At 64.7% G+C, this 55,294-nt stretch carries 57 protein-coding genes and 1 tRNA gene (1 of these 58 cut by a window edge); 35 read left to right on the forward strand and 23 right to left on the reverse strand.

What is annotated here, in order from left to right; all coding sequences use genetic code 11:
• On the forward strand, positions 1–257 hold a 257-nt coding region (locus BLP96_RS10565), incomplete at its 5' end, for a transposase (RefSeq protein WP_143005097.1).
• A 34-nt stretch (positions 258–291) separates the two neighbouring features.
• Here BLP96_RS10565 and BLP96_RS10570 read toward each other — a convergent pair.
• The 7 genes from BLP96_RS10570 to can form a co-directional block, all read right to left on the reverse strand.
• Positions 292–1,197 (reverse strand): LysR family transcriptional regulator, encoded by a 906-nt coding sequence (locus BLP96_RS10570; RefSeq protein ID WP_089685927.1) that lies wholly within the window; start codon positions 1,195–1,197, stop codon positions 292–294.
• Between the two features lie 58 nt (positions 1,198–1,255).
• Positions 1,256–2,317, reverse strand: coding sequence for an ABC transporter ATP-binding protein (locus tag BLP96_RS10575; RefSeq protein WP_089685929.1), 1,062 nt, complete (start codon positions 2,315–2,317; stop codon positions 1,256–1,258).
• Positions 2,314–3,336: an ABC transporter ATP-binding protein gene (locus BLP96_RS10580; protein ID WP_089685931.1), complete on the reverse strand. Its 1,023-nt coding sequence runs from the start codon at positions 3,334–3,336 to the stop codon at positions 2,314–2,316. Before BLP96_RS10580 ends, BLP96_RS10575 begins: the two co-directional genes overlap by 4 nt.
• 19 nt (positions 3,337–3,355) lie before the next feature.
• Positions 3,356–4,312: an ABC transporter permease gene (locus tag BLP96_RS10585; RefSeq protein ID WP_089685934.1), complete on the reverse strand. Its 957-nt coding sequence runs from the start codon at positions 4,310–4,312 to the stop codon at positions 3,356–3,358.
• Entirely contained in the window at positions 4,309–5,355 is a 1,047-nt protein-coding gene (locus BLP96_RS10590; protein WP_089685936.1) for an ABC transporter permease, read from the reverse strand. Before BLP96_RS10590 ends, BLP96_RS10585 begins: the two co-directional genes overlap by 4 nt.
• A gap of 98 nt (positions 5,356–5,453) precedes the next feature.
• Positions 5,454–7,031, reverse strand: a complete 1,578-nt coding sequence (locus BLP96_RS10595; protein WP_089685937.1) for an ABC transporter substrate-binding protein — start codon at positions 7,029–7,031, stop codon at positions 5,454–5,456.
• Between the two features lie 158 nt (positions 7,032–7,189).
• Positions 7,190–7,843, reverse strand: a complete 654-nt coding sequence (can, locus tag BLP96_RS10600; protein WP_089685939.1) for a carbonate dehydratase — start codon at positions 7,841–7,843, stop codon at positions 7,190–7,192.
• Positions 7,844–8,002: 159 nt separating this feature from the next.
• Between can and gorA the strand changes: the two genes are divergently transcribed.
• The 10 genes from gorA to yidD all read left to right on the forward strand — a co-directional run bounded on the left by gorA (position 8,003) and on the right by yidD (position 17,025).
• Positions 8,003–9,364 (forward strand): glutathione-disulfide reductase, encoded by a 1,362-nt coding sequence (gene gorA / locus BLP96_RS10605; RefSeq protein WP_245682226.1) that lies wholly within the window; start codon positions 8,003–8,005, stop codon positions 9,362–9,364.
• A gap of 242 nt (positions 9,365–9,606) precedes the next feature.
• Positions 9,607–10,185, forward strand: coding sequence for a diaminobutyrate acetyltransferase (gene ectA / locus BLP96_RS10610; RefSeq protein WP_089685943.1), 579 nt, complete (start codon positions 9,607–9,609; stop codon positions 10,183–10,185).
• Positions 10,186–10,272: 87 nt separating this feature from the next.
• Entirely contained in the window at positions 10,273–11,538 is a 1,266-nt protein-coding gene (gene ectB / locus BLP96_RS10615; RefSeq protein ID WP_089685945.1) for a diaminobutyrate--2-oxoglutarate transaminase, read from the forward strand.
• Positions 11,539–11,631: 93 nt separating this feature from the next.
• Entirely contained in the window at positions 11,632–12,051 is a 420-nt protein-coding gene (locus BLP96_RS10620) for an ectoine synthase (RefSeq protein WP_089685947.1), read from the forward strand.
• A 292-nt stretch (positions 12,052–12,343) separates the two neighbouring features.
• Positions 12,344–13,171 (forward strand): ATP-dependent zinc protease family protein, encoded by an 828-nt coding sequence (locus tag BLP96_RS10625; protein WP_245682227.1) that lies wholly within the window; start codon positions 12,344–12,346, stop codon positions 13,169–13,171.
• Positions 13,172–13,221: 50 nt separating this feature from the next.
• Positions 13,222–14,727, forward strand: a complete 1,506-nt coding sequence (locus tag BLP96_RS10630; protein ID WP_089685950.1) for an inactive transglutaminase family protein — start codon at positions 13,222–13,224, stop codon at positions 14,725–14,727.
• A 4-nt stretch (positions 14,728–14,731) separates the two neighbouring features.
• A complete protein-coding gene (locus tag BLP96_RS10635; RefSeq protein ID WP_089685951.1) occupies positions 14,732–15,730 on the forward strand; it encodes an alpha-L-glutamate ligase-like protein in 999 nt (332 codons plus the stop codon).
• Between the two features lie 33 nt (positions 15,731–15,763).
• On the forward strand, positions 15,764–16,216 hold the full coding sequence (locus BLP96_RS10640) for a Fur family transcriptional regulator (RefSeq protein WP_089685954.1): 453 nt from the start codon (positions 15,764–15,766) through the stop codon (positions 16,214–16,216).
• A gap of 20 nt (positions 16,217–16,236) precedes the next feature.
• Positions 16,237–16,680 carry a phosphoribosyl-AMP cyclohydrolase gene (gene hisI / locus BLP96_RS10645; protein ID WP_089685956.1) on the forward strand — a complete coding sequence of 148 codons (444 nt, stop codon included), beginning with the start codon at positions 16,237–16,239 and terminating at the stop codon, positions 16,678–16,680.
• A 3-nt stretch (positions 16,681–16,683) separates the two neighbouring features.
• Positions 16,684–17,025 (forward strand): membrane protein insertion efficiency factor YidD, encoded by a 342-nt coding sequence (yidD, locus tag BLP96_RS10650; RefSeq protein ID WP_089685958.1) that lies wholly within the window; start codon positions 16,684–16,686, stop codon positions 17,023–17,025.
• Between the two features lie 28 nt (positions 17,026–17,053).
• On the opposite strand, the gene BLP96_RS10655 is transcribed toward yidD, so the two are convergent.
• Positions 17,054–17,479 (reverse strand): SufE family protein, encoded by a 426-nt coding sequence (locus tag BLP96_RS10655; RefSeq protein WP_089685960.1) that lies wholly within the window; start codon positions 17,477–17,479, stop codon positions 17,054–17,056.
• Positions 17,480–17,506: 27 nt separating this feature from the next.
• On the reverse strand, positions 17,507–18,592 hold the full coding sequence (locus tag BLP96_RS10660) for a tyrosine-type recombinase/integrase (protein ID WP_245682228.1): 1,086 nt from the start codon (positions 18,590–18,592) through the stop codon (positions 17,507–17,509).
• A gap of 358 nt (positions 18,593–18,950) precedes the next feature.
• Here BLP96_RS10660 and BLP96_RS10665 point away from each other — a divergent pair, with 358 nt between their 5' ends.
• Complete coding sequence (locus tag BLP96_RS10665; RefSeq protein WP_089685965.1) at positions 18,951–20,006, forward strand: DNA-binding protein; 1,056 nt, start codon at positions 18,951–18,953, stop codon at positions 20,004–20,006.
• 46 nt (positions 20,007–20,052) lie between these two features.
• Here BLP96_RS10665 and nfuA read toward each other — a convergent pair whose 3' ends face one another.
• Positions 20,053–20,643 (reverse strand): Fe-S biogenesis protein NfuA, encoded by a 591-nt coding sequence (gene nfuA / locus BLP96_RS10670; RefSeq protein WP_089685967.1) that lies wholly within the window; start codon positions 20,641–20,643, stop codon positions 20,053–20,055.
• Between the two features lie 249 nt (positions 20,644–20,892).
• On the opposite strand from nfuA, the gene metH reads away from it, so the two are divergent.
• The 4 genes from metH to BLP96_RS10690 all read left to right on the forward strand — a co-directional run bounded on the left by metH (position 20,893) and on the right by BLP96_RS10690 (position 28,280).
• Complete coding sequence (gene metH, locus BLP96_RS10675) at positions 20,893–24,600, forward strand: methionine synthase (protein WP_089685969.1); 3,708 nt, start codon at positions 20,893–20,895, stop codon at positions 24,598–24,600.
• A complete protein-coding gene (locus tag BLP96_RS10680; protein WP_422666817.1) occupies positions 24,597–25,961 on the forward strand; it encodes an MATE family efflux transporter in 1,365 nt (454 codons plus the stop codon). The genes metH and BLP96_RS10680 overlap by 4 nt, the downstream gene beginning before the upstream one ends.
• Positions 25,962–26,101: 140 nt before the next feature.
• A complete protein-coding gene (locus BLP96_RS10685; RefSeq protein ID WP_089685972.1) occupies positions 26,102–27,754 on the forward strand; it encodes a nitrite/sulfite reductase in 1,653 nt (550 codons plus the stop codon).
• A complete protein-coding gene (locus tag BLP96_RS10690) occupies positions 27,747–28,280 on the forward strand; it encodes a DUF934 domain-containing protein (RefSeq protein ID WP_089685974.1) in 534 nt (177 codons plus the stop codon). The genes BLP96_RS10685 and BLP96_RS10690 overlap by 8 nt, the downstream gene beginning before the upstream one ends.
• Positions 28,281–28,505: 225 nt before the next feature.
• Here BLP96_RS10690 and smrA read toward each other — a convergent pair whose 3' ends face one another.
• On the reverse strand, positions 28,506–29,099 hold the full coding sequence (gene smrA, locus BLP96_RS10695; protein WP_089685976.1) for a DNA endonuclease SmrA: 594 nt from the start codon (positions 29,097–29,099) through the stop codon (positions 28,506–28,508).
• 133 nt (positions 29,100–29,232) lie between these two features.
• On the opposite strand from smrA, the gene BLP96_RS10700 reads away from it, so the two are divergent.
• From BLP96_RS10700 to pdxH, 5 genes are all read left to right on the forward strand, one after another.
• Entirely contained in the window at positions 29,233–29,649 is a 417-nt protein-coding gene (locus BLP96_RS10700) for a gamma-glutamylcyclotransferase family protein (RefSeq protein WP_089685979.1), read from the forward strand.
• Positions 29,650–29,746: 97 nt separating this feature from the next.
• Positions 29,747–30,202, forward strand: a complete 456-nt coding sequence (locus BLP96_RS10705) for an MgtC/SapB family protein (RefSeq protein ID WP_089685981.1) — start codon at positions 29,747–29,749, stop codon at positions 30,200–30,202.
• Positions 30,203–30,300: 98 nt separating this feature from the next.
• Positions 30,301–30,921, forward strand: a complete 621-nt coding sequence (gene wrbA, locus BLP96_RS10710; protein ID WP_089685983.1) for an NAD(P)H:quinone oxidoreductase — start codon at positions 30,301–30,303, stop codon at positions 30,919–30,921.
• Positions 30,918–31,340: a DUF2069 domain-containing protein gene (locus tag BLP96_RS10715; protein WP_089685985.1), complete on the forward strand. Its 423-nt coding sequence runs from the start codon at positions 30,918–30,920 to the stop codon at positions 31,338–31,340. Before wrbA ends, BLP96_RS10715 begins: the two co-directional genes overlap by 4 nt.
• 10 nt (positions 31,341–31,350) lie before the next feature.
• Complete coding sequence (pdxH, locus tag BLP96_RS10720) at positions 31,351–31,992, forward strand: pyridoxamine 5'-phosphate oxidase (protein WP_089685987.1); 642 nt, start codon at positions 31,351–31,353, stop codon at positions 31,990–31,992.
• 98 nt (positions 31,993–32,090) lie between these two features.
• Here pdxH and BLP96_RS10725 read toward each other — a convergent pair whose 3' ends face one another.
• Entirely contained in the window at positions 32,091–34,838 is a 2,748-nt protein-coding gene (locus BLP96_RS10725; RefSeq protein ID WP_089685989.1) for a bifunctional acetate--CoA ligase family protein/GNAT family N-acetyltransferase, read from the reverse strand.
• Between the two features lie 109 nt (positions 34,839–34,947).
• On the opposite strand from BLP96_RS10725, the gene BLP96_RS10730 reads away from it, so the two are divergent.
• Positions 34,948–35,883 (forward strand): histone deacetylase family protein, encoded by a 936-nt coding sequence (locus tag BLP96_RS10730; protein WP_089685990.1) that lies wholly within the window; start codon positions 34,948–34,950, stop codon positions 35,881–35,883.
• A gap of 92 nt (positions 35,884–35,975) precedes the next feature.
• On the forward strand, positions 35,976–36,605 hold the full coding sequence (locus BLP96_RS10735; protein ID WP_089685992.1) for a helix-turn-helix domain-containing protein: 630 nt from the start codon (positions 35,976–35,978) through the stop codon (positions 36,603–36,605).
• Here BLP96_RS10735 and BLP96_RS10740 read toward each other — a convergent pair.
• Entirely contained in the window at positions 36,602–37,468 is an 867-nt protein-coding gene (locus tag BLP96_RS10740) for a formate dehydrogenase accessory sulfurtransferase FdhD (RefSeq protein WP_089685995.1), read from the reverse strand. The genes BLP96_RS10735 and BLP96_RS10740 overlap by 4 nt on opposite strands.
• A gap of 100 nt (positions 37,469–37,568) precedes the next feature.
• Between BLP96_RS10740 and BLP96_RS10745 the strand changes: the two genes are divergently transcribed.
• The 11 genes from BLP96_RS10745 (at position 37,569) to BLP96_RS10795 (ending at position 47,981) form a co-directional block, all read left to right on the forward strand.
• The gene (locus tag BLP96_RS10745) at positions 37,569–38,000 is read left to right on the forward strand and encodes a DUF3305 domain-containing protein (RefSeq protein WP_089685997.1); all 432 of its coding nucleotides are present in this window, start codon (positions 37,569–37,571) and stop codon (positions 37,998–38,000) included.
• Positions 37,997–38,572, forward strand: a complete 576-nt coding sequence (locus tag BLP96_RS10750; RefSeq protein ID WP_089685999.1) for a DUF3306 domain-containing protein — start codon at positions 37,997–37,999, stop codon at positions 38,570–38,572. The genes BLP96_RS10745 and BLP96_RS10750 overlap by 4 nt, the downstream gene beginning before the upstream one ends.
• Positions 38,573–38,645: 73 nt before the next feature.
• Entirely contained in the window at positions 38,646–40,358 is a 1,713-nt protein-coding gene (locus tag BLP96_RS10755) for a 4Fe-4S binding protein (RefSeq protein ID WP_089686001.1), read from the forward strand.
• 4 nt (positions 40,359–40,362) lie between these two features.
• Positions 40,363–40,971 carry a TorD/DmsD family molecular chaperone gene (locus BLP96_RS10760; RefSeq protein ID WP_089686003.1) on the forward strand — a complete coding sequence of 203 codons (609 nt, stop codon included), beginning with the start codon at positions 40,363–40,365 and terminating at the stop codon, positions 40,969–40,971.
• Between the two features lie 28 nt (positions 40,972–40,999).
• A complete protein-coding gene (locus BLP96_RS10765) occupies positions 41,000–41,203 on the forward strand; it encodes a twin-arginine translocation signal domain-containing protein (RefSeq protein WP_089686005.1) in 204 nt (67 codons plus the stop codon).
• Positions 41,204–41,227: 24 nt separating this feature from the next.
• Positions 41,228–44,083, forward strand: coding sequence for a formate dehydrogenase subunit alpha (locus tag BLP96_RS10770; protein WP_089686007.1), 2,856 nt, complete (start codon positions 41,228–41,230; stop codon positions 44,081–44,083).
• 25 nt (positions 44,084–44,108) lie between these two features.
• Positions 44,109–44,759 carry a formate dehydrogenase FDH3 subunit beta gene (fdh3B, locus tag BLP96_RS10775; RefSeq protein ID WP_089686008.1) on the forward strand — a complete coding sequence of 217 codons (651 nt, stop codon included), beginning with the start codon at positions 44,109–44,111 and terminating at the stop codon, positions 44,757–44,759.
• An 11-nt stretch (positions 44,760–44,770) separates the two neighbouring features.
• Positions 44,771–45,829 (forward strand): formate dehydrogenase subunit gamma, encoded by a 1,059-nt coding sequence (locus tag BLP96_RS10780; protein WP_089686010.1) that lies wholly within the window; start codon positions 44,771–44,773, stop codon positions 45,827–45,829.
• A gap of 97 nt (positions 45,830–45,926) precedes the next feature.
• Positions 45,927–46,250, forward strand: a complete 324-nt coding sequence (locus BLP96_RS10785; protein ID WP_089686012.1) for a DUF1244 domain-containing protein — start codon at positions 45,927–45,929, stop codon at positions 46,248–46,250.
• Complete coding sequence (gene moaB, locus BLP96_RS10790; protein WP_089686015.1) at positions 46,247–46,768, forward strand: molybdenum cofactor biosynthesis protein B; 522 nt, start codon at positions 46,247–46,249, stop codon at positions 46,766–46,768. Before BLP96_RS10785 ends, moaB begins: the two co-directional genes overlap by 4 nt.
• Complete coding sequence (locus tag BLP96_RS10795; RefSeq protein ID WP_089686016.1) at positions 46,761–47,981, forward strand: molybdopterin molybdotransferase MoeA; 1,221 nt, start codon at positions 46,761–46,763, stop codon at positions 47,979–47,981. The genes moaB and BLP96_RS10795 overlap by 8 nt, the downstream gene beginning before the upstream one ends.
• A gap of 18 nt (positions 47,982–47,999) precedes the next feature.
• Here BLP96_RS10795 and BLP96_RS10800 read toward each other — a convergent pair whose 3' ends face one another.
• The 9 genes from BLP96_RS10800 to BLP96_RS10840 form a co-directional block, all read right to left on the reverse strand.
• Positions 48,000–48,566, reverse strand: coding sequence for an acyl carrier protein phosphodiesterase (locus BLP96_RS10800; RefSeq protein ID WP_089686018.1), 567 nt, complete (start codon positions 48,564–48,566; stop codon positions 48,000–48,002).
• 34 nt (positions 48,567–48,600) lie between these two features.
• A complete protein-coding gene (locus BLP96_RS10805) occupies positions 48,601–48,954 on the reverse strand; it encodes a TusE/DsrC/DsvC family sulfur relay protein (RefSeq protein WP_089686020.1) in 354 nt (117 codons plus the stop codon).
• A complete protein-coding gene (gene tusB / locus BLP96_RS10810; RefSeq protein WP_089686022.1) occupies positions 48,954–49,244 on the reverse strand; it encodes a sulfurtransferase complex subunit TusB in 291 nt (96 codons plus the stop codon). The genes BLP96_RS10805 and tusB overlap by 1 nt, the downstream gene beginning before the upstream one ends.
• Before the next feature lie 21 nt (positions 49,245–49,265).
• A complete protein-coding gene (tusC, locus tag BLP96_RS10815; RefSeq protein WP_089686024.1) occupies positions 49,266–49,643 on the reverse strand; it encodes a sulfurtransferase complex subunit TusC in 378 nt (125 codons plus the stop codon).
• Between the two features lie 12 nt (positions 49,644–49,655).
• Entirely contained in the window at positions 49,656–50,048 is a 393-nt protein-coding gene (gene tusD, locus BLP96_RS10820; protein WP_089686026.1) for a sulfurtransferase complex subunit TusD, read from the reverse strand.
• A 74-nt stretch (positions 50,049–50,122) separates the two neighbouring features.
• Positions 50,123–50,791 (reverse strand): Bax inhibitor-1/YccA family protein, encoded by a 669-nt coding sequence (locus BLP96_RS10825; protein WP_089686027.1) that lies wholly within the window; start codon positions 50,789–50,791, stop codon positions 50,123–50,125.
• A 92-nt stretch (positions 50,792–50,883) separates the two neighbouring features.
• On the reverse strand, positions 50,884–51,351 hold the full coding sequence (locus BLP96_RS10830) for an NUDIX hydrolase (protein ID WP_089686029.1): 468 nt from the start codon (positions 51,349–51,351) through the stop codon (positions 50,884–50,886).
• A gap of 108 nt (positions 51,352–51,459) precedes the next feature.
• Positions 51,460–51,549, reverse strand: a tRNA-Ser gene (locus BLP96_RS10835).
• Positions 51,550–51,622: 73 nt separating this feature from the next.
• On the reverse strand, positions 51,623–53,329 hold the full coding sequence (locus BLP96_RS10840; protein ID WP_089686031.1) for a potassium/proton antiporter: 1,707 nt from the start codon (positions 53,327–53,329) through the stop codon (positions 51,623–51,625).
• Between the two features lie 128 nt (positions 53,330–53,457).
• Here BLP96_RS10840 and BLP96_RS10845 point away from each other — a divergent pair, with 128 nt between their 5' ends.
• Positions 53,458–54,729, forward strand: coding sequence for an ABC transporter substrate-binding protein (locus tag BLP96_RS10845; protein WP_089686034.1), 1,272 nt, complete (start codon positions 53,458–53,460; stop codon positions 54,727–54,729).
• Positions 54,730–54,732: 3 nt separating this feature from the next.
• On the opposite strand, the gene BLP96_RS10850 is transcribed toward BLP96_RS10845, so the two are convergent.
• Positions 54,733–55,294: the 3' portion of an alpha/beta fold hydrolase gene (locus BLP96_RS10850; protein WP_089686035.1), read on the reverse strand. 221 nt of this gene lie beyond the right edge of the window; the window shows 562 of its 783 coding nt (coding positions 222–783); the start codon falls outside the window, past its right edge — the gene reads right to left on this strand; it ends in the stop codon at positions 54,733–54,735.

Here is a 55,294-nt window from a genome sequence, read left to right on the forward strand (position 1 = left end):
TCAGTTGGGAATCGGGTAGCTCCGTACGGGGACGTCCCCGCTTGTCGAAAGCCGGCAATCCGAAACTGCGTCAGAGCCTGTACATGGCAGCCGTCGTCGGGCTGAGGCGAAATCCGGATATCTCGGCGCTATACCAGCGGCTTATAACAAACGGCAAGAGCAAAATGGCGGCCTTGGGGGCGGCGATGCGGAAGCTGATCCACATCGCTTACGGTGTCCTCAAGACCCAGACCGAATATCGGCCACAAACCGCCTGATGGAATGTTTGTGGCCGGTTAGGAGAGATGGTATCTAGGGCGGGGCCGTCGACAGGGCGTCCCAGAACGTCGTCACGGCCGGCCGGTCGTCGTCGGCGCGACGATAGAGGCGAATCTCCAGTGGAACCTGCCAGCGTGTACCGCCGGCGGGCACCAGCGAACCGGCGGCAAGCGCGTCACGCACGCTGCGCTCGGGCAGCCAGCCGAGACCGTAGCCCAGCGCCACCAGTTCGCGAATGTTACCGCTCTGGATGCTTTCGTTGAGGATGCTGAATTCCGGGGCTTCACCGAGGCGGGCCAGGTGAGCGCGAATCGCAGCATCGATCAGTCCGCGGGGATGATAGGCGATCAGCGGCAGGCGCGAGGCGCCGTCGAGAGAGAACCGGGGACGGCCGTCCGCTTCCGGCAGCGAGACCGGGATCAACCGCTCGCGGTCGAGGTGCCGGGCTTCGAAGCCTTCGGTGTCGGGCTCGATGCCACAGGGCATGGGTGTCCAGTAGCACAGCACCAGATCGCACTCCTCACGGGCCAGTGCCCGAAAGTAGTCGTCCACCAGCCAGCCGGTGGCGCGCAGATAGGGGGCGACCGGAGGCGGTGTGCTCCACTGGCCGAGCCACTGCGGCATGAAGTGGATCAGCAGGCTTTGCGGCGCCGCCAGGCGCAGCTGTCCCGACTGCCTTTCGGCGAGCTGGGTCAGGCGCCGGCGCCCCTCGGTGACGCGCCGGGAAACGTCATGGCACAAGCTGAGGAATTCCTCGCCGGCCGGTGTCAACGACAGCGGCAGCGTCTGACGGTTGACCAGGGTGGTCCCCATCTCCTCCTCGAGCAGCTTGATGCGCCGTGAAAAGGTCGGCTGGGTGACGTTCTGCTGCTCGGCGGCCCGCGAGAAATGGCGGGTGTGGGCCAGGGCAATGAAGTCTTCCAGCCAGCGTAGTTCCATGTCGCCTCCCAGTGCAGGCGGGGCCCAAACCCGCCATTATGCCAGAGTGAGGCCGGCTTCAGTCGAGCCGGCCTTCTTCTACGGCATGACACGCGACCTGGGCGCCTCCATCGCTGGCGATCAGCGCCGGCACCTCCTCGCGGCAGCGCGCATCGGCGTGCGGGCAGCGAGCGTGGAAGACGCATCCCGAGGGAAGGTCGACCGGCGTCGGCACTTCTCCCTCCAGGCGAATGTGCTGCGGGCGGTCGTCCTCGAGGCGCGGAATCGCCGAGATCAGCGCGCGGGTGTAGGGGTGGCGCGGCGTGGCGAACAGCGTGGCCGTAGGGGCGACCTCGCACACCCGTCCCAGGTACATCACGGCCACCCGGGTGCCGAAGTGCTCAACCACGGCCAGATCGTGGGTGATGAACAGGTAGGTCAGATTGTGCTGCTGTTGGGCATCCATCAGCAGGTTGAGGACCTGCGCCTGGATGGAGACGTCGAGTGCCGAGATGGGTTCGTCGGCGACGATGAACTCCGGATCCACGGCCAACGCCCGGGCGATGGCAATGCGCTGTCGCTGGCCGCCGGAGAACTCGTGCCCGTAGCGCTTGCCCCAGTCCTGCGCGATGCCGACCGAGGCCATCACCTCGGCGACCTTGTCGGCGACTTTCTGGCGGGGCCAATCCGGATGGTGGAGACGAATCGGCTCCTCCAGAGTCTGCTGGATGGTCATGCGGGGATTGAGCGAGGCGTAGGGGTTCTGGAAGATCATCTGCATGCGCCGACGGTAGGGCATCAGCGCCTGGGTGGAGAGGTCGTCGATGCGTTGGCCGTCATAGCGGATCTCGCCAGCCGAGGGATGCAGCAGCCCCATCACCGTGCGCGCCACGGTGGACTTGCCACAGCCCGATTCGCCGACCACGCACAGTGCCTCGCCGCGCTGGATCTCCAGGTCGACGCCGTTGATGGCATGCACGCGCTTCTGTTCGCGGATCAGCTTGCCGCCTTTGAACTTCAACTGCTCGAGAAAGTCGCCGGAGAGCGAGAAGCGCTTCTCGAGGCCGCGAATTTCCAACAGCGGCCGGGTGGTGTCAGGAGCCGCCGTCTCGCCAGCGGGAGCGGTCATCGTGGCTGTCATCGTGTTGTCTCCTCCGCCGGGATGCGTTCGCGCTCGAGCATTTCGGTCACCATGTGGCAGGCCACCCGGCAGTTGCCCGAGGTAACGAACTCGGGTACCTGTGAATGGCAGGCGGAACGTTCGCTGCCGTCGGCTCGCTGGGTAAAACTGCAGCGCGGGTGGAAGGCGCAGCCACTGGGCAGGTTGTCCAGCGATGGCATGCTGCCGGGAATCTGGTTGAGCCGTTCGCCTGGAGTGGCCATCTGCGGCAGGGCGTTCATCAGCCCCTGGGTGTAGGGATGCTGGGGGGCGTTGATGATCTCGCGGGTCGGACCCTGCTCGATCACCCGGCCGGCATACATCACCAGCATCCGCTGGGTCACCTGGCTGACGACGCCGAGATCGTGCGTGATCAGGATCAGGCCGACGTTGTGCTTCTCACACAGCTCCAGCAGCAGCGCCATGATCTCGGCTTGGATGGTCACGTCCAGTGCTGTGGTCGGCTCGTCGGCGATGATGATGTCCGGGTCGAGCAGCAGGGCGATGGCGATGATCACCCGTTGCCGCATGCCGCCCGAAAGCTCGTGCGGGTATTGATCGAGACGCGCCTCGGGTGAAGGGATCTGTACCTGCTGGAGCTTGCGCAGGGCGATGGCGCGCGCCTCGCGGCTGGCGATGCGGCGGTGCGCCTTGAGACACTCGATCATTTGCTCGCCGATGGTGAGCACCGGGTTGAGGGTCATCATCGGATCCTGGAAGATCATCGAGATGCGATGGCCGCGAATTCGACGCAGCGCCCGGTCGCTCATGCCGGTGAGCTCCTGGCCGTCGAAGCGAACGCTGCCGCCGGCGATGTAGCCGGGTTTGGCGATCAGATTGAGCAAGCTGAAAGCGGCCACCGACTTGCCGGCGCCGGATTCGCCCACGATGCCCAATCGTTCACCGCGATCGAGGGTGAAGCAGACATCGCGCAGCGCCTTGACGTCGCCGCGACGCAGGGCGAAACGCACGTCCAGGTTGTTGACTTCGAGAAGTGACATGGGATCTCCGGAAGCGTTGTCAGCCCTTGTAGAGGCGCGGGTTGAGCACGTCGCGCAGCCAGTCGCCGAGCAGGTTGATCACCAGCACCAGCACCACCAGCACGGCACCGGGAAGCAGCGTGATCCACCAGGAGCCGGACTGAAGGTAGTCGAAGCCCGACTTGATCAGCGAACCCAGCGACGGGTGCGTCTCTGGCATGCCCAGTCCCAGGAAGGAAAGTGCCGCCTCGGAGATGATGGCGTTGGCCACTTGCACCGTGGAGATGACGAAGATCGGCGACAGGGTGTTGGGCAGGATGTGTCGAAACATGATGCGTCGGCTTGAGAGGCCCATGGTGCGGGCGGCATCGACGTACTCCTTGCCTTTCTCGGCGAGCACCGAAGCACGCACCGTGCGCGCGTACTGCGGCCATTCGGCGAGACCGATGATCAGCACCAGAAGCGGCACGGCATAGGCGCTGAAGGTGGCACTGCCGAAGATCGCCTTGACCACAGCGCCAACCACGATGGCCACCATCAGGGTGGAAAAGGAGAGTTGGATGTCGGCCAGGCGCATCAGGAAGGCATCGATGCGACCGCCCAGGTAGCCGGCCAGCAGCCCGAAGCAGATCCCCAGGATCGCCTGCAGGGCCACGGCGCCGAAACCGATGATCAGCGATACCCGCGCGCCGTAGAGAATGGTGGATAGCAGGTCGCGACCCTGGGCGTCCGTACCGAGGACGTAGGCCTCCTCGCTGCCGGGAATCCAGAAGGGCGGAAGTTCCGAGGCGAGAATGTCGATCTGTGCCAGGTCATAGGGGTTCATCGGCGCCAGCCAGGGCGCCAGGACGGCGCAGGCCACCAGGGCAATGAACACGATCAGGCTCAGCTGGGCGACCAGGTCGCGCTTGAAGCTGTAGAGGAGATAGGAGTCGCGAAAGCGCTGCCAGCGACTCGTGGCGGGGGAGCTCTCGATGGCGGAGTTCAAAGTGCTCATGCGGGTTTCCCTGTCAGCTTGACGGTGGGATTGACCAGGCCATAGATGAGGTCGACCAGGGTGTTGGTGATCACGAAGATCAGCCCCACGATCATCAGATAGGTGACGATCAGCGGGATGTCTGAGCGCTCGATGGCGTCGAGGAACATCAGCCCCATCCCCGGCCACTGAAAGACCGTCTCAGTGAGGATGGTGTAGGCGACCAGGGTCCCGATCTGCACCCCGCCCACGGTGATCACCGGTAGCATGGTGTTCTTGAGCGCGTGCAGGAAGTAGATGCGGCGCAGACGGATGCCCTTGGCGCGGGCGAACTTGACGTACTCCGATTGCAGCACTTCCAGCATCTCGGCACGGATCAGGCGAATGAACAGAGGCAGCATGATCGAGGCCAGCGAGATGGCCGGCAGCACCAGGTAGAGCAGGCCTCGGGGTGAGGCGAAGTTGGTATACCAGGTGCCGAAGACGTGGACCGGATCGCCGCGACCGTAGGCCGGCATGCCGCCTTCGGTGGTGACCAGGTCGTTGAGCCAGTTTCCCCAGGCGGTATCGGTGGGGAAGGGCGTCCAGCTCACGCCGATGGCGAACAGCTGGATCAGCACGATGGCGGTCAGAAACACCGGAATCGAGATGCCGACGATGGAGACGCCCATGAAGAAGCGCGACAGCCAGGCCCTCGGTTTGATGGCGCTATACACGCCGATGGGCACCGACAGCGCGATGATCAGAAAGGTGGCCGCTGCCACCAGCTCCAGCGTCGCTGGCAGGTGCCTGGCAATCACCTCGGTGGTGGGCTGGTTGAAATTGTAGGAGTAGCCGAAATCGAACCGGGCGGCATTCTTGGCAAAACGCAGGTACTGCACCAGGAAGGGATCGTTGAGGCCCAGTTCTTCGCGCAGGGCTTCTCGCTCGCTCTCGGGCACCGACTGGCCGACCATCTGCTGGATGGGGTCGCCCAGGTTGTCCTGTATCGAAAAGGCGATGAGGCTGATGACGAACATCACCAGCAGCGCATGAAAGATGCGCTTGACCAGAAAGGCGATCATGGGTGGCGTCCTGTTGGCAACGCAAGGCGACACGCCCCTGCGGGGCGTGTCACCGGGTCAGGTTCATGGGTTGCCGGCCGGGTGGCCGGCGGAATGGATCACTCTTCCTCGATGACCAGATCCCCGAGGTAGGGGAAGTTCATCACGTTGAGCACCGGTTCGATGTCGACGTTGGGGGCGGAGGCCCAGGCCAGATCCTGCCAGTGCAGCGGCACGAAGGCAGCCTCGTCGTAGAGGGTCTGCTCGACCTGCTGAAGCATCTCGGCGCGCTGTTCGAGATCGACCTCGACGTTGGCCTCGGAGACCAGCTTGTCGAGTTCCGGGTTGCAGTAGTTGCCGGCGTTGTATTGGCCGGCCCCCGTGTCTGCATCCGGGCAGGCGGTCAGGTACTCGTGGAAGTTGGCGCTGTCCTCGGTATCGGCGTGCCAGCCGATCATCATCATGTCGGCGGCACGGTCGTCGAACTCGCCCCAGTACTGCGCCTTGGGCATGGTCTTGAGGTCGACGTCGACGTTGATGCGCGCCAGCATGGTGGCGACCGCCTGGGCGATCTTGGCGTCGTTCACGTAGCGGTTGTTGGGCGCCATCATGGTGATCTCGAAGCCATCGGCATAGCCGGCCTCGGCCATCAGTTCCTGGGCCTTCTCCAGGTCATAGCGGCGCTCGAGAGACTCGATGTGGCCCGCATAGCCTTTGGGAGAGAACTGCGCCGCCGGCGTGGCGAAGCCCTTCATCAGGCGATCGGCGATGGCATCCTGGTTCACGGCGTAGGCGAAGGCCTGGCGCACCCGCTCGTCCTGGAAGGCATCGACGCGGTTCTGGTCCATGTGGAAGAAGATGATGCGGGTACCGGACATGGTGACGAGCTCGGCATCGTCGCTTTCACGTACCCGCTCCAGGTCGTTGGGCGGCACCGGGGCGATGAAGTCGACGTCGCCGGAAAGCAGAGCGGCCACGCGGGTGGCGTTCTCGCTGATCGGCGTGTGCACGATGCGATCGACGTTGCCCGGGGAATCCTCGTCCCAGTAGTCGGGGTTACGCTCGAACTCCATGCGGGTGCCTTTCTGGTGCTCGACCACGGTGAAAGGCCCGGTTCCGGAGAGGTTGGACGAGGCGAAGGAGTTGCCGTTCTTGACGATCTCGTCCTTGGGATCGCCATCCTCGGCGGTGCCGCTGTAGAAGGCGCTGTCCATCGGGAAGACGTAGGTGGCCAGGTTGAGCAGCAGCGGATAGGGTTCGCCGGTCTTGAACTCGACGGTATGTTCGTCGATGGCAGTGACGCTTTCGACAGGGGTGAAGATGCCCTTGAAGTCCGGGCTGCGCTTGAGACGCTCCACGGTCCACACCACGTCGTCGGCGGTGAAGGCGTTGCCGCTGTGGAACTCGACGCCTTCGCGCAGGGTCATGCGCATGGTGGTGTCGTCGACCTGCTCCCAGCCAGTGGCCAGGCGCGGCTCGAAGTCGAGATCGCTCGTCCAGCGCACCAGGGGATCATGGGTCATGTGGGAGAGCTGCAGAATGCCGCCCGATAGCTGCTCGTGGATGTCCAGTGATACCGGGTCTGCATCGTAGGCCATGCGCAGGGTGGTCTGTGCAGCGGCCAGGCTCGGCAGCAGCGTCGCGCCGGTCACGGTGGCGCCGATCATGCCGGCTAGCAGGGTCTTCTTGAAAGTCATGTGTAATTCCCTTGTCGGGTTGTTGTTGGCGCGCGACCCGGTCGGTCGCGCTCATGGTACGTTCGCTAACATAGGGATCCGGGCGAGAACAGAACAATCGAAATTCCGAGAGGAGCCATGCGCCAGGTGCATGAACGGCGATGGTCGGGAGAAGGGGATCACCGTGCCGGCGGTGCCGTTACTTGCTCGATGCGGTAAAGAGTCGCGACCTGATCCAGGTCGGTGACGCTGCATTCGAGGTCGCGAATTCGACCATCGTCTAGGCCGTAGATCCAGCCGTGGACGGCCAGATGCTGGCCGCGCTGCCAAGCCTGCTGGATGATCTTGTTGTGGCACACGTTCATGACCTGCGAACGCACGTTGAATTCGCACATGCGATTCACCCGATCGTCCAGCGGCAGGTCGGCCAGCTCATGGCGATGTTGGCAGTATAGTTCACGAACCGAATGCAGCCAGAGATCGACCATGCCGTTGTCACCGCCCTCGACGGCGGCTCGCACGCCGCCGCAGCCATAATGTCCGACGACCATGATGTGACGGACTTCGAGCACGTCCACGGCGTACTGCAGCACCGACAGGGCGTTGAGATCGTTGTGATGGACGAGGTTGGCCACATTGCGATGTACGAAGACTTCGCCCGGCGGCAGCGAGATGATCTGATTGGCGGGTACGCGGCTGTCGGAGCAGCCGATCCATAGGTAGTCGGGATTCTGCTGTCGTGACAGCCGAGCGAAGAAATCGGGATCCTCCTGGCACATTCGCTGGGACCAGGCGCGATTGTTGTCGAGCAGGGCGGCGATTTCCTGTTTCATCTCGGCAGTTCCTGTTGTCGACCGGTAGGCCGGCCCTTGTAACCCCGGCTGGTGCCCGCGTCAACCGCGCTCTCCCGCGGTCCGGACATGGCTGGTACCATCACGCTCAACGAGCGGGACCGCGACGGCGCCCGACATCCCAGGAGCAAGGAGACTGCCGTGTCAGACTTCGACTACGACCTCTTCGTCATCGGCGCCGGTTCCGGCGGCGTCCGGGCAGCACGCACCGCCGCCGCCAGCGGCGCACGGGTCGCGGTGGCCGAGGAGCGTTACCTGGGCGGCACCTGCGTCAACGTGGGATGCGTGCCCAAGAAGCTTTACTCGCATGCCGCCCACTTCCACGATGCGTTCGACGACAGCGCCGGCTTCGGCTGGACGCTGCCCGCCGCGCCGCAGTTCGATTGGCCCACCTTGCGCGACAACAAGATCAGCGAGATAAAGCGCCTCAATGGCATCTACGACGATCTGCTGGAGAGTGCCGGCGTGCATCTGATCCATGGGCGGGCGCGCATTCTCGATGCGCATCGCGTGGAGGTGTCGGGGGAAAGGCTGAGCGCCGAGAAGATACTCGTCGCCGTGGGCGGGTGGCCCTGGGTGCCGAATTTCCCGGGCAACGAGCATGTGGTGACCTCCAACGAGGTGTTCGATCTGGAGCGGTTCCCCGAGCGATTCCTGGTGCTGGGCGGCGGTTACATCGCCGTGGAGTTCGCCAGCATCTTCAACGGTCTGGGTAGCGAGACCCACCTGATCTACCGAGGGGAGCTGTTTCTGCGCGGTTTCGATCGGGAGGTGCGCGAGTTCGCGCGCGACGAGATGGCCAAGAAAGGGGTGCAGTTGCACTTCGGGAGCAACATCGAGCGCATCGACCGGGGCGAGACGGGCCTGACGGTGACCTTGACCTCCGGCGATGTCCTCGAAGTGGATGCGGTATTGGCGGCGACGGGTAGGCGCCCTCATCTGGCGGAGCTCGGCCTGGATGCTCTGGGCATCGAACTCACCGACAGCGGGCATCTGTCGGTCAACGAGCGTTTCGAGACCTCGGTGCCATCGATCCTTGCTCTGGGCGACGTGACCGGGGGCCCCGAGCTCACCCCGGTGGCGCTGGCCGAGGCGATGCAACTGGTGCAGCACCATTTCGGTGACGCTGCGCCGAAGCCCCTCGACTACGAGCGCATCGCCACGGCGGTGTTCTGTCATCCCAACATCGGTACGGTGGGCCTCTCCGAAGAGGCGGCTCGGCAGCGCTGCGGTGCCGTGCGCGTCTACCGTACCGACTTCCGTCCGCTCAAGCACACGCTTTCCGGCAGTCAGGAGCGCTGTCTGATCAAGCTCATCGTCGACGATGCCAGCGACGTGGTGGTCGGTGCACACATGGTGGGAGAGGAGGCCGGCGAGGTGATACAGGGTATCGCCATCGCCGTACGGGCCGGCCTGACCAAGGCCGATTTCGATGCCACCGTGGGCATCCATCCCACCGGGGCGGAGGAGTTCGTGACGCTGCGTACACCGAGCCGTACCTGACGTTTCTCGGCGGTGTGCATCCCTGTGCAGCATGACGGCGGGACATCGGGACATAGGGCGTCTCGCCGTCGTTGCTCCAGGAGAAGCCAGAGCGGCTGGACTAGACTAGGAAGCATGGCCCAACGCATTGGCGTCGAACATAATCTGGCGTTATGGAATGATGCATCAGCCATAATGCCCGTTTTGATTTGGCGGCAAGCCCTGCTATCATGCTTTCGACATCGCTACAGCGAAGCCAAACCATGAACCTGACTCCACAGCCTTTCACTCCTTCAGCCGACCTTGCCCGTCCCAGCGTGGCGGATGCCGTCGTCGGCAGTGATGCTGCGCCGTTGTTCATTCGCAAGCCCAATCCCGATGACGGCTGGGGCATCTACGAACTGGTCAAGTCCTGTCCTCCGTTGGATGTGAATTCCGCCTACGCTTACCTGCTGCTGGCCACCCAGTTTCGGGATACCTGTGCGGTAGCCACCGACGAGGAGGGCGATATCGTCGGCTTCGTTTCCGGCTACGTGAAGAGCAATGCGCCCGACACCTATTTCCTGTGGCAGGTGGCCGTCGGTGAGAAAGCCCGCGGCACCGGACTCGCTCGCCGCCTGGTAGAGGCCGTGATGACACGCTCCGAGCTGTCCGAGGTCCATCACCTGGAGACCACCATCACGCCTGACAACCAGGCCTCATGGGGACTCTTCCGGCGCCTCGCAGATCGCTGGCAGGCACCGCTCAACAGTCGTGAATACTTCTCTACGGACCAGCTCGGCGGCGAGCACGATCCCGAGAATCTGGTGCGTATCGGTCCTTTCGAGACCGATCGACTCTGATAGGCCCGCCCGAACATACGCCCGGATGATCATGCATGATCATCCGCGTCACCCGCTATGTCATTCCCATCCCAAGGAGGTCGCACGATGCAGACCCAGACCCTCGAACGCATGGAATCCAACGTTCGGACCTATTCGCGCGCTTTTCCGGTCGTGTTCACCAAGGCCCAGAATGCCCGGTTGACCGATGAAGCGGGGCGCGAATACATCGACTTTCTCGCCGGTGCCGGTACCCTGAACTATGGACACAACAATCCGCAGATCAAGCAGGCCCTGCTGGACTATCTGGCCGAGGACAACATCGTTCACGGTCTGGACTTCTTCACCGCGGCCAAACGCCATTATCTGGAAACCTTCGAGGAGGTCATCCTCAAGCCACGAGGCCTGGACTACAAGGTGCAGTTCCCCGGGCCTACCGGTACCAACGCCGTCGAAGCGGCCATTCGCCTGGCGCGCAATGCCAAGGGTCGCCACAACATCGTCACCTTCACCAATGGCTTCCACGGCGTGACCATGGGCGCACTGGCCACCACCGGCAACCGCAAATTCCGCGAGGCCACCGGTGGCGTGCCGACGGTAGGCGGTAGCTTCCTGCCTTACGACGGCTACCTGGGCGAGGGGACCGATACCCTCGACTACTTCGAGAAACTGCTGGGCGACAAGTCCGGCGGTCTCGACGTGCCGGCCGGCGTCATCGTAGAGACGGTACAGGGCGAAGGGGGGATCAACGCCTGTGGCCTGGAGTGGCTCAAGCGCCTGGAAGGCATCTGCCGTGCCCACGACATCCTGCTGATCGTCGACGACATTCAGGCGGGTTGCGGGCGTACCGGCAAGTTCTTCAGTTTCGAGCATGCCGGCGTGGTGCCCGACATCGTCACCAATTCCAAGTCGCTTTCCGGCCTGGGCCTGCCGTTCTCCCAGGTGCTGATGCGCCCCGAACTGGATGTCTGGAAGCCCGGCCAGTACAACGGCACCTTCCGCGGTTTCGCGCTGGCGTTCACGACGGCGGCGGCCGCTCTGGAACACTTCTGGCGCGATGACAGTTTTGCCGAGGAGGTCCAGCGCAAGGGGGAGATCGTCGCCGAGCGTTTCGGCCGGATCGCTGCGTGGATTCGCGAACAGGGCATCGAGGCTTCGGAGCGAGGCCGCGGCCTGATGCGTGGCATCGACGTGGGCAGCGGCGATATCGCCGACAAGATCACCGGCAAGGCCTTCGAGAACGGTCTTGTGATCGAGACCAGCGGCCAGGACGGTGAAGTGGTGAAGTGCCTGTGCCCCTTGACCATCCCCGACGAAGACCTGCTCAAGGGGCTGGACATTCTCGAAGAAAGCGCCAAGTCGGCCCTGCGCTGATAGTCTGCAAGGGTGGCCGGAAGTCGGCCATGGGTCCATCGGCCGGCCGCGAGGATGCGGCCGGCCCGATAACGATTCAACGAGGATTCATCCATGATCGTTCGCAATATCGAAGAAGCGCGCCAGACCGATCGCCTGGTCAAGGCCGAGAACGGTAACTGGGACAGCACGCGCCTGGTGCTGGCCAATGACGGCGGCCAGTTCTCGTTCCACATCACGCGGATCTACGAAGGTACCGAGACGCATATCCACTACAAGCATCACTTCGAGTCGGTGTATTGCATCGAGGGCGAAGGCGAGGTCGAGACACTGGCGGACGGCAAGATCTGGCCGATCAAGCCGGGCGACATCTATGTCCTCGATCAGCATGACGAGCACCTGTTGCGCGCGCACAAGACCATGCATCTGGCGTGCGTCTTCACGCCGCCGATCACCGGCAAGGAGGTGCATCGCGAAGATGGCTCCTACGCACCGCCCGAAGAACTCGAAGCGGATGACAAGAAGCCGATCTGAGACGGATTTCGCTCGGCAGTGATGACGACGACGCCCCGAAGGCACGCTTCGGGGCGTCGTCGTCTGTCGTCAATAGCGACCACGCAGGAACGGTGTGCGCCATGCCACGCATAGGGCGACCCAATTGTTCGCATAATGTATATTATGTTAAATACGCCATGCGTCGAACACCGCAACGATCACTTCGTGGTGATGACTGACGCTTGGCGAACCGAACCCCGTCGCCGCGTTGGACAAGCGGCGCGGCGACTCCGTATCATCAGGGATCATTCCACGCCGTGAAGCCCTGTTCATGCACCATTTCCTGCGAACGTCCGCCGTCATGTCGCTGGCCTCCCTGATGCTTGCGGGGTGTGGCCTGACGCCTCCCCGCGAACCGACGCCGCCACCGCTGACCAACGAAGCATTCGAAGCTCGCATGGACCGCCTGGAAGCCTCGCTATCCAGCAGTTGCAGCGTGTCTCAGCAGGCGCTCGAGGAACAGCAGCTCACGCAGCAGACGCTGGTCGCTGACGTACGCGAGGTAGGCGGCCTGCTTCGCGAGCTGCGCAACGACATGAGCGCGCAGGATGACGACTCGGGTCAGAGCCTCGATGTCATGAGTGCTTGCCAGGCCGTTTCGGATCGCTTCAATGACAAGGTGGTGCTGGGTCGCAGCGAATGGATCGGGTTGCCGGACGTGGGTACCTATCTCAAGGCACGCATCGATTCGGGCGCCAATACCTCTTCCCTTTCTGCCGTTGACGTCACCGAGTTCGAACGCGATGGAGAAAACTGGGTTCGCTTCAAGCTCGGCCTGGTCGATAGCGATACGGTCATCGAGAGCGTGCGCGGCGAGTGGATCGAGGCGCCCGTCGAACGCCGCGTTCGTGTCATCCAGTCTGCCGGTGAGCAATCCCGTCCCGTGGTGAACCTGATGACATCGCTGGGACCGATAAGCGAGCGCGTGGAATTCACCCTGAACGATCGTACCCATCTCGACTATCCGGTCTTGCTCGGGCGCCGCTTCTTCATGGATATTGCATTGATCGACGTGGCCGAGCAGTTCGTGCACCCGCGTCCGGAGTACGACGACGCCGAGGAACAGTCGGATGAGGCTTCCTCCAGCGACGATGCTTGAAGAGCGACGATGCTCGAAGACTGGTCCGTTGCCTCGCTCAAGGAAGATTCATGTCACGACTCTCTTTCTATTTGATCATTGCCTTGCTGGTAATCGCTGGCGCTGCCCTGACGGTGCACCGTCACGTCCAGTTCGAAGTGCCCTGGACTCCCGGCGAGCAACGCCAGGTTTGGGAGATCCAGGCCGAGGTCAACTTCGTCGCCGACGGTGGCCCCGCCAAGGTCAACATGGCGCTGCCCACCAGTCAGCAGGGCTTTCGCATTCTCACCGAGCACACGGCCTCCCCCGGCTATGGCCTGACCTTCCTCGAAGAGCGAGGTGGACGTCGTGCGGAGTGGACCACCCGCGAGGCCGAGGGCGATCAACAGCTCTATTACAGCGTCCAGGCACTGGAATCGCCCTCGTCGCGTCACGCGGACGTGGAGCCGCCCGCGGAAAGCAACGACATCGTCTGGGAGTCGCCCTACGATACGGCCGCCAGCCAGGTCATCGAGCGTGCCTGGTCGCGTAGTGCCGATGCCTATTCCTTCGCGCGTCAGTTGATCAGCGACTTCACCGACGAGCGCGAAGGCGAGAACGCTCGCCTGCTGCTGACGCAGTTCGACCGCACTCCTCTGCTCGTGCGCCTGCTCAACCAGGCCGACGTCAGGGCTCGCCAGGTCAGCGGGTTGATGCTAGAGGATGGCCGACGGCGTCAGCGGCTGACGTCCTGGATTCAGGTGTTCGACGACAACGAGTGGGCCCTCTTCGACCCGCGCACCGGCGAGCAAGGCAAGCCGGACAATCTGCTGCTCTGGGAGTCGGTCGGTCAGGCAGTGCTGGAAGTCGAGGGCGGCAACAATTCGCGCGTCGACTTTTCGATGATCTCGCGCAACCAGCCGGCAGCCTCGGCCGTGCGTAGCCAGCTCGTTGAGGATACCCTGCTCAACTTTTCCATCCACAGCTTGCCCCTCGAAGAACAGGCGCTCTTTCAGACGATTCTGCTGATACCGATCGGGGCTCTGGTGGTGGTGGTGCTGCGCGTCATCGTGGGTATCAAGACATCCGGCACCTTCATGCCGGTACTGATCGCCCTGGCATTCATACAGACATCGCTGCTCACCGGCATCGTGGGCTTTCTGTTGGTCGTCTCCGTGGGGCTGGTCATCCGCAATTACCTCTCCTACCTCAACCTATTGCTGGTGGCGAGAGTGTCGGCGGTGATCATCACGGTGATCGCCATCATCTCGATCTTTTCGGTGATCTCGTATCGGGTGGGGCTCAATGCCGGGCTGACCATCACCTTCTTCCCGATGATCATCCTCGCCTGGACCATCGAACGGATGTCGATACTGTGGGAAGAGGAAGGCCCCAAGGAGGTTCTGATCCAGGGTGGAGGCAGCCTGCTCACCGCAGTACTCGCCTACCTCGCCATGAACAATCCCTGGATTCGTCACATCACGTTCAACTTCCTGGGCGTTCAGCTGATACTCATGGCGCTGATTCTGTTGCTGGGCAACTATACCGGCTACCGGTTGCTCGAGCTGCGTCGCTTCAAGCCCGTCACCGAGGACTGATGCCATGTGGGCCTGGCCCAAGCAACTGAAAAGCCGCGGCATCATTGGCATGAACCGCCGCAACATCCGCTACATCGGGCGCTACAACGATCGGCGGCTCTACCCGCTGGTCGACGACAAGCTCCAGACCAAGCTGCTCGCCGAGCGGCATGGCATCACCACGCCGGCGTTGATCGGCACCGTCACCACTCAGTTCGGCATCAAGCATCTCGGCAACATGGTGGCCAGTGTGGCCGGGTTCGTGATCAAGCCCGCCAAGGGTAGCGGCGGCAAGGGCATTCTCGTCATCGAGCGCGTCGAGGGCGATCGCTTCATCAAGCCCAGCGGAGCCGCGCTCACCTTGAAGGATCTCGAGCGTCACGTCTCCAACATCCTCTCGGGGCTCTATTCGCTGGGTGGCTCGCCTGACGTGGCCGTCGTCGAGGCGCTGATCAACTTCGACGAGCGTTTCTCCGCCTATACCTACGAGGGTGTCCCCGACATTCGGGTGGTGGTGTTCCGGGGCTACCCGGTGATGGCCATGATGCGGCTCTCCACCGCGGCGTCCGATGGCAAGGCCAATCTCCACCAGGGGGCCGTCGGCGTGGGGCTGGACCTTGCCAGTGGGCGCGCCTTGCGCGGGGTGCAGTTCGATCGGGCGCGACACGACCATCCCGATACCGGCCACGAGCTGGCCAGCCTGGCGATCCCCGACTGGCGCAGTCTGCTGATGCTGGCGGCGAGCTGCTACGAGATGACCGGGCTCGGTTATCTGGGCACCGACATGGTACTCGATCGTGATCGAGGGCCGATGCTGTTGGAGCTCAATGCTCGCCCCGGCCTCGCTATCCAGATGGCCAACGGGGAAGGCTTGCGTCGACGTCTCGACAGCGTGGAGCGCCAAGCCGACGGGCTCGACGTGGCAGCACGCGTCGATTTTGCGCAGCGCCACTTCGCCCGCCGTGGCGAGCTGCCGCCGCCGGAAGATGCCTCACCGCTGGCCGGCATGGCTGCCGGCGCGTAGAATGGTGGCGGTATTCAGCGCAGCGGACCCGCCATGACCGATACCAGCAGTCTGCTCCTGCAGGCCGAGCGACAGTGCCAGCGGCACGGCGTACGCTTCACGCCCATTCGCCGTCGCGTGCTCGAAATGATCGCGGCGGCCAGCGGTGGGCTCAAGGCCTATGAACTCCTCGATCGCCTGGCGGCCGAACATGCCGCCGCTCGCCCGCCCACGGTCTACCGAGCCCTCGAGTTCCTCATCGACCAAGGACTCGTGCATCGTATCGAGTCGCTCAATGCCTTCGTGGCCTGCCCCTGTCCGGAACACGCCCATGGTTTTCAGCTGCTGATCTGCCGCGAATGCGGTCGTGTCGAAGAGCTGCACCTCGATGACGTCAATGCCCAGCTCGATCGCCGGGCTCGCGATCTCGGTTTTCGCGTGGACCGCCAGACCATCGAGCTGCTGGGGCGCTGCGAGGCGTGCCTGCTGACCACTGCCAGTGCCTGAGATTCTCTTTGGGAGTGCCCATGGCCGATCTATTCAAGCAACTCGAGCGCGCCGCGCAGGCGACGAGCCGGCCGCTCGCCGATGTCCTCGATGCCGTACGTTTCAACGCCGATGGCCTGATACCCGCCATCGCCCAGCAGCATGACAGTGGCGAAGTGCTGATGATGGCGTGGATGAATCGCGAGGCTCTGGAGGAAACGTTGAACACCGGGCGCGTCTGTTACTGGTCGCGCTCGCGCGGTCGGCTATGGCGCAAAGGGGAATCGTCGGGGCAGCAGCAGCATCTGCGCGCTGCACGTCTCGACTGCGATGGCGACACCCTGCTACTGCACGTCGAGCAGACCGGTCCTGCCTGCCATACCGGCCGCCGAAGCTGCTTCTACGTGGCGCTGGAGGGCAACCAGGCACAAGTGGTCAGCGCACCTCTCGTCGACCCCGAGACGCTCTACGGTCAGGGGCATTGAGTCATGGCCTGCCTGTCCGCCTGGCTCAGCGGACTCGTCCGCGGCCTGGTGCGTGCGCTGGGGTGGTCGATGGTCGCCCTGGTCAAACTCTATCAGGTAACACTGAGCCCTCTGCTCGGTCCCCGCTGTCGCTATTGGCCGAGCTGCTCCAATTACACACTGGAGGCGATTCGCGTGCACGGTCCACTCAAGGGTGGATGGCTGGCATCGCGACGCCTCGTTCGCTGCCACCCCGGCTGCGAAGGCGGCATCGATCCGGTACCCGGCGGGCCCAGCGAGGCGCTGTGCCGGGCCGACCCTGAACTGGACGAACACTTCCGGCACCGCGATGGTGCATCGCACTGAGGCACAGCCTGTTCGCGCCGTCGCGGTGTCAGGCGGCCTCTTCTTCGGCAACCTGGTAGATGCGTGCCAGCATGCTGTGCAGACCGTTGCTGCGCGTCGGTGACAGGTGCTTGTCGAGGCCCAGATCCTCGAGGAAATGCGGGCTGGTGTTACGGATCTCGGCTGCTGGACGGTCGTTGTAGATGCGCATCAGAACGGCGATCAGTCCCGAGACGATGGCAGCATCCGAAATCGCCTCGAAGTGAAGCCGTTCACCGTCGCGGCTGTGATGCATCCAGACGTTCGACTGACAGCCCTGAATCTTGCGTTCATCGGTCTTCCACTCATCGGGGAAGGCCGGCAACTGTTTGCCCATGTCGATGAGGTACTGGTAGCGATCCATCCAGTTATCGAACATGTCGAACTCGTCGAGCAGTTCCTGCTGGGCCTGCTCGGCAGTGGTTTCGATACTCATGGTGGCTCCTTGAAAGGGTTACGACCATTATAGCCTTCCACCCCGGGCTTCGACGAGGCCATGTACGGCTTGCTGACGGTGCCATTCCTCGTCCTCGGCATGCAGGTAGCGGGCCGTGGTGTCGAGCCGCGCATGGCGCGCGGTAGCCGCCAGGAAACGCAGCTCCACGCCGGACTGGGCCTGATGAGTGAGCGCCGTATGGCGCAGCCAGTGCGGTGTGGCCCGGCGCAGGCGCGACACCGCCTCGGCCGCTTCTCCGCCCTGCTCCGCTTCCAGCGCTGTGGCGGCCTCGCAGAAGGTCTCGCGTATCAGTCGATAGAGCCGGTTGGCGCCGAGAGCGCGTCGGCCGTCGAGGGTGCGCAGCAGCGGCGCCTCTTCGCCGGGCGACGGTAGCGGTGAAAGATCCAGAGCGCTGCGCCAGCCCTGGAGCAGCGTCATCATGTCCGGTGGCACGGGAATCACCGCCACCTTGTCGCCCTTCCCCACGACCCGCCACCACCAGCGTCCCTCGCGACGGTGGAAGTCTTGCATGCGTGCCGCGCTCATTTCGGCGATCCGTGGAGCCAGCAGATAAGCAAAACCGAACACGAAGCGTCGCCGTGACCGTTCGAAGCGCACTCGCGCTGCGGCATCCTCATCGATCGGCGCGCTCAGCCAGGCCCACAGCCACTCCCAGAGCGGTCGCTCCAGGTAGCGTTCGATACGTGGCGCACGATTGTCGAGGCGCCGTCGCTTGTCGCGCATCAGGCGAAACGGATTGTGAGCGACCCAGCCGGCTTCGCGGAGCCAGGCGAACAGCCCCTGCAGGATCACCAGGCTCTGGCGACGGCTGGCCGCCGACAGCGGACCGCGCAAGGGTCGCCATTCGGCGCTGGTGCGTGGTCGTGGTGGGCCCACCCAGCGGTGCCGGGGTCTGGGGTCGGCCAGAAAGGCTTCGAAGGCATCGAGATCGTCACGGCGCAGGCTGCCCAGCTCCCTGCCCTGCTCGCCCAGCCACAACAGCAACCGCTCCGCCTCGCGGCGATAGGCACGCTGCGTACGAGGGCTGTCACGGTACTCGGCAAGCCATCGTGCCACGGCCTCGGCATCGCTGCGCGCAGCGATGTGCAGCATGTCCGATGCCGGCGCGGCAGCGCTTTCGAGGCCGCCATCTCCTGGTGCGCGTGGCAGGTCCGAAATGGGGCGCTCACCGGAAGCGGGCATTGGCTCAGCGCAAGACCTGCTCTCCGCATCGTCTGGCATCCGCTCTTCCCCGCTCGGTCCAATGGGTTTCCATGTTTCGTACTTGCCGCAACGATTGTCGGCATTACGCAGTCTATGGTCAAGATAAGCCGCGTAATCTTGATTTTATTCCAAATTTCATAGTGTAATTATGTAATACGCGCAATATGATATACTGCCGTCATCGGCCTCGGACGGAGCTTGCCGCCTGGGCGCAGGCCGAATCACATGCACCATCGAGGAGAACGACATGGCGCGCAGCGGAGTGCAGTACGAGGACGTTGAGCGAGCCATCGAGACGCTGCTCGCCCAAGGGGAAACGCCCAGCGTACAGAAGGTGCGTGAGGTACTGGGTACGGGGAGCTTCACCACCATCAGCGAGCACCTGAGGGAATGGCGGGCCCGCCGAGAGGAGCGGCGTGACTCTCTGCCCGGCCGCGACATTCCGGAAAGCGTGGCGACGCTCGCCGAGCGGCTGTGGCAACACGCTCAGGAGGCGGCCGGTGAGGTGCTGGGAGAGTATCGCGAACAGGCTGACCGCCAGGTGGTCGCAGCTCAGGAAGCCGTGCAGGAGGCGCAGCGCCAGGCCGAAGACGCGGTACAGCGTGAAGCCGCGCTGGCCCAGCATCTGGCTGACATCCAGCAACGGCTGGAAGATCGCAGCGCTGCCCTGGCCACCCGCGAAGCGGAACGCGATCAATGGCGGCAGGAAGCGAACCAGCTGGCGGAGCGCCTGCGCCGCTTGAACGAGCGGCTCGAGGGACAGCAGGCCGAGCACGAACAGCGAATGAAAGAGCATCGAAAAGCGATGGCGGAGCGAGAAGCGCAGAACCGTGCGCGGCTCGCCCAGGAGGAGCAGCGCCATGAAAGCGCCGAGGCGAGGCTGATGGGGCTGCTCGATGAAGCGCGCCGTGAGCGGCAAGCGGTGGAGAAGGCGCGAGCCCACCGCGAACGTCAGCTCGAGACGCGTCTCGAAGCACTGCAGCAGCAGATCGAGGAGGTCAACGCGACGCTTTCCGAGGAGGAGAAGCGCCACCGGGAAACCGACTGGGCCAGGCGTCGCGCCGAAGAGCAGGCCGCGAATCGCCAGCGCGAGCGGGAACTGCTGCAGGCGCGAATCGACGAGCAGCGGAGGCTGCTGGAACAGCAGTCACAGCGCCTGCGTGAGCTGGAAAGTCAGCTCGGTCGCTGGTTGCGGCATGTTTCGGCGGTCCGTACGGGCGATGCGGCGGAGTCCGGAAACGCCGAAGGCTCCGCGACTGCGGAGCCTTCCGAAAAATCCTCGGATACTGAAAGGGAGCGCTGATTCACGTCGCGACCGTCGCCGCCGCGCAGCAGGCAGTCATTGCTTCCTAACGGTAGTAGGCGTTCGTCGTGTCCGTATGGTCGGTGACATCGCGAATGCCGGCCAACTCGGGAATGCGCTCCAACAGCGTGCGCTCGACGCCCTGCTTGAGGGTCAGATCGACCGCCGCACAGCCCTGACAGCCGCCGCCGAAGGCGAGTACCGCGACCTGGTTCTCGGTCAGTTCGATCAACTTGATCTCACCGCCGTGGGCGGCCAGGCCCGGGTTGATCTCGCTGTAGAGAATGTAGTTGACGCGATCCTCCAGCGGACTGTCGGCGTTGACCTTGGGCATCTTGGCATTGGGCGCCTTGATGGTGAGCTGCCCGCCCATGCGGTCGGCGTTGAAGTCGACCACGGCTTCCTCGAGGAAAGGAATGCTGTGCTTGTCGACGTAGACGGCCAGCTTGTCGAGATCCAGCCGCTCGTCGGTCGGCTCTTCTTCGCCGGGCCGACAGTAGGCCAGGCAGGTCTCGGCATAGGGCGTGCCCGGCTGGGTGATGAAGATGCGCACGGCAATACCCTCGACGTTCTGCTTGGCGAGCAGTTCGGCGAGGTAATCCTGGGCGCTGTCGGTAATCTCGATGATCTCGCTCATGGTATTCTCGCTAGCCTGGCTGCAGTGGGAAAGGCAGCCGTCATTGGTCTTGCGTCATGGTAAGCAAAAGCCGAGGCAGAGACAATCCCGACCGTTTTCGTCGGTCTTTGTCCGTTGCCCTGCCCTCGCTACGGCGCATTTGCTACCATACGGCCCTATTTGTGCCGCCCATGTCCATAAAGACGCCTCCCGGTGTCGGGCGGCCTGCCCAACCTCGACGTGATACTGCGCTGGAGATCGAACCGACCCATGGCTGCCGTTCCCACTGCCCTGACTGCCTCCCTCACCGAACGCCTCGGCGAGCGCATCCTGATGCTCGACGGGGGCATGGGGACCATGCTTCAGAACGCCGGGCTCTCCGAGGCGGAATTCCGCGGCGAGCGCTTCGCCGACTGGAGCTGCGATCTCAAGGGCAACAACGATCTGCTGGCTCTCACCTGCCCCGACCTGGTCACGCGCATTCATCGTGAGTATCTCGAGGCGGGCGCGGACATCATCGAGACGAACACCTTCAACAGTACGCGTCTCTCCCAGGCCGACTACGCCATGGAAGACCTGGTGCCCGAGCTCAATCGCGAAGCGGCCCGACTGGCTCGCGAGGTCTGCCATGCCGTGGCTGCCGAAACCGGTGTGCCGCGCTACGTGGCCGGGGTACTCGGGCCGACCTCGCGCACCGCTTCGCTGTCGCCCGACGTCAACGATCCTGCCAAGCGCAACGTCACTTTCGATCAACTGCGCGACAATTACTACGAGGCCGCCGAGGCGCTGATCGAAGGCGGTGCCGATCTCATCCTGATCGAGACCATCTTCGACACCCTCAATGCCAAGGCGGCGATCTACGCGCTGGAGGAGCTCTTCGAGACGCGCGGCGAGCGTTTCCCGGTGATGATCTCCGGGACCATCACCGATGCCTCCGGGCGCACGCTTTCCGGCCAGACCACGGAGGCCTTCTGGAACTCGGTGAGACACGCGCAACCGTTTTCCATCGGTCTGAACTGCGCGCTGGGCGCCGAGGAGCTGCGCCCTTACCTGAAAGAGCTGGCCACCAAGGCCGACACCTTCGTCTCCGCGCACCCCAACGCCGGCCTGCCCAACGAGTTCGGGGAGTACGACCAGTCGCCCGAGGAGATGGCGGGCATCGTCGCCGAATTCGCCGAGAGCGGCCTGGTCAACATCATCGGCGGCTGTTGCGGCAGCACGCCCGAGCACATCGCCGCCATCCACCGGGCACTGCGTGGGATGCCGCCCCGCGAGGTGCCGACGATTCCCCGCACCTGTCGCCTGTCGGGCCTCGAGCCGTTCAACATCGCCGCCGACTCGCTGTTCGTCAACGTGGGCGAGCGTACCAACGTCACCGGTTCGGCGCGCTTCAAGCGATTGATCGTCGAGGAAGACTACACCACGGCGCTGGAGGTGGCTCTCGAGCAGGTCGAGAACGGGGCCCAGATCATCGACGTCAACATGGACGAGGGCATGCTGGAGTCGCAGGAGGCGATGGTGCGCTTCCTCAACCTGATCGCCGGAGAGCCGGACATCGCCCGGGTACCGATCATGATCGACTCCTCCAAGTGGGAGATCATCGAGGCGGGCCTCAAGTGCGTTCAGGGCAAGGCGGTGGTCAACTCCATCTCGATGAAGGAGGGCGAAGACGCCTTCCGCGAGCAGGCCACGGCCTGCCGTCGCTTCGGGGCCGCCGTGGTGGTGATGGCCTTCGACGAGCATGGCCAGGCCGACACCTTCGCGCGCAAGACCGAGATCTGCCAGCGCGCCTACCGGATCCTGGTCGATGAGCTCGATTTTCCCCCGGAAGACATCATCTTCGACCCCAACATCTTCGCCATCGCCACCGGCATCGAAGAGCACGACAATTACGCCGTCGACTTCATCGAAGCGACGCGCTGGATCCGCGAGCACCTGCCTCATGCGCTGGTATCGGGCGGCGTCTCCAACGTCTCCTTCTCGTTTCGCGGCAACAATCCGGTGCGCGAAGCGATCCATTCGGTGTTCCTCTATCACGCCATTCGTGCCGGACTGACCATGGGCATCGTCAACGCCGGTCAATTGGCCGTTTACGACGACCTCCCCGAAGAACTGCGCGAGGCCGTCGAAGACGTGGTGCTCAACCGCCGCAACGACAGCACCGAACGCCTGGTCGACCTGGCCGAGACGTACAAGGGAGACGGATCGGGCGGCGCCCGGAAGGAAGACCTGGAGTGGCGCAGCTGGGAGGTTGAGAAGCGTATCGAGCATGCCCTGGTCAAGGGCATCACCGCCTACATCGAGGAAGACACCGAGCTGGCCCGCCAACGGGCGCAGCGGCCCATCGAAGTGATCGAAGGGCCGCTCATGGACGGGATGAACGTGGTCGGCGACCTGTTCGGCGACGGCAAGATGTTCCTGCCCCAGGTGGTCAAATCGGCCCGCGTCATGAAGCAGGCGGTGGCCTACCTGATTCCCTACATCGAGGCGGAGAAAGCCAGGAATCAGGACACGCGGGCCAAGGGCAAGATCGTCATGGCCACGGTGAAGGGCGACGTGCACGATATCGGCAAGAACATCGTCGGCGTCGTCCTGCAGTGCAACAACTATGAAGTGGTCGACCTCGGCGTCATGGTGCCGGCGGAGAAGATCCTGCAGACGGCGCGCGAGGAGAACGCCGATATCATCGGCCTTTCCGGCCTGATCACGCCGTCGTTGGACGAGATGGTGCACGTGGCCAAGGAGATGCAGCGCCAGGGCTTCACCATCCCGCTGCTGATCGGTGGGGCGACCACCTCCAAGGCGCACACCGCCGTCAAGGTCGAACCCGGCTACGCCTCGCCGGTGATCTACGTGGCCGATGCCTCGCGTGCCGTGGGCGTGGCCGGCAAGTTGCTCTCGGCGGACCTCAAGGACGCCTATGTCGCCGAGATCCGCGCCGACTACGAGCAGGTGCGCGCGCGCAACGCCAAGCGCCGCCCCAAAGCCGCCGATCTCGGCTACGCCGAGGCGCGGCGCCGCAAGTTGCCCATCGAGTGGGCCGGCTACACGCCGCCACGTCCGAATATCACCGGCCTCGTGACGTTCGACGACTACGACCTCGAGGAACTCGTCGAGCGCATCGACTGGACGCCCTTCTTCATGAGCTGGCAACTGGCCGGCAAGTACCCCAGGATTCTCGACGACCCCAAGGTCGGCGAGGCGGCGCGTCAACTGTTCGCCGATGCCCAGGCGATGCTGCGCAAGCTGATCGACGAGCGTCTGGTGCAGGCCCGCGGCGTCATCGGCCTGTGGCCAGCCAACAGCGTCGACGACGACGTCATCGAGGTGTATGCCGACGAATCGCGCAGCGAGGTCGTCGAGCGGCTGAACCACATCCGCCAGCAGACCACCAAGAACCGCGACGGCGTCTGTTACAGCCTGGCCGATTTCGTGGCCCCCAAGGAGAGCGGCAAGCCCGACTGGATCGGCGGCTTCGCGGTGACCACCGGGCATGGCGTGGAGCGGCTCGCCGAGCGCTACAAGGCCGCCGGCGACGACTACAACGCCATCCTCGTTCAGGCACTCACCGACCGTCTCGCCGAGGCCTTCGCCGAACGCATGCACGAGCGGGTGCGCAAGGAATTCTGGGGTTATGTCCCCGACGAGACGCTCGACAACGATGCCCTGATCGCCGAGAAGTATCAGGGCATTCGCCCGGCACCGGGCTACCCCGCCTGCCCCGACCACACGGAAAAGCCCGCCTTGTTCCGATTGCTCGATGCCACCGCCAATGCCGGGATCGAACTCACCGAGAACTTCGCCATGTGGCCGGCCGCGGCGGTATCGGGCTGGTACTTCTCGCATCCGCAATCCAAGTACTTCTCCACGGGCAAGATCACTCGCGAACAAGTCGAGGCGCTGGCCAGCCGCAAGGGCATGTCGCTCGCAGAACTCGAACGCTGGCTCGCTCCGGTACTCTCCTACGATCCGGCATGATGTCGCTGAGCCGGAACGAACGCTTGGATCGTCTGCGACTCGATCCGCAGCGCCGCCAGCGAATCCTGCGTCTGGCATTACCGATCGTTGCCGGGATGCTGTCGCAGAGCCTGATCAATCTGATCGACGCAGCGCTGGTCGGCTCGCTCGGCGAGACATCGCTGGCCGGCGTGGGCATCGGCGGCTACGCCATGTTCCTGGTGACCGCTCTGGTGTTCGGTCTCTCCTCGGGCGTGCAGGCACAGACGGCCCGGCGTCACGGCGAGGAGGACTGGTCGCGCCTGGCAGTGCCGCTCAATGCCGGTTTGCTGATTGCGCTACTGTCGTCCATTCCCCTCGCCCTGCTCTGCTTGTGGCAGGCTCCTGGTTTGCTGGCATGGATCAACCAGGATGCCGCGGTGCAGGCCGAGGCGGTCGATTACTTCCGTTGGCGGGTGGTGTCGCTCGCTGCAGTGGCGATGATTTTCTGCTTTCGTGGCTACTGGAACGGTATCCAGGATACCGCCATCTATCTGCGCATCCTGCTGATGATGCATGTCGTCAACGTGGCGGCGAGTCTGGTGCTGATCTTCGGCTATCTGGGCATGCCGGCCATGGGCGCTGCCGGTGCCGGTGCCGGGACTACCCTGTCGCTCTATGCGGGGCTGGCCATCTGGGCCTGGGTGAGTGCCCGCCACGCGCGGCGGTGCGGCTTTCTCGACACCCTGCCGCAGCGCTTCACCGTCGTCACCACTTTGCGTCTTGCCACGCCGCACTCCTTCCAGCAGCTGTGGTTCGCTGCCGGCTATGCCGTGCTGTTCTGGATCCTCGGCCAGGTCGACACGGCCAGCGTGGCCGTGGGCCACGTGCTGGTGAACCTCTCGCTGCTGTTGATCTTGCCCGGTGTCGGCCTGGGCATGGCCGCCATGAGCCTGGTCGGCCAGGCGCTGGGACGCCAGGCCCACGGCGACGCTCACCGCTGGGGCTGGGATGTGGTGCGTCTGGCCTGGTTGAGCCTGGCGACGCTGGCCCTGCCCATGGCGCTGTTCCCCGACGCCGTGCTGGGGCTGTTCCTCCACGACCCCGCCCTGGTGGCCCTGGGGCGCGTGCCGCTGCAGCTCACCGCCGTCATGATCGTGCTCGATGCCGCTGCCCTGGTACTCGGCCAGGCGCTGCTGGGCGCCGGTGCCAACCGCACCGTGATGACCACCACCCTCACCCTGCAGTGGCTGGTGTTCCTGCCGCTCGCCTGGTGGGTCGGAGTGGCCCTGGATCAGGGGCTGCTCGGCATCTGGTGGGTGCAGCTCGGCTATCGCTGCCTCAACTCGCTGTGGTTCGCCCTGATCTGGCAGCGCCGCCACTGGCAACGTCTTGAGGTCTAGCACCGAGGCTGGCAGGATGATTCTGCCATATATTCTTTTTTGAATAAAAAGTATAAATATTTATTCTTTCATAGAATAAAGCCGGGGCGTTATGGTGCCCCCTGACGATTCGCCACTCTCTCTGCAGCAGGACCGGCCGAATGTATCGCTACGACACCCATGATCAGACCCTGGTCAATGAACGCGTCGCCCAGTTTCGAGACCAGATGAATCGCTATCTGGCCGGGCGACTCAGCGAGGAGGAATTCCTGCCGTTGCGCGTGCAGAACGGCCTCTATGTCCAGCGCTACGCCCCGATGCTGCGTATCGCCATTCCCTACGGCATGTTGGCATCCTATCAGCTGCGCAAACTGGGGGACCTGGCCCGCGACTACGATCGCGGCTATGGCCACTTCACCACCCGCACCAATCTGCAGCTCAACTGGCCCAAGCTGGAAACGGTGCCGGACATGCTGGCCGAACTGGCCAGCGTGCAGATGCACTCCATCCAGACCAGCGGCAACGACATCCGCAACACCACCGCCGACCAGTTCGCCGGGGTGGCCGAAGACGAAGAGGTCGATCCTCGACCGTGGTGCGAGCTGATTCGTCAGTGGTCCACCTTCCATCCCGAGTTCGCTTATCTGCCGCGCAAGTTCAAGATCGCCGTCACCGGTGCCGCCGAGGACCGCGCGGCCATCCAGGTGCACGACGTGGGTCTGCGACTGTGGCGCGACGAGCACGGCGAGGTGCGCATCAAGGTGCTTGCCGGCGGTGGTCTGGGTCGTACGCCGATGATCGGCGAGGTGGTGTGCGAGGACCTGCCCTGGCAGCACCTGCTCACCTACCTCGAGGCGCTGGTGCGGGTCTACAACCAGTTCGGCCGCCGCGACAACAAGTTCAAGGCACGCATCAAGATCCTGGTCAAGGCGCTGGGCGTCGACGAGTTCCGCCGCCGGGTCGAGGCGGAATGGGCCCACCTCAAGGATGGAACGCAGACGCTGACTCGCGAGGCGGTCGAGACGATGCAGACGCACTTCGTCGATCCCGACCGTCGCGAGGTCCCGGCATCGGCGCAGGCCGATTTCGAACGGCTGCGCGAGGAGAATCGCGCCTTCGCCCGCTTCGTCACCAACAACGTGCACGGTCACAAGGTGCCCGGCTACAAGGCGGTCACCCTGTCGCTCAAGCGCCGCGGCCACTCTCCCGGCGACGTGACCTGGGAGCAGATGCATCAGGTGGCCGATCTGGCCGACGAGTTCAGCTTCGGCGAACTGCGCGTCACCCACGAGCAGAACCTGGTGCTCTCCGACGTGCCGCTGGATCGCCTCGAGGAGCTCTGGCACCGGCTGGAAGCGCTCGGCATGGCCAACCCCACGGTGGGCACCCTCGCCGATCTGATCTGCTGCCCCGGCGGCGACTACTGCGCCCTGGCCAATGCCAAGTCGATCCCCGTGGCCCAGGCCATCCAGGAGCGCTTCGATGATCTCGACTTCCTTTACGACCTGGGGCCGCTGGATCTCAACATCTCCGGCTGCATGAATGCCTGCGGGCACCACCACGTCGGCCATATCGGCATCCTCGGCGTCGACAAGAAAGGCGAGGAGTTCTATCAGATATCGCTGGGCGGGGCCCAGGGCAACGAGTCGTCGCTGGGCAAGATCCTCGGTCCCTCGTTCTACCGCGACAGCGTGCCGGAGGTCATCGACAAGGTGCTCCAGGTCTACGTCGGCGAGCGCCACGATGGAGAGACCTTCCTCGACACCTATCGCCGCATCGGTCTCAAACCCTTCAAGGAGCGGGTCTATGCCTGATCAAGCCACTGCCTCACGCCCCTTCATTCGTCAGGGGGCACCGGCCGAGGATCGCTGGACCCTGATCCGTGACGACGATGCCGAACTGCAGGCATCGCCGGCCATCGTGCCGCTGTCGCTGTGGCAGCAAACGTCGGCCAGCGATGCCCTGGCGCCCTGGCTGGCCAGCGACACCGAGCTGACGCCGGAACTCGCCGCCGAGCTGGTGAAGGCGCCGCTGATCGCCGTCGACTTTCCCAAGTTCACCGACGGTCGCGGTTACTCGCTGGCCCGGCTGCTGCGCGAGCGCTACGGCTACACGGGCGAGATCCGCGCCATCGGCGACGTGCTGGTGGACCAGTGCTTCTACCTGACCCGCTGTGGCTTCGATGCTCTCTCGCTGCGTGAGGACCAGTGGCTGGAAGACGCCCTGCACGCGCTCAATGCCTTCAGCCGCGCCTACCAGCCGGCCGTGGACGAGCCCGAGCCGCTATTCCGCCATCGGCTGCGCGAGGCCATACACGACGCCGAGCCGGCCTTCGCCTGAGGAAACACCGCACGAATGTCTGCGCGGGCAAATCACGGCGTTGCGCGGTGCTGGTGCGCCAGCCCGGTCGGAATCCTCACCCAGTACCGCATAGGCTCCGGCTCCTGCGCTCCGTGCGCCTTGTGCTTTGCTCCGCTCGCCGATTCGTGCAGCGTCTCCGCATGGCCGTTTTCCTCTCCCTTTACGCGCCGGCCCTTGGGCCGGCGGCGTCGTCTTGGCGCGACGTCAGCCGCGCCGCTTCTGCTGGCGTTCGCGGTTGGCCGCCCGCGCCCGCTCGCTCTTGCGCAGCATCACCCAGGTGGCGCCGAGGCCGCCGTCGGCCTGCTGGGCCGAAACGAAGGCCTGTACCTCCTCGAACTGGGCCAGCCACTTGGCGAGGTAGGAGCGCAGCACATTGGGGGCACTATCGATCTCGCGGCCGCGGCCGTGCACGATCAGCACCGAACGCAAGTCGTGGGCATACGCTTCCTGGATGAAGCCGGGCAGTATGCGGCGGCACTCGGCGAGCGGGCGGCGTAGCAGGTGCAGCCGTGCCTGGGCCGTATAGCCGCCGTGGCGCAGGCGGTCGACCACCCCTTGCTGGATGCCATCGCGACGGTATTCGAGCGGATCGAAGGGCGCTATCAGATCGACGAAGTCGTCGGAGAGAAAACTGTCGCCCTCCCCTTCGGCCTGGGCACTGTTGCGTCGGGCGAGTTGCGCTTCCGTCGGTGAGCGCCGCGGCCTTCCCGGGTCGGCGCGGTTGCCGTTGCGGCTCAGGGGGCGTACGTCTCCCATCATTGCCCGAAAGTCCTGATCGTCGCGTGCCGACTGCGTCATGGCTGCCTCCGGGGTCGTCTCAGGGGAAATGCCATCCTAGCAGAGCGCCGGCATGGGCTTAAGGCGCCGAGCTCGTCGTGGCAGTATGTCCTTCTCAACGTTTTCATTCGGCAGACGGGAAGGAACAAACCACATGCTGCGTTGGCTCACCACGGCTCTGCTGGTTGCGCCGATCGGGATCGCCGGTTGGCTGTGGTGGAGCCTGCTCAGCCCCTACACCTATGACCGTCCAGACCACCTGCCTGCCATCCAGTCGGGCACGCATGAGGTGTTCGTCTACGGCACGCTTCGCTATGCTCCGGTGCGCTGGCTCGTGTATGGCCGTGTCGGCGACCCCCAACCGGCCGTGCTGGAAGACTACCGCCGCAACGGGCTGGACATCGACGAAGCCCCTGAAGAGCGTGTCGAGGGGCTGCTCATCGAGGTCGATGCCAGCGAACTGGCCAGGCTGGACCGCTACGAACGCCTGGGCCTGCGTTACGAGCGCCAATCAGTCACCCTTTCCGATGGAACCCGAGCCTGGACATACCGTCGCCTGGAAGAAGACTAGGCGAAACGCCTTGATGCGTACGGCGTCGAAGTCGATGCTTAGCGAGCCAGGTGCTCGAGCATGCTCCGCACCGCCGTCGACCGGAGAAGCCAACACCATGGAAACCGAACTGTCCTTGCTGGACATCCTCTCGCGGCTTGGCGTGGCCACCGGCCTGGCGCTTGCCGTGGGGCTCGAACGGGAGCTGCGCGGCAAGCCCGCCGGACTTCGCTCCCACATGCTCGTGGCGTTGGGCGCGGCTGCCTTCATCATCGTCGGGATGGAGATCATGCATACCGCCAGCGACAGCTCTGCGCGCATCGATCCGACGCGCATCGTCGAAGGAGTGATCGGTGGCATCGGCTTTCTCGGTGCGGGCACCATCATCCGCAGCGGGGCCAGCGTGCAAGGGATCACCACCGGAGCCTCGATCTGGTTGGCCGGCGCCATCGGCATCGCCGCGGGGGTGCGGCAGTTCCCCCTGGCGATCATGGTGACGGTGCTGGCATTGATCATCGTGATCGTATTCGGCCATTTCGAGCGAGAGGTCATCGAGAAGGATTCCAGGCGCTGACGGCCCTGGGCCCCTGCGGGCGCCCCGACGAACGAGTGTGGTGCTGCAGGCCTGCGCTGATACAATGGGCGTTTGGCACCACCGATCGAGGAGCCCGGATGCGTGACGCCCTGCCTTATGTACTGATTCTCTACTATTCCCGCTACGGTGCCACCCGTACCATGGCCGAGCAGTTGGCCGCCGGCGTCGAATCCTGCCCAGGCATCGAAGCGCGCCTGCGCACCGTGCCACCGGTTTCGCCGACCTGCGAGGCCGTCGACCCGGAGATTCCCGCCGAAGGCGCCGTCTATGCCAGCCTCGACGACCTTCGCCACTGCGCGGGCCTGGCGTTGGGCAGCCCCACCCGCTTCGGCAACATGGCCGCACCGCTCAAGCATTTCGTCGACGGAACCAGCGAGCTGTGGCTAGGCGGTGCCTTGATCGACAAGCCGGCCACCGCTTTCACCTCGACTGCCAGCCTGCACGGCGGCCAGGAGACGACGCTGCTGTCGATGCTGCTGCCGTTGCTGCACCATGGCATGGTCTATGCCGGCATCCCCTACAGCGAGACGGCTCTGATGACGACCGCAGGTGGCGGCACGCCATACGGCGCAAGCCACCTCGCCGGCCAACGCAGCGATCGCGTCGTGACTGACGAGGAACGCCAGCTGATACGCGCCCAGGGACTGCGTCTCGCACGCCTCGCCCTGTCCCTGCGCCATCTGCAGGAGAGATCATGAAACGCTGGTTGGAGGCCATGGAAGCCGAGCATGGACTGGATGCGCTGACCGAACGTGCCCGTCGATTGGTCGTCGGCAGCCTGGCGATACTGCTGGTTCTGCTGATATGGGGCGGGCTGTCGATGCAGGCGGGTGACAACCCCCTTGCGCCAATCCTGATACGCATTCTGCCACTGGTGCTGTTCCTGCCCTCGATCATCGGGAGGCGGCCGCGTGGGCACGTCTGGCTGGCCTTCGTCAGCCTGCTCTATTTCGCCCAGGGCGTGATGGTTGCCACGCTGCCCGGTCAGGGCTTGCTCGGTGGGCTGGAAGCTCTCAGTGGTCTGGCGCTGTTTACCGGCAGCATGTTCTATGCGCGTTTCCGCAGCCGCCAGCTTGTGCTCCATTCGCCCAGCGGCGACCATAGCGAAAAACGATGAGGAGAGCGCCATGACACGCAACATCGCCGATATCCGCCGCGACTACGAAGGCGGACGGCTGGAAGAAGATCAGGTACCCGACGAGCCCACGGTGCTGTTCGATGAGTGGATGGCGTTGGCCCTGGAGAGCGAAGGCGAGGATGGCAACGTGATGACCCTGGCCACCGTCGACAGCCAAGGGCTGCCGCATGCCCGCGTGCTGTTGCTCAAGAGCTATGACGAGCACGGCCTGGTCTTCTACACCAATTACCACAGCCACAAGGGCAGCGAGCTGGCCAATGTACCGTCTGCCGCGCTGGTATTCTGGTGGCCGTCGCTGGCACGTCAGGTGCGTGTCGAAGGCCGTGTCGAGCAGGTCTCGGCCGATGAATCGGATGCCTACTTCGACAGTCGGCCTCGCGCCAGTCAACTGGGTGCCTGGATCGCCACCCAGAGCGTGGTGATTCCCGGGCGCCAATGGATCGAGGAGCGTCGACAGCGCTTCGAACAGGCCTATGAAGGACAGGCGGTGCCGCGTCCGGTGCACTGGGGCGGCTACCGCGTCATCCCCGACATGTTCGAGTTCTGGCAGGGCCAACCCAGCCGCCTGCACGACCGCATTCGCTTCGAGCGTCGTGACGGCCAATGGCAGCGTTTTCGCCTGGCGCCGTGACGGTCCGACTCGCCCTCGACCTATGGTGAACCCCGGGCGTCGGGCCAATTCTTGCGCTCGGATTCGTCGAACAACAGGAGCCTCGGCCGGCGGGGTCCTCAATCCGGCAGGCTCTCCAGGCGGTGCCGCTGCCACTCGCTCTGCGGTTCGTTGAGGCGTAGCACGGCATCGACCACCTGCTCCTCCATGTTGTAGCGACAACGAAAGCCCAGATGTTTCATCAAGGCACGCATGGGATGGTTGTCGACCATGATCTTGCCGATCATTTCCAGGGTGCCGACGCTCTTGCAGTAGGCGATCATCTTGTTCATCAGCAAGCTGCCGAGCCCCTGCCCTTTCATGTCGTCGCGCACGATGATCGAGAACTCGGTACGGATGTTGTCGGGATCGTTCCATACCCGCACCACGCCGAGCATCTCCTTGCTGCCATCCGTTTTCTGGTGCTCGGCGATGAAGGCCATCTGTCGGTCGTAGTTGATGTGCGAAAGGATCGACAGGTCGCGCTGGGTCAGGTCCGACTTGTTGTGGAAGTAGCGAAAGCGAATGCTCTCCTCCGAGAGCTGGGTGTGGAAGCTGGTGATCAGCGGCGCATCCTCGGCGCGTATGGGGCGAACCTCGACTTCCATGCCGTTCTTCAGCGTCACCCATTCTCTGAGCTCTTCGGGATAGGGCATGATCGCGAAACGCGCCGGCGATCCCAGATCCATGGCGAAGTCCACCGCGATCACGCCGTCACGGTTGAGCAGCAGCGGATTGAGCTCCAGGCCGCGCAACTCGAGAAGGTCCGAAGCCATTTGCGAGAGCTTGACGAGCAGCTCGCACAGTCGATCCAGATCGCGTTCGGGATCGCTGGAGTGCTCGCGGATCAGGCGGGCTGCGTGGGTTCGTCCCACTACGTCAGCAGCCAGCGTCATGTTGAGCGGCGGCAGCGCCACCTGACGGTCGGCCAGTACGTTGACCTTGTAGCCACCGATGCCGAAGACGATGATCGGGCCGAATACCGGGTCGCGGGTGATGCCCGCACAGACCTGCAACGAATGCTTGCCGCGCTGCATGGGCTGCAGGCAGAACTCGCGGATGTCGGTGTCGGGAAATTTCTCTCGCACCTTGTCACCCAGTTGGGCGACTCCCTCGGCCACCTGCTCCGGCGTGACCAGGTCCTGCAGCAGGCCGGCGGAGAGCTTGTGCGGGTGACGGCGGTAGCGAAACGGCACGCAGTTGCCTTCGTGCACCACCTTCAGGGCCATGGGGCAGTCGAACCGTGCCGCAGCCGCAGCGCCCTCCTCGGGCGTCTGCACGTAGCGTCCCGGCGCCACGGGAATGCCGTAGGCCTCCAGCACGCGCGCCGTCTCCGAGTGAGAAAGACTGTCGCGCCCCTCGGCCTTGGCCTGCTGGATCAACTCGCGGCATTCGGCGCGAATGTCGGAAGTGGTGGCGAACGGCAGACTGGGTGGCGTTTCCTGCAGCAGGGCCTGGACCCGCTGGTAGTCCACCATGTGCATGAACGCCTTGACGGCCTTCTCCGGCGAGACGTAGGTGGGAATGCCGGCCACGCTGCAGGCGTGACGGGCATCCAGCGCGCCTTCCAACCCCATCCAACTGGTCAGCAGATTACGACGGAAGCGACGGCGACTGTCGATGAGCGCTTCCGCCGTCTCCTTGGATGGAGCCAGCCGGGTCGGTGCATGAACGACCAGCACGGCATCCACGCCCGGGTCGGCAGCGACGATCTCCAATGCCTCGACGAAGGTCTCCGGGGTGGCATTGCCGCCAAGGTCCACCGGGTTCTCACCAGGCTTGCTCATGTCGAAGTCGCCCGCGCAGAGCGCGTCATGGGTCTTTTCGCTGAACGCCGCGAGGCGCCCCCCGGCGCTGATCAGCTTGTCGATGGCCAGCATCGCCGGCCCCAGACCGTTGGAGACGATGGCCAGCCGGTCGCCCTTGAGCGGCTTCATCTGCGACAGCGTCATCAGGGCGTCGAACAGCTCGTCGGAGTCGTTGACGCGCACCACCCCGGCACGTGAGAAGGCCGCGTCGAACACCACGTCGCGGTTGGCGATGCCCGGCGTGGGCGGCAGATTGGAGAGATCCGACTCGGGGGTGCGACCGCTCTTGATGGCCAGCACCAGGCGATGCCGCGAGGCGTCGCGCAGTGCCGTCATGAAGTGCAGGGCATCCTGGATGCGTTCGAGATGCAACAGGATGGCCTGGGTCGGCGCATATTGGTTGATGTAGTCGAGCAGGTCGGGGAGCATCACGTCGACGCTGTCGCCGACGGTGATCAGATGCGAGAAGCCGATGCCGCGCCCGGCCGCCCAATCGATCATGGCGTTGCCGAGCATCCCCGACTGCCCCAAGTAGGCGACCTTGCCCGCCTTGACCGGCTGGCTGGCGTAGGAAGCGTTGAGCTTGCGCCCAGGCACGATCAGCCCCATGCACTCGGGCCCAAGTACGCGAATGCCGGACTCGCGCGCAGCGGCGAGCATGCGGTCGCGTATCGAGTCGTGGCCGGCCTGGGCATCGTCGAGATGGGAGCCCGCCGAGAGTACCAGCGCGGCCTTGACGCCCACCCGCCCCAGCTGACCGATCACCTTGGGCAGCGTATGCGGTGGCGATGCCACCACCGCGAGATCGGGCGTTTCCGGCAGATCGCGGATATGCGACACGCACGGGTGACCGAACACCGTGGCGTAGCCCTTGGGGTTGACGGCCCACACAGAACCCCCGAACCCCGCATCGTCGAGATTGCGAATCACCAGGCCACCGATGGAGTGAGCCTTCTCCGAGGCGCCGACGACCGCCACGGTACGGGGTTCGAAGAAGTGCCGTAGAAATCGGGTGCCCAAGTCGTGCCCTCCAGCTGGTCAGTGGCTTCACACTGTGTACGACTTATTGCGACTGTCGTGCAAGAGCTTGCGCGCATTAAGGTGATCTCAATCACCCTGGAGCGCGCGCATGATCACGGCCTACATCACTCACCCGGACTGCTACCTGCATCACATGGGACCGGAGCATCCCGAAAGCCCGCGGCGGCTGGAGGCCATTCGTGCCAGGCTGGCGCTGTCCGGGGTGCTGCAGCAGACCATGCAGTCCGAGGCCTGCCCGGCCAGCGAAGAGGCGCTGGCGCGCGTGCATCCGTTGCGTCACCTGCGTGCGCTGGACAAGTGCGTGCCCGAGCATGGCATCGTCACTCTCGACAGTGACACCATGATGAATCCCGACAGCCTGCGCGCGGCGCGCGTGGCAGCCGGGGCCGTGATCCGTGGCGTCGACCAGGTGTTCCGCGGCCAGGCCGACAATGTCTTCTGCGCGGTGCGTCCGCCCGGCCACCATGCCGAAGCCGCCGACGCCATGGGGTTCTGCTTCTACAACAACGTCGCCGTGGGAGCCGCCCACGCGCGCGCCAAGTACGGCGCCCGCCGCGTCGCCATTCTCGATTTCGACGTGCACCAGTGCAACGGCACCATCGATATCTTCAAGGACGATCCCGAGATACTGATCTGCTCCAGCTTCCAGTACCCTTTCTATCCTTGGCGCTATCTGCGCAGCGAGTGGCAGAACGTGGTCAATACGCCGCTCGAGGCGGGCACCGACAGCACCGCCTTCCGGCGCGCCATCGAAGACGACTGGTTGCCTGCCCTGCACGCCTTCAAGCCCGAGATCGTGCTGCTGTCGTCCGGCTTCGACGCTCACCGGGACGATCCGCTGGCCGAGCTGTGTCTCGATGAATCGGACTACCACTGGGTCACCCATCTGGCCCTGGAGATCGCGGCGCTCTATGCCGACAAGCGGCTGGTTTCGGTGCTGGAGGGCGGCTACGACCTCGACTCCCTGGGGCGTAGCGCCGAAGCCCACGTCAAGGCGCTGCTCGGCCTGCCGTTCGAAGCTTGAACCGCAGCGCGAACGGCATCGTTTCGGCGGCGTCAGCATGGCCATGTATGGTACGCTTTCGGGAAATTCCGTTTCCGATAGTGAACGCCTAGATGACCACGACCACCGATCAGGAGGCCGCCCTTCGCATCGCATCCGGCCGCAAACCCTTCGTGGAACCGCTGCGTCTGGGCGAGCGCCTCAAGGAGTTACGCCTGGCCAACCAATGGACGCTGGAAGACGTCAGCCAGCGCACCGGACTGGCGCGCTCCACGCTCTCCAAGATCGAGAACGACCAGATCTCGCCCACCTTCACCGCCGTCCAGAAACTCATCAACGGCCTGGGCATCGACCTGCCCCAACTGCTGACTCCGCCGCGCAGCCAGCCGCGCACCATGGGGCGGCGCGACCTTACCCGCCGGGGTGACGGCCAGCACCACCCCACGCCCACCTACGAACACGAGCTGCTGAGTTGCGAGCTGGCGCAGAAGCGCATGATCCCCTTCAAGACGATCGTGCGCGCCCGCCATTTCGACGAATTCAACGAATGGGTACGCCACGACGGCGAGGAATTCCTGATGGTGCTCGACGGCGAGATCCGCCTCTACACCGAGTTCTACGAACCCCTGACGCTGACCGCCGGCGACAGCATTTACTTCGACAGCGACATGGGGCATGCCCTGGTGTCGGTGAGCGAAGACGATGCGGTGGTGCTGTCGGTCTGCACTCCGGCGGAGGCCTAGGCTTTCGCCCGTGCTCGATCGCCCGGTCGTCGCGCCGGCACAGCGTCGAGTTCGAGACGGCCCGCGGCATGGATCGCCTGGAAATGGCGTCCCTTGGCGCGGGCGATCAGCAGAACGCCAAAGCGCTCGGCCAGCTCGACGCCCTTCTGCGTCACGCCCGAGCGCGACACCAGCACGCCGATGCCCATCTGGGCGACCTTGAGCACCATCTCCGAGGTGAGCCTGCCGGTGGTATAGAAGATGTCAGCCCCCGTCGACGCTACCTCGCCGGCGCCACGCTCCGCCAGCCACTGGCGCCCGGCAAGGGTATCCACGGCATTGTGACGCCCCACGTCCTCGACGAAATCGAGCACTTCGGCCTGTCGGCACAACGCGCAGCCGTGCACCGCCCCGGCGCTCTTGTACGTTTCGTTGAAGTCGCTCAGGCGCTCGAGCAGCGCATAGAGTACCGACTGGCGCAGCCGTGTCTGCGGCAGAGCATTCAGGGCGGTGGATTCGAGTAGGCGACCGAATACCGTGCCCTGGCCGCAGCCGGTGGTCACGGTACGACGGCCCAGGCGCTCCTCGAGGTCGTCCGGCAGGTGCCGAGTCACCACCGCGGCGGCCTCGACTTCCCAATCGACGTGCACGGCGCTGAGATCCTCGATGGCGCCGATCAGCCCCTGGTTGCGCAGGTAGCCCACCACCAGCGCTTCGGGATCGGCGCCCAGCGTCATCAGGGTGACGATCTCGCGGCGATTCAGATAGAGCGTCAGCGGACGCTCGGCGGCAATGGGCCGGGACTGCGGCTCCCCGAACTCGTCGATCACCTCGATTTCGACCGTCGCGGGCAGGCGCGCACGGCTCAGGCTCAGCGATGTCATCGTCGGCTCCTCGGCGCTGCGTTGAGTCTCATGATGGCATTCTGCGTCGTGGACGTCTTTACTGATGTCGACTGGCGCCATCTCCACCGGAGGTCTTGACATGACGGGCAGTTCGAGCCGACGCCCCTTGAGTTTCGCTCTCGCTGGCGAGTCGCAACGCATCAAGGGCTTCACCGCCACGCGTTGGCGAATCGTGGAACTGCGCCTCGACGACTCCGGTCCCTGGACGCTCGAACTGCAGCTCTACCTCACCGAACGCGCGGCCTACCGCTTCAACCTCAGCGGCGGCGTGCCGCGCCTGTTCGTGCGTGCCGGCGATGCCGGCGAACGGCCTCGCCCGAGCGCCATCACCGCCAGCCAGGACGTTGCCGCAGCCTGGCTCGACGGCGAGCAGCAAGTCCTGGAAGTCACCATGCCGCTGGCCATCCAGGCCTGGCTGGAAGCGTATCTCGCTCGCCACGGCGAAGCATCCGACGAAGGTCGCAACAAGAAGCGCAAAGGCGCGGGGCGCGCCCGGGAGATGAGCCAATGAGCCGCCTGAGCCGCTGGTCGGAGCGCAAGCGGGCCATCATCGAGGACGACTCGACGAGCGATGCGTTCGACGAAGCCGTGACAAACCATGATGCGGCCGCGACGAACGAGATGGATTCCGACCTGGCCGCCCCCCTCGAACCCGGTAGCCTCGATCACACCCTGCCCGACCCTGACAGCCTGCCGCCCGGCAGCGACATCAAGGCGTTTCTGTCCTCCGGAGTGAGCGCCGGCCTGCGTCGCCGTGCCCTGCGTCGCCTGTTTGCCGCCGATCGCTACGGCGTTCGTGATGGCCTGGACGACTACGACGACGACTATCGACAGACGTTGAAGCCCATGGCCGGCGAGCTGGCCCAACGGGTTCGTCAATGGACGCGCCAGGCCGTTGGCGAGAGCGACGAGGAGATGACCGAATCGACCTCCGAGGGACGTGACGCCGCTGCGCAGGCGTCAGGGAACGAAAGCGATGCCACCGGCGATGAGACCGTTGCCGCCCATCGCGAATCCACCGCCGACCGACGGGCATTAGACCAAGGATGGAGTGGCGAGAACGCCAAAAGCGACCAACACTGAAACATTAGCAAGCCATCGATCGACGCATGGCGACAACGATAAAAACGACGACACTCCCAGACCGTGAGAGAGCATGAACCAACGTATCGAACTGGTACCGGACGCAGAGCCGGCGAACCGGTACGCCAGAGCGCAAGCCTTCGACCGTATCTCCTGGCCGGTCAATCTGCTGTCGGCCAGCGTCGACTATGTCAGCCGCGGCCATGCCCTGTTGCTGGGCGACGAGCGTGCGGTACGCCGTGCTGCGCGCTCCCTGGCGGGCAGCGAGCTGGCCAGTCTGTCGTTACTGTTCAGCGAGCCAGTGGACGAAGAATCGAGTGACGGCGATGACTCGGTTCTGCTGGGAGCTACCCGGCATCTTGCCAGTCACTCCCTCACCGCCGCCCAGGCCCGTACGCTGCGCCTGGAGGGCCATCTGGGTCGATTCACGGCTAGCGTCGAGCACCATGGCGAGCGGCTCGATCTGGCACGAGCACTCGCCGGCCGCGAGCATTTCGACTGCGTGCTCGACCTCGGCAAGCACCCGGCGTTGGCCCTCGAGCTGCCGCCGCCGGGCTATGTCGTCACATCTTGCGACGCCGCCGACCATGTCGCCCGTCTCGATGAGTTCGGCGAGTTGATCGGCGAGTTCGACAAGCCACGTTACTTCCAGGTCAACGCCGACCAGTGCGCCCATTCGGCCAACGGCAATACCGGCTGCACTCGCTGCCTCGAGGTGTGCCCGGCGGATGCCATCGCCAGCCGTCAGGGGCGCATCGACGCCTGGATCGAGATCGATCCCTACCGCTGTCACGGCGTGGGCAGCTGCAGCAGTGCCTGTCCTACCGGGGCGATCCAGTTCCGTCAGCCAGAGACGCTGCGACTGCAGTCGACTCTCGCCGCCTGGCTCGACGCCTATCGTCAGGCCGGCGGTACCACGCCGGTGGTTCGCTTCACCACGACGGGTTCGTCGCATGGCGGCGACGAACCGGCCGGTCATGTGCTGGATGTGCCGCTCGAAGAGCTCGGCGCCGCCGGTCACGATCTCTGGCTCACTGCTCTGGCGGCAGGGGCGGCCGAAGTTCGGGTGCAGCGTCACGCGGCCATGCCGCCGCGCCTGGAACGCTTCCTCGACGCCGAGCTCGAACGCGCCCGCGCACTGCTTGCCGCAATGGGGCATGCACCCGAGCGAATTCGGGATCTGGCACCGAACGACACGACCATGCGCGATGCACTGCCGCACCATGCGGTGCTCACCAAGTCACCATTGGTTCTCGAGGAGGGTGACAAGCGCGAGCGTCTCGAGGCGGTTCTCGAACGCCTGGCATCGCTGGGCGCCCCGAGCCGGCAGCGCCATCCTTTACCCGCGGAATCTCCCTACGGCGGCCTCGAGGTCGACAGTGCCGCATGCACGTTATGCATGGCCTGCGTGGCCAGCTGCCCCACTCCGGCACTGGCTGCCGGCAGCGACAGCCCGGAACTGAGCTTCCGCGAGGCCGACTGCGTGCAGTGCGGCCTGTGCGCCGAGGCCTGCCCGGAAGACGCCATCCGTCTGGTTCCCGGCTTTCTCGGCGATGCCGCGCGGCGCGAGCGCCGAGTGTGCCACGAGGAGGCGCCGTTCGAGTGCATCCGCTGCGGCAAGCCATTCGCCACGGCGAGCACCATCGCGACGATCAAGGCCAAGCTCGCCGACCATCCCTACTTCGCCGGCGAGGCCAGCACGCGCCTGGAGATGTGCGAGGACTGCCGAGTGCGCGACGTCTGGCAGGCGATGGCACGTGACCCCGAGTCCCAGTTGAAGGTATGAGCCGATGAGCGATGCGAACCGCGACGAGACCCGCGCCCTGCGTACCGACATCTATCGCCTGCTGGCTGGCCTGCTGCGCGAGGCACCTGGCCGGCAGCAACTCGACTGGCTGGCCGGACTCGAGGTCGACGTCGACGATGGCGAGCTTGCCGCCCGCTGGGCAGCGCTGGCCTCAGCCGCCCGGCAGGCCGAGCCCGAAGACTTGGCGCGCGCGCATTTTCGCCATCTGGTCGGCGTGATTCAGGGCGATGTCACCCCGTACGCCTCTTGGTATCGCAACGGCGAGCTGATGGATGAAGCGTTGCTCGCTCTGCGCCGCGACCTGAAGGCGCTGGGCATCGCACGACGAGAGGCCGAGCCCGACCCCGAGGATCATCTCGCCGCCCTGTGCGAAACCATGGCACTGCTGATCGAGGACGATAGCGGCGATGAAGCCCGCTTTTTCATGGCACACCTGGCGCCCTGGGCACCGAGGTGCCTGGCCGACCTGTCATGCGTCGACACGCCCTTCTATGCCCGGCTCGGCGAGCTGGGCAACGCCTTCCTGGCCCACGAGCGTCGCCAGCTCGAGGATGAGGCCGCCCACGAACCCTTGCGAGTCGTCGAGCCCTGACGCGAGGCGCAAAACCGAGGAGACCACCATGCCTACCACACGCAATCCCCAGCGACGCCGTTTCCTGAAACAGCTGGGCCTGGGAACGGCGGCCGCCGGTGCCGCCGGCGCCGTAGGGCACGTCACCCTGGTACAGGCCGAAGCGAAGTCCGCCCCTGCCGAAGCGGAGCGCGAGACTCGCTACCGGGAGACCGAACACGTTCGCACCTTCTACGCCACCCTGCGTGACTGACGACAGAGCCAGGAGACCATCGCCATGCGACTGACCCGGAAATCCAACGATCCCAAGACGGGCGGCCTGGGTATTTCTCGACGCCAGTTCCTCAAGCGCAGCGGTGCCGCTACCGGCGGCCTGGCCGCTGCCGGTTTCATGGGCGCGCCGATGATGCAGCGCACCCGCGCCGCCGACAAGACCCCGGTACTCGACTCCCCGGTGGAGACCCGACGTACCATATGCTCCCACTGTTCGGTAGGCTGCGGTGTCTATGCCGAGGTTCAGGAAGGCATCTGGACCAAGCAGGAGCCGGCGTTCGATCATCCCATCAACCGCGGCGCTCACTGCGCCAAGGGCGCCTCGTTGCGTCAACACGGCCACTCCAGTCGGCGTCTCAAGTACCCGATGAAACTGGTGGGCGGCGAATGGCAGCGCATGAGCTGGGAAGACGCCATCGAGGAGATCGGCGACAAGGTACTCGAACTCACCGATCAGCACGGCCCCGACAGCATCTACTGGCTGGGCTCGGCCAAGTTCAACAACGAGCAGGCCTACCTGCTGCGCAAGTTCGCCGCGCTGGCCGGCACCAACAACACCGACCACCAGGCACGCATCTGCCACTCCACCACGGTTGCAGGGGTGGCCAATACCTGGGGCTACGGGGCGATGACCAATTCGCTCAACGACCTGCAGAACAGCAAGGCGATCATGTTCATCGGCTCCAACCCCAGCGAGGCGCACCCGGTGGCCATGCAGCACATCCTGCTGGCCAAGGAGCGCAGCGGCGCCCAGATCATCGTCGTCGACCCACGCTTCACGCGTACCGCTGCCAAGGCAGACAGCTACGTGCGCATTCGCCCCGGTTCGGACGTGGCCTTCATCTGGGGCCTGCTGTGGCACATCTTCGCCAACGGCTGGGAGGATCGCGAGTACATCGACCAGCGCGTCTACGCCATGGACGAGGTTCGCGACGAGGTAGCCAACTTCCCGCCCGACGAGGTGGAACGCATCACCGGCGTGCCCGAAGCACAGATGCGCGACACTGCCCAGCGTCTGGCCGAGAACCGCCCAGGGTGCATCGTCTGGTGCATGGGCGGTACCCAGCACACCACGGGCAACAACAACACTCGCGCCTACTGCATCCTCGAGCTGGCGCTGGGCAACATCGGCAAATCCGGCGGCGGCGCCAACATCTTCCGCGGCCACGACAACGTCCAGGGCGCCACCGACCTGGGGTTGATGTCGCACTCCCTGCCCGGCTACTACGGCCTGGCCGAGGGCGCCTGGGCTCATTGGGCGCGCGTCTGGGATCTCGATCTCGATTGGCTCAAGAGCCGTTTCGACTCGACCGAGTACGCCGACGGCCAGCCCATGTATTCCAGCGGCATCACGGTGTCGCGCTGGATCGACGGGGTGCTCGAGGAGGAAGATGCGATCTCCCAGCGCACCCGGCTCAAGGCGATGTTCTACTGGGGCCATGCGGTCAACTCCCAGACCCGCGGTCCCGAGATGCAAAAGGCCATGCAGCAGTTGGAAATGATGGTCATCGTCGACCCCTACCCCACCGTGGCCGGCGTCATGCATGGGCGTAGCGACGGCGTCTACCTGTTGCCGGCGGCCACTCAGTTCGAGACCTACGGTAGCGTGACCGCGACCAATCGTTCGCTGCAGTGGCGCGACAAGGTGATCGACCCGCTGTTCGAATCGAAACCCGACCACGAGATCATGTACCTGCTGGCGCGCAAGCTGGGCTTCGGCGACGAACTGGTCAAGAACTACGAGATGAACGGCGACGAGCCGCTGATCGAGGACATCACCCGCGAATTCAATCGCGGCATGTGGACGGTGGGCTATACCGGCCAGAGCCCCGAACGTCTCAAGGCCCACCAGCAGAACTGGCATACCTTCAGCTTCCGTACGCTGCAGGCCCAGGGTGGCCCGGCCGACGGCGACTACTACGGCCTACCCTGGCCATGCTGGGGCAATGCCGAGATGGGCCACCCGGGCACGCCGATCCTCTACGACACCAGCAAACGCGTCTCCGAGGGCGGCTTGACCTTCCGCGCGCGCTTCGGCATCGAGCGCAACGGCGAGAACATCCTCTCCGACGGCTCCTACAGTGCCGGCTCCGAATTGGAGGACGGCTACCCGGAGTTCACCGCCGAGATGCTCAGGGACCTCGGCTGGTGGGACGACCTCAGCGAGGAGGAAAAGGCCGAGGCCGAGGGCAAGAACTGGAAGACCGACCTCTCCGGCGGCATCCAGCGGGTGGCTATCGCCCACGAGTGCGCTCCCTTCGGCAATGCCAAGGCGCGCTGTAACGTCTGGACCTTCCCCGACCCCATCCCCAAACATCGCGAGCCGCTCTACACCAGCCGCCGCGACCTGGTGGCCGACTACCCCACCTGGGACGACGTGGCCTCTCACTACCGTCTGCCGACGCTCTACAAGAGCATCCAGGAGAACGACGTCACCGGCGATTACCCGATCATCCTCACCTCGGGGCGCTTGGTGGAATACGAGGGCGGCGGCGAAGAGACGCGCTCCATGTCGTGGCTCGCCGAGCTGCAGCAGGAGATGTTCGTCGAGATCAACCCGGCGCTGGCCAACGACCTGGGCATCGCCGAGGGCGAGGACGTCTGGGTCGAAGGCGCCGAGGGCGGCCGCGTGCGCGTCAAGGCGCTGGTCACGCCCCGCGTTGCGCGGGAGGTGGTATTCATGCCCTTCCACTTCGGCGGCATGTTCCAGGGCGAGAGCCTGCACGATCGCTACCCGGAAGGCGCAGCCCCCTACGTGCTCGGCGAGGCGGCCAATACGGCGACCACCTATGGCTACGACACCGTGACTCAGATGCAGGAAACCAAGTGCACCCTGTGTCGCATCGAGCGGGCCAGCTGACGGCACCCGGTACCAGGAGATTCCCATGGCTCAGATGAAATTCATGTGCGACGCGGAACGCTGCATCGAGTGCAACGGCTGCGTCACCGCCTGCAAGAACGCCAACGACGTGGAGTGGGGCATCCAGCGCCGACGCGTGGTGACCCTGGATGACGGGGCGCCCGGAGAGGTGTCGATCTCGGTGGCCTGCATGCACTGCGACGATGCGCCCTGCATGGCCGTCTGTCCCACCGACTGCTTCTACAAGACCGACGACGGTATCGTGCTCCACGACAAGGACCTATGCATCGGTTGCGGCTACTGCCTCTACGCCTGTCCCTTCGGAGCGCCGCAATTCCCCAAGCAGAACGCTTTCGGCGAGCGCGGCAAGATGGACAAGTGCACCTTCTGCGCCGGCGGTCCGGCGGAAACCAAGGAAGAGGAATACCAGAAGTACGGCGCCAACCGGATCGCCGAGGGCAAGCTTCCGCTATGCGCCGAAATGTGCTCCACCAAGGCGCTGCTGGCCGGCGATGCCCAGGAAGTGGCCGACATCTTCCGCCAGCGCGTGGTTCGTCGCGGCCATCGCGACGGTGGCTGGTCCGACAACCAGCGCCGCGAGCGTACGCGCGCCGGCCAGAGTGACGACCTTTCCGCGGCCGACTCGCTGGCCTATGACGCCGCCCGCCAGGGCTGAGGAGGTGATGCATGAGCCACTTCATCGACCGGCAGTCGCTATGGCGATTGCCACTGTTCGCCTTGCTCATGGTGATCGGCCTCGCCGTCTCCTCGAACGTCCTGGCACAGGCCGATCCCGAGGGCGAAGCGGCCACGGCGGTACCGGCGCTGGATGCCGACACCTGGCGCCAGGTGCGTAGCGGCGAGACCGGCCCCAACTTCCGCGACTCGCGGGCGGACAGCGATTACAACCTGATCAACGCCAGCGGCGAAACCTGGCGGCAGTTGCGCAACCGTTGGGTATCGCCCTTCGGCCTGATCGCCGTGGGCGGCATGATCGTCGTGATCGCACTGTTCTACGTGATCATCGGGCGCAAGGATCTCAGCGCCCCGCGCACCGGCCGCAAGCTGCTGCGCTGGCCGCTGGTGGTTCGCTCGCTGCACTGGACCGTGGCCACGCTCTTCATCGTCCTGGCGCTGACCGGACTCAACCTGCTGTATGGCAAGTTCGTGTTCCGTTCGCTGTTCGGCGATGCATTCTGGGCCAGCATGATTTCCGCCTCCAAGGTGGCGCACAACTACCTGGGTCCCCTTTTCGGAATTCTGCTCATCGTATTGCTCGCTCGGGTGCTCAAGCACAACTGGCCGAAGAAGCACGACATCGTCTGGTTCATGAAGGGCGGTGGGCTGGTCGGTAAAGAGCATGTCGATGCCGGTTTCGCCAACGGTGGCGAAAAAGCCTGGTTCTGGGTGCTTGCCACCGTTGGGATCGTGGTGATCGCCTCGGGGCTGGTGATGGACTTCCCCAACTATGGTCAGGGGCGCGATACCATGCAGTGGGCCAATATCCTGCATGCCGTGGGAGCGCTGGGACTCACCGCCCTTGCGCTCGGCCATATCTACATCGGCACCATCGGCTCGGAGGGATCGCTGGAAGGCATGACCACCGGCTACGTGGACGAGACATGGGCCAAGGATCATCACAACCTGTGGTACGAGGAAGTCAAGGAGGAAGCCGTGGGCGAGGAACAGCTCGCCCGGGAAAGAGAAGGCGACAGCGGCGACGCCGCGCCGACTCGCCCGAGCTGAGCCCTGCGCTGCCGCGCCATTCGACACCGCCCACGGGCGGTGTCTTTTGTTATGCTCCCTGCATAGGTTCCACCCTCACGATGCAGGAAGTCACGCCATGCAACACCTCGACGAAACGACCCGTACCGAGCTGGAGGCCGCAGCCTTCCGCCGCCTGCTCGATCACCTCGACGCGCACAAGGACGTGCAGAACATCGACCTGATGATTCTCGCCGACTTCTGTCGCAACTGCCTCTCCAAGTGGCTGGTGGCCGCCGCCGAGGAACGCGGTGCCGAACTCGACTACGAGAGTGCCCGGGAGTACGTCTACGGGATGCCCTACGCCGAGTGGAAGGCAAAGTACCAGCAAGAGGCCACGCCGGAGCAGCAAGCCGCCTTCGCCGCCCGCCAGGCCCGCAAACAGGAGAACGGCAACGCATGAACGAGGCGATGATCCCCCTCTCCATCGCGGTGCTGACCATCTCCGACACCCGCGACGAAACCACCGACCGCAGCGGCGCCCTGCTCGCCGAGCGGCTGACCGCCGCGGGACACCGCCTGGCCGAACGGCGGATCGTCATCGACGACGTCTACCGCATCCGCGCCGCGGTGTCCGCCTGGATCGCCGATCCGGCGATCCAGGTGATCCTCACCACCGGCGGCACGGGCTTCACCGGCCGCGATTCCACGCCCGAGGCGGTGTCGGTGCTGCTCGACAAGCGTATCGAGGGGTTCGGCGAGCAGTTCCGTCAGCTCTCCTTCTCCGAGATCGGTAGCTCCACCATTCAGAGCCGTTGCCTCGGTGGGTTGGCCAACGCGACCGTGGTGTTCTGCCTGCCGGGCTCCAGCGGCGCCTGCCGTACCGCCTGGGACGGTCTGCTCGTCGAGCAGCTCGACAGCCGTCACAAGCCATGCAACTTTGCCAATCTGGTAATCCCCGAGAGAGGTCAGCATGGCTGACAGCCATCCTCTACAGAGCGTGGAAGCGGCGCTCGCTGCCATGCTGGCCGATGTCGCCCCCCTGAAGGCCGAGCGCATCGAGTGCGACCGCGCCGCTGGCCGCGTCCTGGCCGAGACGGTGACGGCCACGCTGGACGTGCCGCCCTTCGACAACAGCGCCATGGACGGCTACGCCCTGCACCACGCCGACTCAAGCCGAACCTTGCCGGTCACCCAGCGCATCACCGCCGGCACCCCGCCGGCCCCGCTGAAGCGCGGCGAGTGTGCGCGCATCTTCACGGGCGGAGAGATGCCGTCCGGCGCCGATTGCGTCGTCATGCAGGAGGCCGTCACGCTCACCGACTCAGGAATTCGGCTTCCCGCCGCGATTGCCGCCGGCAACAACGTACGCCGGCGCGGCCGCGACGTGGCCATGGGATCGCCCCTGTTGTCAGCCGGCCAATGGCTCGAGGCGGCAGCCCTCGGTCATCTCGCCGGCCAGGGCATTACCGAGGTGATGGTGAGACGCCGCCCGCGAGTGGCATTGCTCTCGACGGGTGACGAAATCGTGTCTCCTGGCCAACCACTGGAACCGGGGCAGATCTACAACTCCAACCGGCCCATGCTGGCGCGCCTGCTCACACGCTTTGGTGCCGAGGTACTGCCACCCGTGACGGTGCCCGACAACGCCGGCGAAACGCGCCGTCTGCTTGGCGAGGCGGCCGAAACGGCCGACGTGGTGGTGACCACCGGCGGCGTCAGCGTGGGCGAGGCGGATCACGTCAAGGCAGCGGTGGGCGAGCTGGGCCAACTCGACCTGTGGCGCATCGCCATGCGTCCCGGCAAGCCACTGGCACTCGGGCGACTGCCACGCGTCCACCAAACTGGCGAAGCACGGTTCGTGGGACTGCCCGGCAACCCTGTCTCGACCTTCGTAGGCGGCTGGCTCTTTCTGCGGCCGCTGCTGGGCGCCCTGCTCGACTGTCCGAAGCTGGCCGAACTGCCGGCGCTCACCGCCCGGGCCGCCTTCGCTGCCGAGGCCGGCCCACGCCGTCACTTCATGCGCGTGCGTCTCGAGTTCGGTAGCGAAGGCATCATGGCGCACGCCTTTGGCGACCAGAACTCGGCGGTGCTCACGTCCTGCATCGAGGCGGATGCCCTGGCCGTCATTCCGGAGCGCGGTCGCGTGAACGAGGGAGAACCGGTGCGTTGCCTGTGGCTGCAGATGCCGTGAGGCTCTCTCCGCCCCAGGTCAGGACTCATCGCCCAGTGCCGCTTCCAGTTCCGGCCACAGCCGCTGGAAGTCGATCGCCAGGCGGGAGTAGTCATCTGCCAGCCAGGGCGTCAGCTCGGCCAGTCGATTGGCCCCGGACAGACGTCGACCGATCCCTTCCACGGCCTGGCAGGTGAAGTCGAAGTCGCGATAGCGGCGCAGCCAGTCCTGTTCGACCAGCAGAGGCATCATCCCTGCCAGTCGCGCCGGCGCGGGCCGCGAGGCGAGCAGCCGATAGCAGCGTGGAATCAGCATCGCTTCCTGCCCCTCTCGCCACAGCGAAACGGCGACGAAATGATCCCATACCAGGTCCAGCGCGATGCCGGCGTAGCGACGCAGCCCCGCCGGGGCGCGTCGCCGTGCCGAAACGACCGCCGGATGGCGGTCTACGAAAGCATCGACGCGCCGATGATGACGAATGCCGTGAGCGATCGCCTCCGGCCAGGCCGCGAGGTCGCTCCCCTTCACCCCGTCGGCGATCAGGTTGCCGTAGAGGAAGTCATCGCTGCCGCCGCGAGCCAGCCAGGCGTGGGCGAGGAAATTCATGCAGCCTGCCTCGCCATGACGCGTACGTGCTCGCTCACAGGCAGTGGGTGGGCTTGGGCAGCCCGGCCAGGCGAGCAGCGACCTTGGCAGGGCTGTCGGGGAAGAGTTTCATGAGGTACAACGAACGCCCCTTCTCCGGCCCGAGCGCCTGACCGACGGCCTTGACCAACGGCCGCATGGCCGGAGCGCTCTCGAAGCGGGCATAGAAATCGCGCAGTACTGCGATGACTTCCCAGTGTTCCTCGGTAAGTGTGCGGCCTTCTTCCTGGGCCAGTGCCGAAGCCACCTCGGGCGTCCAGTCATCGAGCGTCACCAGATAGCCTTCGGGATCGAGTGCGATACGGCGCTCGCCCACCCTGAGATAACGGTGAATCTCCGTGGTTGCCATCAGAACCAGCTCACTGTCTTGTCCGCTTCTTCCGTCAGCTCGACGAAGCCGTCGATGTCCACCACCTGGACGGTTTCGTCGCAGCGGCCCACCAGGCCTCGCGAAGCCAGATCCTCTCGCAGGGCGAAAAGTCGATTCGACACCGGCTCGAAATGGCGTACTTGGGAAGGTAGCGCACCGTTGACGCCGTCCTCGATCAGCAACAGGCGGTCCTCGGGTCCCATGCCGGCCAGCGCTTCGCGGTAGACCAGGCTGGTGCCCGGCGCGCGATTGAGTATGTGCAGGATCATCAAGTGACCTCGGAATTTTCGTCAGAAGACCAGCACTTGCCGGTGTGACGCGAGCATTGCCGCGATGCGTGTGGTATCGACGGGCACGACGGGAAGCATCAGCTCATCGGCTCTCAGCTCCAGCCGGGCCAGAGCCTCGGTATCGGCGAACAGCGCGTCGATGTCATACAAGGAAAGCATCTCGAGGGTCGCGGCCGTGCCTTTCTGGCCCAGCGCCCCACGGCCCTGCCCGTCCAGGAGAGCCAGTAGGCCATCCCCCTGGAACAAGAGACTCACCGTTTGCCCGAATGCGGCAGCGACCAGTGCGGCATCGAGCCCGTCGCGCAACCAACTGGTGCCATGGGGTGGATGGCGCAAGATGACCAAGAGGTCGCCTCGAGGTGCGGCGTGCCGATCCATGGAGTGATCTCCTCAGGGTGAAAACGTCACCAGGCGATCGCAGCGCTGACCAAGGTCGATCAATTGACCGAGCCCGGTCAGCTCGAAGGGCGATTTGAGGCTGTGCCCCATCTTGCCATGACGCGCGGCTTCTCGCTCGTCGAGGAGGCCTCGACGCAAGGCGGAAGCGATGCAGACCAGCAGCGCGGTAGCGTACTGCTCATGCAGCTCACTCCAGGCATCCGGCAGATGCGGCTCGTCCTGGGGCGGTGCCGCCAGGCGTGCGGCATTGTAGACGCCGTCGTGGTAGAAAAAGACGCTGTCGAGCGTATGGCCGCGAGTCACCACGGCCCGGGCGAAACGCAGCGCGGAGTGCGACGCCTGTTGGCTGTAGGGCGCGCCCTGGACGAGCAGTGCGTAGCGCATGGAATGATCGATGCCTCAAAATGCACGGGCCCCGCCGAGGCGGGGCCCGTCTATCGTTGCCGCCCCGCGCCGTGTCAGTCGCTGCTCATGATGCCGAGCAGCGAAAGCAGGCTGACGAACAGGTTGTAGATCGAGACGTAGAGCGTGATGGTAGCCAAGATATAGTTGGTTTCTCCAGCACGGTGCACGATCTCGCTGGTCTGGTAGAGAATCGCCGCCGAGGCGAAGAGCACGAAACCGGCGGACACCATTAGCATCAACGAGGGGATCTGGAAGATCAGCCCGGCCACCATGGCCAGGATCAGCACGATGGCACCGGCCATCAGAAAGTTGGCCAGAAAACCGAAATCCTTCTTGGTCACCAAGGCCACCGCGGAGAGGCCCACGAAGGTCGCGCCCGTCATGGCCAGGGCGTTCATGATCAGTGCCGCACCATTGGGCATGGCGAGATAGGCACTGAGGATCGGCCCCAACGTGAAGCCCATGAAGCCGGTGAAAGCGAAGGTCGACAGCAGCCCCATGGCGGAGTTGGCAGTCTTGTGTACCAGGAACATCAGACCGTAGGCACCGATGAAGAACACCAGGATGTTCATCCGTTCGATACCCATGGCCATGGCGGCGCCGGCTGTCGCTGCAGAGAACAGCAGCGTCATGGCCAGCAGGCCGTAGGTGTTGCGGAGCACTTTGTTGGTGCTGACCGCCCGAGACGTCCGCTGCGTTACATGAGTCTCTTGATAGGCCATTGGTGCAGAGCTCCCTATGATTGATCTGGGTTGACCTTTGAGTTGACCTAGAATGCCCACTCCGGGTTCCCCGCGCAAGGCGTTGTTCGACCTCACCTCGATGCGGCTTCTTCCTTCCCATCGCCACGCAGGATCTCCCGTGCCACTCGGGCAGCCGTCACGCAGACATCCTCACCCGCTGCATCCAGGCCCGCCAGGTCGAGCCACTCCAGCTCGCTGGCGTCGCTGGCGGCGGCCTCATCGCCACCGCGCCACAGGAGACGGACCACCACGATCACGTAATGCGACAGCAACTCCCCTTCCGCGTCGTGGCTGAGCACGTCGATGGCGGTCAATACCTCGCGAGGCTCGGCCTCTACGCCGGTTTCCTCGCGCAGTTCGCGCGCCGCTGCGGATCGCAGGGTTTCTCCCGGTTCGACCTTGCCGCCGGGCAACGCCAGCCGACCGGCATTGGGCGGGTTGCGACGGCGAACCAGAAGAATGCGGCCGTCGCGCACCACCGCGGCAGACACCGAGGCGATCGGGCGTAGCGCTTGGAAATGGCTGCGGTCATCGTCCATCTCGCCATCTTATCATGCATGGCGCCGCCACTCCGTCGCCTACGCAAAAACCCCGCAAGTCACTTGTCGAAGACAAGAACGAGCGGGGTGCTTGGCAATTCGAGTGAGTGGCGGAGGGACAGGGATTCGAACCCTGGGAAGGCTCTCACCTTCGCCGGTTTTCAAGACCGGTGCATTCAACCGCTCTGCCATCCCTCCGGCTCACGGCGATGCATCTTATCAGCTTTTCCGCCAAGGTCAAGAGCAGTGTGCGATCAAGGCCTTACCTCGGTCAGTAGAGCCGCAAGCCAACGCGCGTGACCTTGTTGCCCTCCATCTGGCTGACTACCCAGTGAATGCCGTGCCAGTCGACGTCGTCGCCGACCACGGGATGCCCCCCCACGCGCAGCGAGACGAACTCCCCCAGCGTCATGTCGGTTTCGCCGGGGCTCAGCGTCAGGCCGTAGGCACTGGCGATGTCGCCCATCCGTGCATCGCCGTCGAAGGTGAAGGTACCGAAGAAGGCGCGCTCCTGCTTGAGTCGGGTGTCGCCGCTGAACAGCCGATTGAGCGCTGGCAGGTCGTCGGCGCGGCCGATCACGCAGATCACGTCGCCCAGCCTGAGCCGGGTACTGCCCTTTGGGTGAAGCATGGCGTGTTCGCGAAACAGTGCCGAAATCACCGCGCCGGAAGGAAACCGCAATAGACGAATGGGTACGTCGTCCAGATCGCTGTTGTCGACTTGATAGACGAACATCTCGTAGTCGTTCTCGGGCAGGATGCCCAGTGGGCCGCGGTGGTTGGGCGTGACCCCCTTGGGAATTTCCACCTTCATCCAGCGCGCCATCAGCGGCAGGCTGCCACCCTGAATGAGCAGGGACAGCAGCACGACGGCAAAGGCGACGTTGAAATAGAGCGAAGCGTTGTCCACCCCCCCGATCACCGGGAAGATGGCCAGTACGATGGGCACCGCACCACGCAGCCCGACCCAGGCAATGAAAAAGAGCTCCCGCCAGCGAAACTTGAAGAACGGCTTGACGCTGATGAGCACGGCCAGAGGGCGAGCCACCAGTATCAACGCCAGGGCGACGAAGGAGGCAGGCAGCGCATAGTCGAGAAGCTCCGATGGCGTCACCAGCAGTCCGAGAATGAGGAACAGACCGATCTGACTGAGCCAGGCAAGGCCGTCGTGCACGGGAAGGATGAAGTTGAGATGACGGCCCGGCTGGTTGCCGATCATCAGCCCGGTCAGATAGATGGCCAGAAAGCCGCTGCCCCCCAGGAATCCCGTCAACCCGAACACCGCGAAACCGAGCGCCAGGGCCAGCAGCGAGTAGAGACCCGGCGCCAGATCCAGCCAGCGGATCAGCCGTGCGCTGAGCCACCCCCCGCCCAGCCCGATGACCATTGCCAGGCCGAATTGGCTGACCAGGAACATCAGCGTCTCGGACACGCCGCCCAGGTCGCCGACCAGCAGTTCGACCAGCAACAGCGTGAGGAAGATGGCCATCGGATCGTTGGTGCCGGACTCGATCTCCAGGGTGGCACTGACCCGCTCGTTGAGATGCACGCCGCGACCACTGAGCATGGAGAATACCGCTGCGGCATCCGTGGAACCGACGATGGCACCGACTAGCAGCCCCTGCACGATCGTCAGGTCGAAGACCCACATGGCAATCACGCCGACCAGCGCGCTGGTCACGAAGACGCCCAGCGTGGCCAGCGAGAGTGCCGGTCTGAAGCCAACCCGGAAGGTCTTGAGGCGCGTGCGCAAGCCGCCGTCGAGCAGGATCATGGCCAGCGCGAGGTGGCCGATCAAGAACGCCAGCGAGTAATCGTCGAACTGGATGCCCAGCACGCCTTCCTCGCCCGCTAGCATGCCCAGGGCGAGGAAGATCAGCAGCAGAGGTAGCCCTACCATGCTGGAAAGACGACTGGCGACGACGCTCAGCGCGATCAGAAAACCGCTGAGCAGAAAAAGCGTATTGATGGTCTCCATAGACTCCTCGCAGCCGAGAGGGGCATTATGCCACGCACACGGGCTTCGCGTTGGCGAGTCCGCTGGCTTCGCCCAGGTGGGCAAGGATAAACTGGCGCCTCACCACTGGCTGGAGCACTGCCCCGCCCATGATCAAGGCTCGCATCCTACGCGCTTTCGCCCCCTGGCTCGTCACGGCGCTCACCGGCCTAGCCCTGTCGCCAGCTCTCGCCGAGTCGGCTGGCGACGAGGAAGCCGTGCCGCCATTGCAGAACTCCGAAGCGATGTTGCCGCCTCCGCACGTCGGCATGCCCGATGAGCCCTTGGCTCCCGGCACGCCAAGGATCGTGGCACCGGTCATCGTTGAAGTTCCCCCTGTCGTGGAGGGGCCCTCCTTTCTGGATGAGTCGAATGCCGTTGAACCGACTTCCGAGGTGCTCGCTCCGGAAGTGCCCTCGGTGGCGTTCGAGCCGGCCGAACCGATCGCGCCACCGCCGGTCACGGCTCTCACCGTCACCCTTGACTGGTATCTCAATCCTCAACATGCAGCGCTGCTGGTGGCACGCGAGAAGGGCTACTTCAAACGCCGGGGTCTGGACGTGACGCTGGTCAGCCCTGCCGATCCCAACGTGCCTGCCAAGCTGCTGGCTGCCGGGCGTACCGACCTGGCCTTGGGGCGGCAGCCCCTGCTGCACCTGCTGGTCGATCAAGGGATGCCACTGGTACGCGTGGCTACGCTGATCGATTCTCCGCTGTCGGGCATCGTGCTGCGCCAGGCATTGTTCGAGACGGAAACCGAAGAGGAAGGGGAACGCCCGAATTCGCCACAGACTCTGCCGCAATTGCACCTCGGCTATACCGTGCAGGACAGCGCCACCCTGTTGAACTCCCCCATCGCTAAGGACAATGGCCTACCGGAAGGCATGGAACTCGAAGACGTGAACTACGAGGTCATGGAAGCCATGCGCGAAGGCAACCTCGATGGCGTGGTCGTTCACCAACGTCATCTACTGCCGCGTCAGCTCGCCGACGAGGGCATTCCCACGCGCATTCTACGCCTCGAAGAGCATGGCCTTCCCGGCCATGATGGCTTGATTTTGATGGCCAATCGCGATCGCTTGAGCAGCAAGCGCGATGCCATTCGCGAACTCGTGGCCGCCCTCGAAAAAGCCACGCTATGGATCGTCAACCATCGCGAAGAAGCCTGGGAGCTGATGACGGAAGCCGAACCTGCCCTGAACGATCCCATCATGTACGAGGCCTGGCAGGATGTCTTTCCACGCTTGGCTCAGCGCCCCGCCGCCGTGGATCAAGGGCGCTACGCTCGGTTCGAGAAAATGCTGCTGGAAGCGGGACTGATCGACGATGAAAGCCCCGTGGAGCGCCTGGCCATCGACCTTGGTGCTCCCGCTGCTCGATGACGCCTATGCTTCGAGGGAGGCCAGGAAGTCGTTGACGGCGGCCTGGAACGCTTCGGGCTGCTCGGCATGCAACCAGTGGCCGGCGTCCTGCAAGGTCGCCAAACGGGCTTGCGGCAACACGTCATGCAGCCTCGGCAGCATGGCATCGGTCACATAGGGAGAACGGCCGCCGCGCAGCACCAGAACCGGACCGTCATAGCTACCTTCTCCTGCCGGCGCTTGCATGATGGCGTCATAGTCGGCCTCGATTTCGTCGAGACCGATGCGCAGCCGCAGCACGCCTTCGTCGTCGCGCTCCAGGTTGGTGGCGAGAAACAAGCGAATGGCGCGCTCTTCCACGTGCTCCGCCAACAGCGCATCGGCTTCGCGGCGATTGCGCGGCAGCCCTTCCTCGACCCGTCGCAATCCGGCAAACACGGCGTCATGGTCGTGGCCGTAGGCTTGGGGGGCGATATCGGCGACCACCAATGAGGCAACCCGCTGCGGATGCAGGCACGCCAGGCTGATCACGACCTTACCGCCCATGGAGTGCCCCAGCAGATGGGCGCGCTCGATTCCCAGCCGA

Origin of the sequence: Billgrantia gudaonensis, assembly GCF_900100195.1 — a bacterium.
GTDB lineage: Bacteria > Pseudomonadota > Gammaproteobacteria > Pseudomonadales > Halomonadaceae > Halomonas > Halomonas gudaonensis.

Excerpts from the sequence above, each read along its gene's own strand:
- BLP96_RS10570 (WP_089685927.1), bottom strand. The coding sequence starts at position 1,197 with ATGGAACTACGCTGGCTGGAAGACTTCATTGCCCTGGCCCACACCCGC.
- BLP96_RS10575 (WP_089685929.1), bottom strand. The coding sequence starts at position 2,317 with ATGACAGCCACGATGACCGCTCCCGCTGGCGAGACGGCGGCTCCTGAC.
- BLP96_RS10580 (WP_089685931.1), bottom strand. The coding sequence starts at position 3,336 with ATGTCACTTCTCGAAGTCAACAACCTGGACGTGCGTTTCGCCCTGCGT.
- BLP96_RS10585 (WP_089685934.1), bottom strand. The coding sequence starts at position 4,312 with ATGAGCACTTTGAACTCCGCCATCGAGAGCTCCCCCGCCACGAGTCGC.
- BLP96_RS10590 (WP_089685936.1), bottom strand. The coding sequence starts at position 5,355 with ATGATCGCCTTTCTGGTCAAGCGCATCTTTCATGCGCTGCTGGTGATG.
- BLP96_RS10595 (WP_089685937.1), bottom strand. The coding sequence starts at position 7,031 with ATGACTTTCAAGAAGACCCTGCTAGCCGGCATGATCGGCGCCACCGTG.
- can (WP_089685939.1), bottom strand. The coding sequence starts at position 7,843 with ATGAAACAGGAAATCGCCGCCCTGCTCGACAACAATCGCGCCTGGTCC.
- ectA (WP_089685943.1), top strand. The coding sequence starts at position 9,607 with ATGAACCTGACTCCACAGCCTTTCACTCCTTCAGCCGACCTTGCCCGT.
- ectB (WP_089685945.1), top strand. The coding sequence starts at position 10,273 with ATGCAGACCCAGACCCTCGAACGCATGGAATCCAACGTTCGGACCTAT.
- BLP96_RS10620 (WP_089685947.1), top strand. The coding sequence starts at position 11,632 with ATGATCGTTCGCAATATCGAAGAAGCGCGCCAGACCGATCGCCTGGTC.
- BLP96_RS10625 (WP_245682227.1), top strand. The coding sequence starts at position 12,344 with ATGCACCATTTCCTGCGAACGTCCGCCGTCATGTCGCTGGCCTCCCTG.
- BLP96_RS10630 (WP_089685950.1), top strand. The coding sequence starts at position 13,222 with ATGTCACGACTCTCTTTCTATTTGATCATTGCCTTGCTGGTAATCGCT.
- BLP96_RS10635 (WP_089685951.1), top strand. The coding sequence starts at position 14,732 with ATGTGGGCCTGGCCCAAGCAACTGAAAAGCCGCGGCATCATTGGCATG.
- BLP96_RS10640 (WP_089685954.1), top strand. The coding sequence starts at position 15,764 with ATGACCGATACCAGCAGTCTGCTCCTGCAGGCCGAGCGACAGTGCCAG.
- hisI (WP_089685956.1), top strand. The coding sequence starts at position 16,237 with ATGGCCGATCTATTCAAGCAACTCGAGCGCGCCGCGCAGGCGACGAGC.
- yidD (WP_089685958.1), top strand. The coding sequence starts at position 16,684 with ATGGCCTGCCTGTCCGCCTGGCTCAGCGGACTCGTCCGCGGCCTGGTG.
- BLP96_RS10655 (WP_089685960.1), bottom strand. The coding sequence starts at position 17,479 with ATGAGTATCGAAACCACTGCCGAGCAGGCCCAGCAGGAACTGCTCGAC.
- BLP96_RS10660 (WP_245682228.1), bottom strand. The coding sequence starts at position 18,592 with ATGCTGCACATCGCTGCGCGCAGCGATGCCGAGGCCGTGGCACGATGG.
- BLP96_RS10665 (WP_089685965.1), top strand. The coding sequence starts at position 18,951 with ATGGCGCGCAGCGGAGTGCAGTACGAGGACGTTGAGCGAGCCATCGAG.
- nfuA (WP_089685967.1), bottom strand. The coding sequence starts at position 20,643 with ATGAGCGAGATCATCGAGATTACCGACAGCGCCCAGGATTACCTCGCC.
- metH (WP_089685969.1), top strand. The coding sequence starts at position 20,893 with ATGGCTGCCGTTCCCACTGCCCTGACTGCCTCCCTCACCGAACGCCTC.
- BLP96_RS10680 (WP_422666817.1), top strand. The coding sequence starts at position 24,597 with ATGATGTCGCTGAGCCGGAACGAACGCTTGGATCGTCTGCGACTCGAT.
- BLP96_RS10685 (WP_089685972.1), top strand. The coding sequence starts at position 26,102 with ATGTATCGCTACGACACCCATGATCAGACCCTGGTCAATGAACGCGTC.
- BLP96_RS10690 (WP_089685974.1), top strand. The coding sequence starts at position 27,747 with ATGCCTGATCAAGCCACTGCCTCACGCCCCTTCATTCGTCAGGGGGCA.
- smrA (WP_089685976.1), bottom strand. The coding sequence starts at position 29,099 with ATGACGCAGTCGGCACGCGACGATCAGGACTTTCGGGCAATGATGGGA.
- BLP96_RS10700 (WP_089685979.1), top strand. The coding sequence starts at position 29,233 with ATGCTGCGTTGGCTCACCACGGCTCTGCTGGTTGCGCCGATCGGGATC.
- BLP96_RS10705 (WP_089685981.1), top strand. The coding sequence starts at position 29,747 with ATGGAAACCGAACTGTCCTTGCTGGACATCCTCTCGCGGCTTGGCGTG.
- wrbA (WP_089685983.1), top strand. The coding sequence starts at position 30,301 with ATGCGTGACGCCCTGCCTTATGTACTGATTCTCTACTATTCCCGCTAC.
- BLP96_RS10715 (WP_089685985.1), top strand. The coding sequence starts at position 30,918 with ATGAAACGCTGGTTGGAGGCCATGGAAGCCGAGCATGGACTGGATGCG.
- pdxH (WP_089685987.1), top strand. The coding sequence starts at position 31,351 with ATGACACGCAACATCGCCGATATCCGCCGCGACTACGAAGGCGGACGG.
- BLP96_RS10730 (WP_089685990.1), top strand. The coding sequence starts at position 34,948 with ATGATCACGGCCTACATCACTCACCCGGACTGCTACCTGCATCACATG.
- BLP96_RS10735 (WP_089685992.1), top strand. The coding sequence starts at position 35,976 with ATGACCACGACCACCGATCAGGAGGCCGCCCTTCGCATCGCATCCGGC.
- BLP96_RS10740 (WP_089685995.1), bottom strand. The coding sequence starts at position 37,468 with ATGACATCGCTGAGCCTGAGCCGTGCGCGCCTGCCCGCGACGGTCGAA.
- BLP96_RS10745 (WP_089685997.1), top strand. The coding sequence starts at position 37,569 with ATGACGGGCAGTTCGAGCCGACGCCCCTTGAGTTTCGCTCTCGCTGGC.
- BLP96_RS10750 (WP_089685999.1), top strand. The coding sequence starts at position 37,997 with ATGAGCCGCCTGAGCCGCTGGTCGGAGCGCAAGCGGGCCATCATCGAG.
- BLP96_RS10755 (WP_089686001.1), top strand. The coding sequence starts at position 38,646 with ATGAACCAACGTATCGAACTGGTACCGGACGCAGAGCCGGCGAACCGG.
- BLP96_RS10760 (WP_089686003.1), top strand. The coding sequence starts at position 40,363 with ATGAGCGATGCGAACCGCGACGAGACCCGCGCCCTGCGTACCGACATC.
- BLP96_RS10765 (WP_089686005.1), top strand. The coding sequence starts at position 41,000 with ATGCCTACCACACGCAATCCCCAGCGACGCCGTTTCCTGAAACAGCTG.
- BLP96_RS10770 (WP_089686007.1), top strand. The coding sequence starts at position 41,228 with ATGCGACTGACCCGGAAATCCAACGATCCCAAGACGGGCGGCCTGGGT.
- fdh3B (WP_089686008.1), top strand. The coding sequence starts at position 44,109 with ATGGCTCAGATGAAATTCATGTGCGACGCGGAACGCTGCATCGAGTGC.
- BLP96_RS10780 (WP_089686010.1), top strand. The coding sequence starts at position 44,771 with ATGAGCCACTTCATCGACCGGCAGTCGCTATGGCGATTGCCACTGTTC.
- BLP96_RS10785 (WP_089686012.1), top strand. The coding sequence starts at position 45,927 with ATGCAACACCTCGACGAAACGACCCGTACCGAGCTGGAGGCCGCAGCC.
- moaB (WP_089686015.1), top strand. The coding sequence starts at position 46,247 with ATGAACGAGGCGATGATCCCCCTCTCCATCGCGGTGCTGACCATCTCC.
- BLP96_RS10795 (WP_089686016.1), top strand. The coding sequence starts at position 46,761 with ATGGCTGACAGCCATCCTCTACAGAGCGTGGAAGCGGCGCTCGCTGCC.
- BLP96_RS10800 (WP_089686018.1), bottom strand. The coding sequence starts at position 48,566 with ATGAATTTCCTCGCCCACGCCTGGCTGGCTCGCGGCGGCAGCGATGAC.
- BLP96_RS10805 (WP_089686020.1), bottom strand. The coding sequence starts at position 48,954 with ATGGCAACCACGGAGATTCACCGTTATCTCAGGGTGGGCGAGCGCCGT.
- tusB (WP_089686022.1), bottom strand. The coding sequence starts at position 49,244 with ATGATCCTGCACATACTCAATCGCGCGCCGGGCACCAGCCTGGTCTAC.
- tusC (WP_089686024.1), bottom strand. The coding sequence starts at position 49,643 with ATGGATCGGCACGCCGCACCTCGAGGCGACCTCTTGGTCATCTTGCGC.
- tusD (WP_089686026.1), bottom strand. The coding sequence starts at position 50,048 with ATGCGCTACGCACTGCTCGTCCAGGGCGCGCCCTACAGCCAACAGGCG.
- BLP96_RS10825 (WP_089686027.1), bottom strand. The coding sequence starts at position 50,791 with ATGGCCTATCAAGAGACTCATGTAACGCAGCGGACGTCTCGGGCGGTC.
- BLP96_RS10830 (WP_089686029.1), bottom strand. The coding sequence starts at position 51,351 with ATGGACGATGACCGCAGCCATTTCCAAGCGCTACGCCCGATCGCCTCG.
- BLP96_RS10840 (WP_089686031.1), bottom strand. The coding sequence starts at position 53,329 with ATGGAGACCATCAATACGCTTTTTCTGCTCAGCGGTTTTCTGATCGCG.
- BLP96_RS10845 (WP_089686034.1), top strand. The coding sequence starts at position 53,458 with ATGATCAAGGCTCGCATCCTACGCGCTTTCGCCCCCTGGCTCGTCACG.